Annotated in this window: 48 protein-coding genes (2 of these 48 running past the window's edge); 22 read left to right on the top strand and 26 right to left on the bottom strand. The window is 60.1% G+C overall.

The genetic code is table 11. The annotated features are described in order from the left end of the window. The 3 genes in view from AC1RKH_RS24490 to AC1RKH_RS24480 are tightly spaced (at most 42 nt apart) and all read left to right on the top strand, a layout consistent with a single transcriptional unit that may run on beyond the window. Nucleotides 1-515, top strand: the final stretch of a protein-coding gene (locus tag AC1RKH_RS24490; RefSeq protein ID WP_493063875.1) for a putative bifunctional diguanylate cyclase/phosphodiesterase. It extends 1,609 nt beyond the left edge of the window; 515 of the gene's 2,124 nt are visible here — the last part of the coding sequence; its start codon lies beyond the left edge, outside the window; the stop codon is at nucleotides 513-515. Nucleotides 516-557: 42 nt separating this feature from the next. Further along, nucleotides 558-1,049, top strand: coding sequence for a M48 metallopeptidase family protein (locus tag AC1RKH_RS24485; protein WP_493063876.1), 492 nt, complete (start codon nucleotides 558-560; stop codon nucleotides 1,047-1,049). A 27-nt stretch (nucleotides 1,050-1,076) separates the two neighbouring features. After that, complete coding sequence (locus tag AC1RKH_RS24480) at nucleotides 1,077-1,373, top strand: winged helix-turn-helix domain-containing protein (protein ID WP_493063877.1); 297 nt, start codon at nucleotides 1,077-1,079, stop codon at nucleotides 1,371-1,373. Between the two features lie 108 nt (nucleotides 1,374-1,481). Here the strand turns inward: AC1RKH_RS24480 and AC1RKH_RS24475 are convergent, their stop codons facing one another. Further along, nucleotides 1,482-1,934 (bottom strand): GNAT family N-acetyltransferase, encoded by a 453-nt coding sequence (locus tag AC1RKH_RS24475; protein ID WP_493063878.1) that lies wholly within the window; start codon nucleotides 1,932-1,934, stop codon nucleotides 1,482-1,484. A gap of 265 nt (nucleotides 1,935-2,199) precedes the next feature. Here AC1RKH_RS24475 and AC1RKH_RS24470 point away from each other — a divergent pair, with 265 nt between their 5' ends. Continuing rightward, nucleotides 2,200-2,937 carry a substrate-binding periplasmic protein gene (locus tag AC1RKH_RS24470; RefSeq protein ID WP_493063879.1) on the top strand — a complete coding sequence of 246 codons (738 nt, stop codon included), beginning with the start codon at nucleotides 2,200-2,202 and terminating at the stop codon, nucleotides 2,935-2,937. A 151-nt stretch (nucleotides 2,938-3,088) separates the two neighbouring features. On the opposite strand, the gene yccS is transcribed toward AC1RKH_RS24470, so the two are convergent. The 10 genes from yccS to betI form a co-directional block, all read right to left on the bottom strand. Continuing rightward, the gene (yccS, locus tag AC1RKH_RS24465) at nucleotides 3,089-5,272 is read right to left on the bottom strand and encodes a YccS family putative transporter (RefSeq protein ID WP_493063880.1); all 2,184 of its coding nucleotides are present in this window, start codon (nucleotides 5,270-5,272) and stop codon (nucleotides 3,089-3,091) included. 254 nt (nucleotides 5,273-5,526) lie between these two features. After that, the gene (locus AC1RKH_RS24460; protein WP_493063881.1) at nucleotides 5,527-6,705 is read right to left on the bottom strand and encodes a BaiN/RdsA family NAD(P)/FAD-dependent oxidoreductase; all 1,179 of its coding nucleotides are present in this window, start codon (nucleotides 6,703-6,705) and stop codon (nucleotides 5,527-5,529) included. A gap of 148 nt (nucleotides 6,706-6,853) precedes the next feature. Beyond that, nucleotides 6,854-8,191: an ATP-dependent RNA helicase DbpA gene (gene dbpA / locus AC1RKH_RS24455; protein WP_259740280.1), complete on the bottom strand. Its 1,338-nt coding sequence runs from the start codon at nucleotides 8,189-8,191 to the stop codon at nucleotides 6,854-6,856. Between the two features lie 105 nt (nucleotides 8,192-8,296). After that, entirely contained in the window at nucleotides 8,297-9,724 is a 1,428-nt protein-coding gene (gene mdtD, locus AC1RKH_RS24450) for a multidrug transporter subunit MdtD (protein ID WP_493063882.1), read from the bottom strand. 112 nt (nucleotides 9,725-9,836) lie between these two features. Continuing rightward, nucleotides 9,837-11,174 (bottom strand): TldD/PmbA family protein, encoded by a 1,338-nt coding sequence (locus tag AC1RKH_RS24445; RefSeq protein WP_493063883.1) that lies wholly within the window; start codon nucleotides 11,172-11,174, stop codon nucleotides 9,837-9,839. Next, complete coding sequence (locus tag AC1RKH_RS24440; protein WP_493063884.1) at nucleotides 11,174-12,616, bottom strand: TldD/PmbA family protein; 1,443 nt, start codon at nucleotides 12,614-12,616, stop codon at nucleotides 11,174-11,176. The genes AC1RKH_RS24445 and AC1RKH_RS24440 overlap by 1 nt, the downstream gene beginning before the upstream one ends. Before the next feature lie 140 nt (nucleotides 12,617-12,756). Continuing rightward, a complete protein-coding gene (locus tag AC1RKH_RS24435; RefSeq protein ID WP_019694022.1) occupies nucleotides 12,757-13,452 on the bottom strand; it encodes an RraA family protein in 696 nt (231 codons plus the stop codon). Between the two features lie 261 nt (nucleotides 13,453-13,713). Then, entirely contained in the window at nucleotides 13,714-15,417 is a 1,704-nt protein-coding gene (betA, locus tag AC1RKH_RS24430; RefSeq protein ID WP_493063885.1) for a choline dehydrogenase, read from the bottom strand. A gap of 147 nt (nucleotides 15,418-15,564) precedes the next feature. Then, the gene (betB, locus tag AC1RKH_RS24425; protein WP_123426490.1) at nucleotides 15,565-17,037 is read right to left on the bottom strand and encodes a betaine-aldehyde dehydrogenase; all 1,473 of its coding nucleotides are present in this window, start codon (nucleotides 17,035-17,037) and stop codon (nucleotides 15,565-15,567) included. Between the two features lie 97 nt (nucleotides 17,038-17,134). Then, nucleotides 17,135-17,740: a transcriptional regulator BetI gene (betI, locus tag AC1RKH_RS24420; protein ID WP_493063886.1), complete on the bottom strand. Its 606-nt coding sequence runs from the start codon at nucleotides 17,738-17,740 to the stop codon at nucleotides 17,135-17,137. 482 nt (nucleotides 17,741-18,222) lie between these two features. On the opposite strand from betI, the gene AC1RKH_RS24415 reads away from it, so the two are divergent. Further along, nucleotides 18,223-20,163, top strand: a complete 1,941-nt coding sequence (locus tag AC1RKH_RS24415) for a BCCT family transporter (RefSeq protein ID WP_493063976.1) — start codon at nucleotides 18,223-18,225, stop codon at nucleotides 20,161-20,163. Nucleotides 20,164-20,349: 186 nt separating this feature from the next. Here AC1RKH_RS24415 and choV read toward each other — a convergent pair whose 3' ends face one another. From choV to AC1RKH_RS24400, 3 genes are all read right to left on the bottom strand, one after another. Beyond that, nucleotides 20,350-21,528, bottom strand: a complete 1,179-nt coding sequence (gene choV / locus AC1RKH_RS24410) for a choline ABC transporter ATP-binding protein (protein WP_123426493.1) — start codon at nucleotides 21,526-21,528, stop codon at nucleotides 20,350-20,352. Then, complete coding sequence (gene choW, locus AC1RKH_RS24405) at nucleotides 21,525-22,370, bottom strand: choline ABC transporter permease subunit (RefSeq protein ID WP_123426562.1); 846 nt, start codon at nucleotides 22,368-22,370, stop codon at nucleotides 21,525-21,527. The genes choV and choW overlap by 4 nt, the downstream gene beginning before the upstream one ends. Before the next feature lie 66 nt (nucleotides 22,371-22,436). Next, nucleotides 22,437-23,387, bottom strand: a complete 951-nt coding sequence (locus tag AC1RKH_RS24400; RefSeq protein ID WP_123426494.1) for a choline ABC transporter substrate-binding protein — start codon at nucleotides 23,385-23,387, stop codon at nucleotides 22,437-22,439. A gap of 430 nt (nucleotides 23,388-23,817) precedes the next feature. Between AC1RKH_RS24400 and AC1RKH_RS24395 the strand changes: the two genes are divergently transcribed. Both AC1RKH_RS24395 and gbdR read left to right on the top strand, forming a co-directional pair. Next, nucleotides 23,818-25,194 (top strand): L-serine ammonia-lyase, encoded by a 1,377-nt coding sequence (locus AC1RKH_RS24395; RefSeq protein ID WP_493063888.1) that lies wholly within the window; start codon nucleotides 23,818-23,820, stop codon nucleotides 25,192-25,194. 525 nt (nucleotides 25,195-25,719) lie between these two features. Next, on the top strand, nucleotides 25,720-26,823 hold the full coding sequence (gene gbdR, locus AC1RKH_RS24390; protein WP_054594388.1) for a choline metabolism transcriptional regulator GbdR: 1,104 nt from the start codon (nucleotides 25,720-25,722) through the stop codon (nucleotides 26,821-26,823). A gap of 97 nt (nucleotides 26,824-26,920) precedes the next feature. On the opposite strand, the gene AC1RKH_RS24385 is transcribed toward gbdR, so the two are convergent. The 6 genes from AC1RKH_RS24385 to choX all read right to left on the bottom strand — a co-directional run bounded on the left by AC1RKH_RS24385 (nucleotide 26,921) and on the right by choX (nucleotide 32,404). After that, a complete protein-coding gene (locus tag AC1RKH_RS24385; RefSeq protein ID WP_493063889.1) occupies nucleotides 26,921-27,184 on the bottom strand; it encodes a hypothetical protein in 264 nt (87 codons plus the stop codon). A 378-nt stretch (nucleotides 27,185-27,562) separates the two neighbouring features. Then, a complete protein-coding gene (locus AC1RKH_RS24380; protein WP_493063890.1) occupies nucleotides 27,563-28,726 on the bottom strand; it encodes a gamma-butyrobetaine dioxygenase in 1,164 nt (387 codons plus the stop codon). A 21-nt stretch (nucleotides 28,727-28,747) separates the two neighbouring features. Then, nucleotides 28,748-29,224 carry a thioesterase family protein gene (locus AC1RKH_RS24375; protein WP_493063891.1) on the bottom strand — a complete coding sequence of 159 codons (477 nt, stop codon included), beginning with the start codon at nucleotides 29,222-29,224 and terminating at the stop codon, nucleotides 28,748-28,750. 153 nt (nucleotides 29,225-29,377) lie between these two features. Next, nucleotides 29,378-30,343 (bottom strand): L-carnitine dehydrogenase, encoded by a 966-nt coding sequence (locus AC1RKH_RS24370; protein WP_493063892.1) that lies wholly within the window; start codon nucleotides 30,341-30,343, stop codon nucleotides 29,378-29,380. 142 nt (nucleotides 30,344-30,485) lie between these two features. Then, the gene (gene cdhC, locus AC1RKH_RS24365) at nucleotides 30,486-31,373 is read right to left on the bottom strand and encodes a 3-dehydrocarnitine:acetyl-CoA trimethylamine transferase CdhC (RefSeq protein WP_019694008.1); all 888 of its coding nucleotides are present in this window, start codon (nucleotides 31,371-31,373) and stop codon (nucleotides 30,486-30,488) included. A gap of 86 nt (nucleotides 31,374-31,459) precedes the next feature. Further along, the gene (gene choX / locus AC1RKH_RS24360) at nucleotides 31,460-32,404 is read right to left on the bottom strand and encodes a choline ABC transporter substrate-binding protein (protein WP_493063893.1); all 945 of its coding nucleotides are present in this window, start codon (nucleotides 32,402-32,404) and stop codon (nucleotides 31,460-31,462) included. A gap of 194 nt (nucleotides 32,405-32,598) precedes the next feature. Here choX and AC1RKH_RS24355 point away from each other — a divergent pair, with 194 nt between their 5' ends. Both AC1RKH_RS24355 and AC1RKH_RS24350 read left to right on the top strand, forming a co-directional pair. Beyond that, nucleotides 32,599-33,558 (top strand): GlxA family transcriptional regulator, encoded by a 960-nt coding sequence (locus tag AC1RKH_RS24355; protein WP_493063894.1) that lies wholly within the window; start codon nucleotides 32,599-32,601, stop codon nucleotides 33,556-33,558. A 68-nt stretch (nucleotides 33,559-33,626) separates the two neighbouring features. Then, entirely contained in the window at nucleotides 33,627-34,808 is a 1,182-nt protein-coding gene (locus AC1RKH_RS24350; RefSeq protein ID WP_493063895.1) for an ATP-binding protein, read from the top strand. Between the two features lie 9 nt (nucleotides 34,809-34,817). Here the strand turns inward: AC1RKH_RS24350 and AC1RKH_RS24345 are convergent, their stop codons facing one another. Then, nucleotides 34,818-35,234: a DUF3010 family protein gene (locus tag AC1RKH_RS24345; protein WP_493063896.1), complete on the bottom strand. Its 417-nt coding sequence runs from the start codon at nucleotides 35,232-35,234 to the stop codon at nucleotides 34,818-34,820. Between the two features lie 287 nt (nucleotides 35,235-35,521). Then, a complete protein-coding gene (locus AC1RKH_RS24340; protein WP_493063897.1) occupies nucleotides 35,522-35,734 on the bottom strand; it encodes a hypothetical protein in 213 nt (70 codons plus the stop codon). 60 nt (nucleotides 35,735-35,794) lie between these two features. On the opposite strand from AC1RKH_RS24340, the gene AC1RKH_RS24335 reads away from it, so the two are divergent. Continuing rightward, on the top strand, nucleotides 35,795-37,033 hold the full coding sequence (locus AC1RKH_RS24335) for a type II toxin-antitoxin system HipA family toxin (protein WP_493063898.1): 1,239 nt from the start codon (nucleotides 35,795-35,797) through the stop codon (nucleotides 37,031-37,033). Nucleotides 37,034-37,037: 4 nt separating this feature from the next. Here AC1RKH_RS24335 and AC1RKH_RS24330 read toward each other — a convergent pair whose 3' ends face one another. After that, entirely contained in the window at nucleotides 37,038-37,439 is a 402-nt protein-coding gene (locus AC1RKH_RS24330; protein WP_493063899.1) for a lysozyme inhibitor LprI family protein, read from the bottom strand. 249 nt (nucleotides 37,440-37,688) lie between these two features. Between AC1RKH_RS24330 and AC1RKH_RS24325 the strand changes: the two genes are divergently transcribed. The 7 genes from AC1RKH_RS24325 to AC1RKH_RS24295 all read left to right on the top strand — a co-directional run bounded on the left by AC1RKH_RS24325 (nucleotide 37,689) and on the right by AC1RKH_RS24295 (nucleotide 46,063). Beyond that, the gene (locus AC1RKH_RS24325; RefSeq protein ID WP_123426508.1) at nucleotides 37,689-38,666 is read left to right on the top strand and encodes a dipeptidase; all 978 of its coding nucleotides are present in this window, start codon (nucleotides 37,689-37,691) and stop codon (nucleotides 38,664-38,666) included. Between the two features lie 78 nt (nucleotides 38,667-38,744). Beyond that, entirely contained in the window at nucleotides 38,745-39,275 is a 531-nt protein-coding gene (locus AC1RKH_RS24320; RefSeq protein WP_007947752.1) for a DUF5943 domain-containing protein, read from the top strand. Nucleotides 39,276-39,290: 15 nt separating this feature from the next. Beyond that, the gene (gene dgcA, locus AC1RKH_RS24315) at nucleotides 39,291-41,351 is read left to right on the top strand and encodes a dimethylglycine demethylation protein DgcA (RefSeq protein WP_493063900.1); all 2,061 of its coding nucleotides are present in this window, start codon (nucleotides 39,291-39,293) and stop codon (nucleotides 41,349-41,351) included. A gap of 168 nt (nucleotides 41,352-41,519) precedes the next feature. After that, on the top strand, nucleotides 41,520-43,469 hold the full coding sequence (gene dgcB, locus AC1RKH_RS24310) for a dimethylglycine demethylation protein DgcB (protein WP_493063901.1): 1,950 nt from the start codon (nucleotides 41,520-41,522) through the stop codon (nucleotides 43,467-43,469). Next, complete coding sequence (etfA, locus tag AC1RKH_RS24305) at nucleotides 43,469-44,689, top strand: electron transfer flavoprotein subunit alpha (RefSeq protein ID WP_493063902.1); 1,221 nt, start codon at nucleotides 43,469-43,471, stop codon at nucleotides 44,687-44,689. Before dgcB ends, etfA begins: the two co-directional genes overlap by 1 nt. A 15-nt stretch (nucleotides 44,690-44,704) precedes the next feature. Continuing rightward, nucleotides 44,705-45,475, top strand: a complete 771-nt coding sequence (gene etfB / locus AC1RKH_RS24300) for an electron transfer flavoprotein subunit beta (protein WP_123426512.1) — start codon at nucleotides 44,705-44,707, stop codon at nucleotides 45,473-45,475. A gap of 21 nt (nucleotides 45,476-45,496) precedes the next feature. Beyond that, nucleotides 45,497-46,063: a GNAT family N-acetyltransferase gene (locus AC1RKH_RS24295; protein ID WP_493063903.1), complete on the top strand. Its 567-nt coding sequence runs from the start codon at nucleotides 45,497-45,499 to the stop codon at nucleotides 46,061-46,063. A gap of 928 nt (nucleotides 46,064-46,991) precedes the next feature. Here AC1RKH_RS24295 and gbca read toward each other — a convergent pair. After that, a complete protein-coding gene (gbca, locus tag AC1RKH_RS24290; protein ID WP_123426514.1) occupies nucleotides 46,992-48,287 on the bottom strand; it encodes a glycine betaine monooxygenase oxygenase subunit in 1,296 nt (431 codons plus the stop codon). A gap of 283 nt (nucleotides 48,288-48,570) precedes the next feature. Between gbca and gbcB the strand changes: the two genes are divergently transcribed. Next, nucleotides 48,571-49,671 carry a glycine betaine monooxygenase reductase subunit gene (gene gbcB, locus AC1RKH_RS24285; protein WP_123426516.1) on the top strand — a complete coding sequence of 367 codons (1,101 nt, stop codon included), beginning with the start codon at nucleotides 48,571-48,573 and terminating at the stop codon, nucleotides 49,669-49,671. A gap of 172 nt (nucleotides 49,672-49,843) precedes the next feature. Here gbcB and AC1RKH_RS24280 read toward each other — a convergent pair whose 3' ends face one another. Together AC1RKH_RS24280 and AC1RKH_RS24275 are read right to left on the bottom strand one after the other, a co-directional pair. Then, nucleotides 49,844-50,377, bottom strand: a complete 534-nt coding sequence (locus AC1RKH_RS24280; protein ID WP_493063904.1) for an REP-associated tyrosine transposase — start codon at nucleotides 50,375-50,377, stop codon at nucleotides 49,844-49,846. Nucleotides 50,378-50,533: 156 nt separating this feature from the next. Further along, entirely contained in the window at nucleotides 50,534-51,574 is a 1,041-nt protein-coding gene (locus AC1RKH_RS24275) for a threonine aldolase family protein (protein WP_493063905.1), read from the bottom strand. 334 nt (nucleotides 51,575-51,908) lie between these two features. Between AC1RKH_RS24275 and glyA the strand changes: the two genes are divergently transcribed. The 4 genes in view from glyA to AC1RKH_RS24255 are tightly spaced (at most 23 nt apart) and all read left to right on the top strand, a layout consistent with a single transcriptional unit that may run on beyond the window. Continuing rightward, nucleotides 51,909-53,162, top strand: a complete 1,254-nt coding sequence (gene glyA, locus AC1RKH_RS24270) for a serine hydroxymethyltransferase (RefSeq protein WP_493063906.1) — start codon at nucleotides 51,909-51,911, stop codon at nucleotides 53,160-53,162. Between the two features lie 23 nt (nucleotides 53,163-53,185). Continuing rightward, nucleotides 53,186-54,436, top strand: coding sequence for a sarcosine oxidase subunit beta (locus tag AC1RKH_RS24265; protein ID WP_071553033.1), 1,251 nt, complete (start codon nucleotides 53,186-53,188; stop codon nucleotides 54,434-54,436). Between the two features lie 14 nt (nucleotides 54,437-54,450). Then, entirely contained in the window at nucleotides 54,451-54,780 is a 330-nt protein-coding gene (locus AC1RKH_RS24260) for a sarcosine oxidase subunit delta (protein WP_123426519.1), read from the top strand. After that, nucleotides 54,777-57,671, top strand: partial view of a sarcosine oxidase subunit alpha gene (locus AC1RKH_RS24255; protein ID WP_493063907.1) — the 5' portion only. It continues 123 nt past the right edge of the window; the window shows 2,895 of its 3,018 coding nt (coding positions 1-2,895); its start codon is at nucleotides 54,777-54,779; its stop codon lies off the right edge, out of view. The genes AC1RKH_RS24260 and AC1RKH_RS24255 overlap by 4 nt, the downstream gene beginning before the upstream one ends.

Raw genomic sequence — 57,671 nt, 5'->3', positions numbered from 1 at the left:
TGCTCGGTGTGAGTTTGAGCAGCACCCAGTTCGGTATGACAAACCTGGTCACCGAGTTGCGTCAGGTGTTGGAGCGCCACGACTTGCAGCCGTATCAGCTGGAAGTTGAAATCACCGAAGACGCCTTGATCCAAAATGTTGATGAGTCGCGTAAACAGCTGCGCCTGTTGCATCACCTCGGCGTGCGGGTAGCACTTGATGACTTTGGCTCGGGGCCGTGCTCGCTGGCCCATTTACGCGATCTGGAACTGGACACGCTCAAGCTCGACCGCCACCTGATTGCCCGGATACTCGATTCCCCACGGGATGCGGCGCTGGCTCGCAGCGTCATCGAGCTGTGCAAGCAATTCGGGATGCTGGTGATCGCCGAGGGCGTGGAAACCGTTGCGCAGTATCAATGGCTTGAGGCCAACGGTTGCCAGTATGTGCAAGGTTTCCTGGTGGCCAGGCCGTTGATGGCCCAGGATGCCGATAGCTTTGCGCAGCCGTTTGACTGGAGCGCGCTGACTGCCTGAATTCGCTACACTGGCGGCCTTTCGTCACTCTGTTGTTGGCCCATGACCACGCTCAAGTACCTCCAGGCTTACCCCGCTGCCTTGCAAGAGCAAGTGCGCCAGTTGATCGATCAGGATCGGCTGGGTGATTACCTGAGCCAACGTTACCCGGATAAACACGCGGTGCAGAGTGACAAGGCGCTGTATAGCTACGCGCTGGAGTTGAAACAGGAATACCTGCGCAATGCGCCGGCCATCGACAAAGTGCTGTTCGACAACCGCCTCGACCTGACCCACCGTGCCCTCGGCCTGCACACGGCGATCTCGCGCGTGCAGGGCGGCAAACTCAAGGCCAAGAAAGAAATTCGCATCGCCTCGTTATTCAAGGACGCCGCGCCGCAGTTTCTGAAAATGATCGTGGTGCATGAGCTGGCGCATTTCAAAGAATCCGATCACAACAAGGCTTTCTACAAGCTGTGCGAGCATATGCTGCCGGGCTATCACCAGCTGGAGTTCGACTTGCGGGTGTACCTCACCTGGCGGGATATGCAATAGCGGATCTTTTAAACATGGAGCAGGTGAATGGACGTCAGCAAAACCAAGAGCAGCTTCTACCGCCGCCTGTACGTGGCGTACCTGATCGACAGCGGGCTGGCCAGTAGTGTTCCGGCGCTGACCGAAGTGACCGGTATGCCGCGGCGTACCGCCCAGGACACGATTGCGGCGTTGGCGGATCTGGATATTGTGTGTGAATTCGAGCAGGAAGAGGGCGCGCGCAACCATGCGGGGCGCTATCGGATTTTGAGTTGGGGCGCGATTGATCCGCGCTGGATCGAGCAGCATTTGCAGCAGATCAAAGCGGTGCTGGAATACCCCTGAGACTTTGCGGTGTCGCGACTGACGCCATCGCGAGCAGGCTCGCTCCCACACTGATCTGTGGCACGACGAAGATCCCCTGTGGGAGCGAGCCTGCTCGCGATAGGGCCCTCAAGAACGGCGCATCCCGATATGCGGAATATCGTCCTCCAGATATTCCTCGCCCACCACGACAAACCCATACCGCCCGTAATACCCCTGCAAATGCGCTTGGGCCGACAGATAGATCGGCACTTCAGGCCAGTATTTTTCGGCCTGTATCAAAGCCTGACTCAGCAACTCGTGGCCCAGCCCCTTGCTGCGGGCTTCCGGTGCGGTAATCACCCGCCCGATCACCACGTCACCGCCCTGTGAAATCGGGTCGAGCAATCTCAGGTAAGCCACCAACCGCTCCCCGTCCCAGGCCATCAAATGGCAAGTGTCGCCGTCCAGATCCTGACCATCGATATCCTGATAAACACATTTCTGCTCGACAACGAACACCTCTGCACGCAATTGCAAAATGGCGTACAGCTGTTCTTTACCCAGATCGCTGTGGTGTTTGCAGACCCACTCAATTGTCATCTTCACATTCCTTGAACAACCTCGCTCCGATACTAAGCGTCCTGCCGCTGGATGTCTTGCGGCAGAAAAATCTGTGATAAAGGCCAAAATGCCATCATTCATTTCTCGCGACTCTGTCTTCTTTGTGTAATCTGCGTTGTAGCGGTTTGTTGTGGCTTCAATGAGCTACTGTTAGGACCGGGGTTGTGGCCGTGATTCGGTACACCGGCCTTCGAGTTTTGGCTAAAAACACGCTGGGCTGCCCGCCCGCTAAGGATTTTTTAGCATGCCGCGATTGCATCTAGCCTTTGCCTTGATTGGGTTGCTGTTGCTGACCCAGAGCGCCACAGCGGAGAAACTGCGTCTGGTGGCCGATGCCTGGCCACCGTTTACCGATGCCACGCTGGTCAATGGCGGGGTGGCGACTGATATTGTCACCACCGCGCTGGCGCGGGCGGGCTATGCCAGTGATTTCGAACAGGTGCCTTGGGCCAGAGCCTTATTGGGTGTGGGTGAAGGACGTTACGACGTGCTGGTCAATGCCTGGTTCAACGAAGAGCGAACCCACATCGGGCAGTTTTCCAGCGAATACCTGCTCAACCGGATACGTTTCATCAAGCGTAAAGACACGCCGATCGAATACAACAACTTGCAGCAATTGCACACCTATCCGATTGCCGTGGTGCGTGGCTACGCCTATTCGCCCGAGTTTGACGGCGACGTGGCCTTGCAGAAAGTCCAGGTGCACAACTTCCCCATGGCGGTACGCATGCTCGCCGCTGACCGGGTGAAGCTGACGCTGGAAGACGAATACGTTGCCCGCTATTACCTGGCGCGCGAATCATCCAAGGTGCGCAATTCCGTGGAGTTCCTGCCCAATCCTTTGAGCGAAAACAGCCTGCATATTCTGGTCAGCCTGAAGAACCCCGATCATGAAAAGATTGTCGCCGGCTTCGATCGCGAGATTGCGGCGATGAAGGAAGATGGCAGCTATGAGCGATTGCTCAGGCAGCATGGGATGTGAGAGTCGGGGTTGTGTGGTGTGGCGGATGACCTCATCGCGAGCAAGCTCGCTCCCACACTGGATCTGTGTCGGGCACAGAACCTCTGTACGCCGCCGAACCCCTGTGGGAGCGAGCTTGCTCGCGATGGGGCCCGCACTGTCACCACAGATCTCAATCCTCGCTCGTATCCTTGATCAAATGCGCCGCCAGCGTGCGCAACGGTCCCAATTGCCGGCAGATCAACGCCAGTTGGGTCTGCACCAGACGCTGACCTTCGTCGATCTCGTCGGGCATTTGTTCCAGCGCGGCGGCCAGGGTTTCTTCTTCGTCACTCTGAATCGCAATCGACAGTTTGCTCGCCAACCCTTGGGCGATTTCGTCGATGCTGGTTGCCAGACTGACGCCGGCGCCGTCGATCAGTTGTTCACGAACGTCAGCGGGTAGCTGGATTTCGCGGTGTGCGCCGAGGCCCGAGAGGTAGCTGAGCAAGGTGTGGGACAGCACCAGGAAACGGAAACCGACGTCGGCTTCTTTACGGAAATGCCCCGGCTCCATGAGCATGTTGGCCAGCGTGGTCGACAGCGCCGCATCGGCGTTGTGCGCATTACGTCGGGCCAGCCGATAGGCCAGGTCATCACGTTTACCGGCAGCGTATTGCTGCATGATTTGCCGCAGGTAAATGCTGTTGCAGGTCAGGGTGTTGGCCAGCACTTTGTTCAGCCTGCGGCCCTGCCAGTCCGGCAGGAACAGGAGTACCGCCAGCCCCGCAATCAGGCCGCCGAGCAAGGTATCGAGCAGCCTTGGCAGGAACAGCCCGTAGCCGTCGCCGACCTGGTTGAAGCAGAACAAAATCATCAAGGTGATCGCCGCTGTCGCCAGGGTGTAGCGGGTGGTGCGGTTGATAAAGAACACGACCCCGGCGGCAATCGCGAAACACGATTGCACCAGCGGGTTGGGGAACAGATCGAACAACGCCCAGGCCAGGGTCAAACCAATCGCGGTGCCAAGGATCCGCTGACCGAGTTTGCGCCGCGTGGCGCCGTAGTTCGGTTGGCAGACAAACAGCGTGGTGAGAATGATCCAGTAGCCTTGCGACGGGTGGATCAGGTGCACCATGCCGTAGCCGATGGTCAGGGCCAGGGGCAGACGCAGGGCGTGGCGAAACAGCAACGAGGTCGGCGTCAGCTGCGTACGCAGGCGCGTCCAGACGTCCTTGAGGTTGCGCGGTGAACGGTCGAGCAGGCTGCTGTCGGTGGCATCGGCCAGGCTGTCGGGGTTGCTCGCATCGCTGAGCAAGCGGTCAAGCGTGCCGAGGTTGGCCGCCAGCGCGCGCAACGAGCGCAACAAGCCGCGCCAGGCCGGGTTGCTCTGGATGCGCAGGTGTTCGAGGGAGGCGTGCAGGTCGCTGAGGGCTTCGGCGAAGCTGTCGTCGTAGACGAACGGCTGACGCATCTGGATCGACTCGGCCAATGCCCGGCAGGCTTTGCCTTGCTGGCGCAGCAGGCGTTGGCAGCGGAACAGCACGTCGCTGTGGAAGAAGGCTTCGGCCAGGGCGTTGTACGGATAGTGCGAAGAACTGGCGCGTTCGTGGATGTCCTGGGCGAGAAAGTACAGCTTCAGGTAGCGGCTGACTTTCGAGCCCGGCCGACCATTGCCGACCCGGTGCAGAATGATTTCCTTGGCCGCGTTGAGCGCCGCGACCACCCGGCCATTCTGCTGCGCCAGTTCCAGCCGTCGGGCTTCGACGTCCATCTGGCGGATCGGCTCGAACAGCGACGATTTGAGCTTCAGGTAAAACCCCAGTTCGCGAAACAACCGCGCCAGGCTCTGCTGCACCGGTTGGTTGGAAAACAGCGCCTGCCACAGTACCGAGAGCAAGCCGTACCAGGCCGCACCAGCCACCAGCAACACCGGCTCATGCCAGAAATCGGTGACCGCGCCACCGCGCTGGTCCACACCAATCATGGTGTACACCGACAGAATCAATGTCGCTGAGGCAATCGCGCCATAGCGTTCGCCTAAAGCGCCGAGCATGGTCAGGCCGAAGCTGGCCAGTGCCAGGGCGAACACGAAGATGTACGGGTAGGGGAACAACAACTCGACCGAGAACGCGGCAACGCTGAAGCACAGCAGCGTCACGGCCAATGCATTGAGCCGGCCCTGCCAACTGTCGTCGGTCTCGGCCAGGGCGCTGGCGATAATCCCCAGGAACAGCGGGATCAGCAGGCCCATTTCATTCTGGTACCAACACAGCACCATGGTGCCGGTCAGGGCGATGAACACCCGTACGCTGTAGCTGAATTTATCCAGCGCCCAAAGGCGACGCAGAGACTGACGAAACGAGGTCGATGACATGAAGTGCGGAGGCCTTCCGGGGCAATGCAGCTAAATTGAGCCAGTAATGACGACGACGCAATGGCGCCGATCACATCTGACAGCAAAAACTGTTCCTTCCTTGGTGTGATTGGTCTCGGAATACAATTCGAAAAACACAGCAGATCCATTGTGGGAGCGAGCTTGCTCGCGATAGCGGTCTGGCAGTCAACATTAATGTTGAATGTACTGGCCTCATCGCGAGCAAGCTCGCTCCCACAGGTGTTCGGTGTTTGTCAGACGTACTGCGCCGCTGCGTAACCCGAGGCCCAGGCCCATTGGAAGTTGAAACCGCCCAGGTGACCAGTGACATCCAGCACTTCGCCGATGAAGTACAGGCCGGGGCTTTTCAGCGATTCCATGGTCTTGGACGAGACTTCATGGGTGTCGACGCCGCCGAGCGTGACTTCGGCAGTGCGATAGCCTTCGGTGCCGGCCGGGACCAGTGTCCAGCTCGCGAGTTTTGCGGCGATATCGGCCAACTCGGCGTGGGTGTACTGCTTCATCGGCTTGGAGACGAACCAGCTGTCGGCCAGCAGGTTGGCCATCTTCTTGGTGAAGATCTCGCCGAGCAGGGTTTTCAGTTCGCTGTTCGGCCGCTCGACTTGCTGCTGTTGTAGCCAGCTCGGCACGTCGTGGTCGGGCATCAGATTGATTTCGACTGCGTCACCGGATTGCCAGAATGACGAAATCTGCAAAATCGCCGGGCCGCTGAGGCCACGGTGAGTGAACAGGATGTTCTCGCGAAAGCTCTGATCGTTGCAGCTCACCAGGCAATCCACCGAAGTGCCGGACAGCTCGGTGCACAGCTCTTTCAGCTGATCAGTGATGGTGAACGGCACCAGGCCGGCGCGAGTTGGCAGCAACTGGTGGCCGAACTGCTTGGCCACTTGATAACCGAAACCGGTGGCGCCCAGGGTTGGAATCGACAGGCCGCCGGTGGCGATCACCAGCGATTCGCAGGTCAACTGGCCCAGCGTGGTTTCCAGCAGGTAACCGCTTTCGAGTTTTTCGATGTTCTGGATCGAAGTGTCCAGGTGCAGGTTGACGCCGACCTGATCGCACTCGTCGAGGAGCATGCCGAGGATGTCGCTGGATTTGTTATCGCAGAACAGCTGGCCGAGCTTTTTCTCGTGGTAGGGCACGCCGTGCTTGGCGACCATCCCGATGAAATCCCACTGGGTGTAGCGCGCCAGCGCGGATTTGCAGAAGTGCGCGTTTTGCGAGAGGAAATTGCCTGGTTCGGTGTACATGTTGGTGAAATTGCAGCGGCCACCGCCGGACATGAGGATTTTCTTGCCGGCCTTGTTCGCGTGGTCGAGCAACATCACCTTGCGCCCGCGCCCGGCGGCGGTCAGCGCACACATCAACCCAGCGGCGCCAGCGCCAATGATCACGACTTCGGTAGAGCGCAAAACGATGTCCTCACACAAATTTTAAATTCACCGGTGGACCAATGTGGGAGCGAGCTTGCTCGCGATGGGGCCAGTACATTCAACATTGATGTTGTCTGTCAGTCCGCTATCGCGAGCAAGCTCGCTCCCACAGGGATATGCGGTGTTCTTACAAAATCCGTACGCGCAACGAGCGGCCTTTGATCTTGCCGTCGTTCAGGCGCTGCAAGGCTTGCTTGGCGATCCCGCGTTCCACGGCGACATAGGCCTGGTAGTCGAAGATCGCGATCTTGCCGACCTGGGCGCCTGGAACACCGGCATCGCCGGTCAGTGCGCCAAGGATGTCGCCCGGGCGAACCTTGTCTTTACGGCCAGCGCCGATGCACAAGGTGCTCATGGCCGGCAGCAACGGAGAGCCGCCCTGGGAGGTCAGGTTGTCCAGTTGATCCCAGCTCAACGGCGACTTCTGCAGTTGCTCGATGGCTTGGGCGCGATGGGCTTCGGACGGCGCCACCAGGCTGATGGCGATGCCTTTCTCACCGGCACGACCGGTACGGCCAACGCGGTGAATGTGGATTTCCGAGTCGCGGGCCAGTTCGACGTTGACCACCATGTCCAGCGCATCGATGTCCAGACCACGGGCGGCGACGTCGGTGGCGACCAGTACCGAGGTACTGCGGTTGGCGAACATCGCCAGGACCTGGTCGCGATCACGTTGTTCCAGGTCACCGTGCAGACCAACGGCCGAGATGCCTTTGGCAGTCAGGTGGTCGACGGTTTCCTGTACTTGCTGCTTGGTGAAACAGAACGCGACCGTGGATTGCGGACGGAAATGCGCGAGGACTTTGACCACTGCGTCCATGCGTTCTTCCGGCGAGATTTCGTAGAAACGCTGCTCGATCTGCGTGTCGTCGTGGAACGCCTCGGCCTTCACTTGCTGCGGGTTACGCATGAACTTCGACGCCAGCTGCTTGATGCCCACCGGATAAGTGGCGGAGAACAGCAGGGTCTGGCGACGCTCAGGGCACTGGGCGATGATTTCTTCGATGGAATCGTAGAAACCCATGTCGAGCATGCGGTCGGCTTCGTCGAGGATCAGGGTGTTCAGGCCATGAAGCACCAGCGAGCCCTTGCGCAGGTGCTGCTGGATGCGCCCCGGAGTGCCGACGATGATGTGCGCGCCGTGCTCCAGCGAGCCGATCTGCGGACCGAACGACACGCCGCCGCAGAGGGTCAGCACCTTGATGTTGTCTTCGGCACGGGCCAGACGACGGATTTCCTTGGCAACCTGGTCAGCCAGCTCACGAGTCGGGCAGATCACCAGTGCCTGGCAGCCGAAGAAGCGCGGATTGATCGGGTTCAGCAGGCCGATACCGAAGGCGGCGGTTTTGCCGCTGCCGGTCTTGGCCTGGGCGATCAGGTCCATCCCCTTGAGGATCACCGGCAAGCTTTGCGCCTGGATCGGCGTCATCTGGGCATAACCGAGGGAGTCGAGGTTAGCCAGCATGGCGGCGGACAGCGGCAAAGTATTAAAAGCGGTGGCGATGGTGGTCACGGGACTGGCCTGCAAAACAAAATGTCGCGCAGTGTACCAGCCCTATGGCCATTCGCCCTAAGGCTCGATGTGTTCTTCCGGACGCTTGACGCGCCGTCCGTCTTCCCGCGATAGCTGCGAGAAGATCGTCGCGGCGAGCATTGCCATGATGCCGACGGTCACAAAGGTCAGCTGAAACGCGCCCAACACCGTGTCCACGCCATCATTGCCGACCTCCGCCGTGAAGCCGCCGAGCAGGGCGCCGGCGCAGGCAACGCCGAGACTCAGCGACAGCTGCGCGACCACTGACAGCAGGCTGTTGCCGCTGCTGGCGCTGGCGTCGTCGAGGTCGATCAGGGTCACGGTGTTCATCGCGGTGAACTGCAAGGAGTTGATCGCGCCGAGTATCGCCAGTAGCACCAGCAGCAACCAATAAGGCGTCTGCTCGCTGACCAGGCCCATGCTCGCCAGCATGATCCCCAGCGCCAGCGTGTTGCCGGTGAGCACGATGCGGTAGCCCAGACGTTCGATCAGTGGCCGGGCAATCGACTTGGCGAACATCGCCGCAGCGGCCAGCGGCAACATGCTCATCCCGGCCAGGGACGGCGAGTAGCCCAATGCGACCTGTAGCAGCAACGGCACCAGGAACGGCAGGGCGCCGCTGCCCAGGCGGGCGAACAGGTTGCCGAGAATCCCCACGGCAAAGGTCCGGGTCTTGAACAGCGCCGGTGCGAACAACGGATTGTCGATGTGTCCGGCCCGCAGCCAATAAGCCGCCAGGCACGCCATGCCGCCGAACAGCAGCAACATCACCCGCAAATGTGGCAGGTGCAGCTCGCCCAGGCCTTCCATGGCAATGGTGATCAGCACCATCGCCGCGCCGAACAGCAGGAAGCCCAAGCCATCGAAGCGCGTGCGCTCACTGCCCCGCAGGTCCGGAATGAATTTCCATACCGCGTAGCAACCGACCAACCCGACCGGCAGGTTGATCAGGAAGATCCAGTGCCAGGTCAGGTATTGCACCATCCAGCCGCCCATGGTCGGGCCGATCAGCGGCCCGAGCAGGCCGGGAATGGTGATGAAACCCATGATCCGCACCAGTTCCGAACGCGGATACGCGCGTAGTACCACCAGTCGCCCGACCGGCAGCATCAACGCGCCGCCCAGGCCCTGAATCACCCGGGCGCCGACCAGCATGCTCAAAGTGCTGGAGAGCGCACAGAGCAAGGAGCCGAGGCTGAACAACAGGATCGCGCCGAAGAAGATTTTCCGGGTGCCGAAGCGGTCGGCGATCCAGCCCGACGCCGGAATCAGCAAGGCGACCGTGAGCATGTAGGCGATGATCACGCCCTGCATGCGCAGTGGGTCTTCGGCCAGGTCGCGGGCCATGGCGGGGAGGGCGGTGTTGAGGATGGTCCCATCGAGGGACTGCATGAAAAACGCAATTGCCACCACCCAGGGGACCCAACGGGCGGTGATTGCGTCAAGAGCCGGGCGGTTGGGCATGGGACCTCGTGTGAGAGTGAGTCAGGTAGTCCGTGGTGGCTTCATCGCGAGCAGGCTCGCTCCCACATGGACGGTGAATATCCTGTGGGAGCGAGCTTGCTCGCGATGCTTTTTACAGGGTCAAGGTCAGGCGGCTGACCAGCGCTCCCGGCAACAACGCTGAAGCCGTGGCCCGTTGGCTGTAGGTGCTGGCCGACAAAATCAGCTCACGCTCGCTGGTCAGTGCTTCCAGCTGCGAACCGAGCAGGCTGTAGGCGCTGTCATCGAAGCGCATGGTGCTGACCGGTGCCTGAATCTCGCCGTTCTCGACCCAGAAGGTCGCGAAACGGGTCATGCCGGTCAGGCGTGCGGCCGGCTGGTCCGAGTAGTTCAGATACCACAGGTTGCTGATGTACAAGCCGGTGCCGAGCTGCTTGAGGATCTCGGCTTCCGGCAACGCACCGGCGGCCATGTTCAAGGCACTTGGCGATTCACCGCCGCTGGCGCCGTTGGCGGTCAGGCCGTATTCGGCGGCGCTGCGCGAGCCCACCAGCCGCTCACCAGCCTTGCCCGCAACGATCAAGCCGAGATCGCTGCGCGGGTAGCCTTCGCCGGAGAACGCCGGGCTCAGGGAACCACTGACTTTTTCATCCAGCGAGAGCAGCGCGCTGAACGCGCTATCACCCGCGTAGAGTTTTTGCAGCGGGCTGCTTTTACTGGCAATCGACTGCGCAGAGAAACCACCCCAGCAGAGCATGCCGACGATTTCTTCCAGCGCCGCCGGCGCCAGATAGGCACGGTACTGACCCGGCGCCAACGTGCGCAGTGGCCGCCCCAAAAACTCCAACTGTTGACGGGCCTGCTGGAAGCGTTTGGCGAAACCTTCGCTGTTCCAGTCGTGCCCGGCGTAGCTGGCTTTCACCGCTTGGCCGTTGGCATGGAACAGGCTGAAATCGAAGTTGAAGCTGTTGGCCTGATGCCAGCCAAAGGCGCCGGACGAACTGGCGAAACCCCGGCTGATCGGCCCGGCGGCGTAGAAACCGACCAGATCGAGGCCTTCGGCGGCGCGGGCGATTTCGGCGATCACCTGCTCGGTGTCCGGCAATGGGTGATCCTGCACATTCTTGCTCTGCCAGTCCGTGTGGTTAAGCAGCAGATACGGATCCTGCGGCAACAACGGTAGAGTCTCGCGCAGCTGTTGCAGGCCTTCGGCCAGGCGCTGAAGGTCAACCTCGGGATCACCGGCGAGGGTGATGCTCAGGTCCGCGTGCCGACCGTCATCGATCAGTTTGAAACCCAGGCTGGCCTGCTGAACCTGGCCAGCCTGACGCACTTTGGCGTGGTTGAAGCGCACGAACGCCGACGATTCGGCGGCGTAGCTCAAGGTGAATTGCTCAGGCTCGCGCAGGGCATCGCGCAACCAGGCCACCAGTCCTTTGAATTGCTCGACCTGACTCAATACCGTCGCCATCAGGCGTCTCCCCCAAACACGTCAATGTTGCTGAACACGCAGGCCGGCGAGGCATGGCCGACGCGGATTACCTGGTTCGGTTCGCCCTTGCCGCAGTTCGGCGTGCCCAGCACCTTGAAGGTGCTGACGTCGCCAACGGCACTGAGATTGCGCCAGAACTGCGCGGAAATGCCCCGGTAATTCGGGTTCTTCACCACGCCTTTGAGTTCGCCGTTTTCAATCAACTGACCCCACTCGCAGCCGAACTGGAATTTATTCCGTGCGTCGTCAATTGACCATGAGCGATTAGTCGACATCAGCACGCCGTGCTCGATGCCGCCGATCAACTGTTCCAGCGGTTGGTTGCCTGGCTCGATGTTGAGGTTGGCCATGCGGTCGATGGGCGGCCGGTTCCAGCCGCAGGCGCGGCTGTTGGCGACGCCGTCGAGGCCTGCACGGAATTGCGACAGCGCACCGCCCAGTGGACGGATCAGCAAACCCTCGCGGATCAGGAATTGTTTGCTCGCAGCCGTGCCGTCGTCGTCATGGCCGTAGCTGGCGAGCTGCTCGGGAATGTCCGGGTCGAAGGTCACGTTGAGCAGTTTGGAGCCGTATTGCAGGCTGCCGAAGTCACTGGTTTTGACGAAGCTGGTGCCGGCGTAGTTGCGCTCGTCGCCGAGGATGCGGTCCAGTTCCAGCGGGTGGCCGATGGATTCGTGGATCTGCAGCATCATCTGGTCCGGCATCAGCAGCAGGTCGCGTTTGCCTTGCGGGGTGTTCGGTGCCAGCAGCAATTGCAGCGCCTGATCGGCAACGGTCGGCCCGGCGCCGATCAGTCCGCAACGGCTGATCACGTCCGCGCCGCCTTGCTGGCCGAAGTTCTCGCGGCCCAGGCTGCGGGTCTGGCTGTCGTTGCCGTCATAAGCGGTGACATCCAGCCCTGGGTAGACGAAGCGTTGCGCCTGACGCAGTTCGGCGCCGGCGCTGTTGAGGTAGATCTGCTCGACGTGCGTGATGCCGATGCTGACCTGCCAGTTCACCAGTCGCTCGTCCTTGGGCACGGCGGCGGATTCGGCGCCGAGCAGTTGGTAGCAATCGCTGAGGGACGGGAAGGGTTGTGCAAGATCCGGTGACAGGTAATCGGCGCGATCGCTGGAAACCGGCTGCTGGCGCAGGTCGAGCAGGGCGTGGGCAGCGATCGAGCGGGCCTGTTGTTCGGCGCGGTCGAGGGCGGCTTGCAGGCCTGATGGCGACAGGTCGTTGGTCGCGGCGTAGGCTTCGACGCCATTGACTCGTGCGGTCAGCATCGCGCCTTCGTCACGGCTCAGGTGTGGCGGCTCCGCAACGTTCTTGCGTACCGACAGGTACTGACCCGACTCGCGCACATAACGCAGCGAAAAGAATTCAGCGCCCGTGCGCAGAGCAGCGAAACGCTGCTTGAGCTGGGGGTGGAAATCGAACATGCGGGGACCTCCCTATTTAGATCGTTCCCATGCTCCGCGTGGGAATGCATCAATGGACGCTCTGCGTCCGCTCGTGATCTGTGACGCGGAGCGTCACTGGCTGCATTCCCACGCGGAGCGTGGGAACGATCATCGGTCGGTTAAACCGGGCAACCCTTGGCGCGCAGGATGGCGTCGAAACGATCCGGGTCCAGCGTTCCGGCTTCGATAGCCGCAAGCGTAGCCTTTTCCCGCGCGAGCAGGTCGTGGCAGCGCACCAACAGTTCCGGCAGTTCGCTGCGCGATGCAGCGACTACGCCGTCACCGTCGCCAATCATCAGGTCGCCGGGGGCGACCAGCATGCCGGCGCAGGAGATCGGTACGTTGATTTCGCCGCCACCGTCGGTGCTCGGGCCTCGGTGCACGCCGCCGATGGCATAGGCCGGCAGTTCACCGGTTTGCCACTCGTCGAGGTCACGCAGGGCGCCGTTAATGACCACGCCGACGATCCCGGCCTTGAGGGCCATGGCACGCATGATGCCGCCGAATACGGCGCGGGTCAGGTCGGCACTGCCGTCGATTACCAGCACGTCGCCGGGGCGGGCCATCTGCATGGCTTTGAGGATCATCAGGTTGTCGCCGGGGCGCACGCGAACGGTCAGCGCGCTACCCAGCATCGGCGCATTGCCGTGGAAGGCTTTCAAACCCAGACCACCGACGTTGCGGCCCAGGCAGTCGCTGACAGCGGCGGCGGGGATCTTGCTGAATTCCTTCAACCACTTTGGATCGAGGGGTTCGACGTTTGGATTGATCAGGTAGCCGGTGGGCCATTTGCTCGAAGATACGACATCAAACATGAGTAAGCCTCGTGGCCAGCCAGGTGGCGGCTTGTCGATGGGGGGCGGGGGGTGAAACGTTTGCGCGGTGACTAGATTAGGCCTGCGCGGGGGGTGGGATCAAGGGTGAAGCGGTGTAGGAAGGGGGAGGTGTGTTGTTTGATAGAAAGCCATCGCGAGCAAGCTCGCTCCCACATTGGATTTGCGTCGAACCGCTATTCAGCATTCAACACAGATCAAGTGTGGGAGCGAGCTTGCTCGCGATGCGCCGCAGGCGCGGTGTTACTGCGCGGTAGGACCCACTTCACGCAACGGCTTGCCACGCACCGGGGCGTCGCCCGCGACGTAGTACTTGGCCTTGCTGCGTGGCAATGGCTGACGACCACGGATCTTGTCGGCGATTTTCTCGGCCATCATGATCGTGGGTGCGTTCAGATTACCGGTGGTGATCAGCGGCATGATCGAGGCATCGACCACACGCAGACCCTGCATCCCGTGGACGCGACCCTGACCATCGACCACGGCCATTTCGTCGGTGCCCATTTTGCACGAGCAGGACGGATGGAACGCGGTTTCGGCGTGTTCACGGATGAACTTGTCGAGTTGCTCGTCGGTTTGCACGTCGATGCCTGGGCTCAACTCGCGACCACGGAAAGCGTCGAGTGCCGGCTGCTGCATGATTTCACGGGTCAGGCGGATGCCGTCACGGAATTCCTGCCAGTCTTGCTCGGTGGCCATGTAGTTGAACAGGATGCTCGGGTGCTGGCGCGGATCCTTGGATTTAACCTGGATGCGGCCACGGCTTGGCGAACGCATGGAGCCCATGTGCGCCTGGAAGCCGTGCTCTTTAACACCGTTGCTGCCGTTGTAGTTAATCGCTACCGGCAGGAAGTGGTACTGAATGTTCGGCCATTCGAAATCCGGACGCGTGCGGATAAAACCGCCGGCTTCGAACTGGTTGCTGGCGCCGATACCGGTGCCGTTGAACAACCACTCGGCGCCAATGGCCGGCTGGTTGTACCAGAGCAGCGACGGGTACAGCGAAACCGGCTGGGTGCACGCGTATTGCAGGTACAGCTCCAGGTGGTCCTGCAGGTTCTCGCCGACGCCTGGCAGGTCGTGAACCACGGGAATGTCCAGGCTTTTGAGCAGCTTGGCCGGGCCGACGCCGGAGCGTTGGAGGATCTGCGGCGAAGCAATCGCGCCGCTGCACAGCAACACTTCTTTGCGTGCACGGGCTTCAACGGGCTCTTCGGCGCTGCCCACCAGGTAACGTACGCCGACCGCACGTTTACCTTCGAACAGAATCTTGTCGGTCAGGGCGTGGGTGACGATGTTCAGGGTCGAACGCTTTTTGGCGATGTCCAGGTAACCGCGAGCGGTGCTGGAGCGACGGCCTTTAGGCGTCACGGTACGGTCCATCGGGCCGAAACCTTCTTGCTGGTAGCCGTTCAGGTCCTCGGTACGCGGGTAACCGGCCTGCACGCCTGCTTCAACCATCGCGTGGAACAGCGGGTTGTTGCCGGCTTTAGGGGTGGTCACGCTGACCGGACCTTCGCCGCCGTGGTAGTCGTTCGCGCCGATGTCCCGGGTTTCAGCTTTGCGGAAATACGGCAGGCAGTCCAGGTAGGTCCAGTCTTCCAGGCCAGGGTTTTTCGCCCAGCCGTCGTAGTCCATGGCGTTACCGCGGATGTAGCACATGCCATTGATCAGCGAAGAACCGCCCAGGCCCTTGCCGCGACCGCATTCCATCCGGCGGCCGTCCATGTATGGCTCTGGATCGGTCTCGTAGGCCCAGTTGTAGCGACGGCCTTGTAGTGGGAACGCCAGTGCCGCAGGCATTTGCGTGCGGAAGTCGAAACGGTAGTCCGGGCCGCCGGCTTCGAGCAGCAGGACGGTGACGCCTGCGTCTTCAGTCAGACGGGTCGCCAGGGTGTTACCGGCAGAGCCGGCCCCGATGATGATGTAGTCGTATTCCTGGGACATTGAATGCACCCTCTTTTGAAGTTGGTCAGGTCATGGCGAGTGCTGCGCACTCGATCGCGAGCAAGCTCGCTCCCACATTGGAATGAGGACTCCTGTGGGAGCGAGCTTGCTCGCGATGGCGGCCTCGCGGGCGAAGCAGATGCCGCCTTAGAAAACCGAGGCGTAATCGCCCAGCTCGACCTGTACCGATTTGATGCGGGTGAAGTTGTTCAGCGAGCTGATGCCGTTCTCACGGCCCACGCCCGACTGCTTGTAGCCGCCGACCGGCATCTTGGCGTCGGACTCGCCCCAGGCGTTGATCCAGCAGATACCGGCTTCCAGTTGATGAATCACGCGGTGAGCGCGGTTCAGGTCCTTGGTGACGACGCCGGCGGCCAGGCCGAACTCGGTGTCGTTGGCGCGACGGATCACTTCTTCTTCGGTTTCGTAAGTCAGGATGCTCATCACCGGGCCGAAGATTTCTTCGCGAACGATGGTCATCTCGTCGGTGCAGTCGGTGAACACGGTCGGTGCCACGAAGGCGCCTTTGGCGAATTCGCCTTCGGTCAGACGATCACCGCCGCACAGCAGGCGAGCGCCTTCTTCCTTACCTTTGGCGATGTAGCCGAGCACGCTTTCCATATGGGCGAAGCTGACCAGCGGGCCGAAGTTGGTGTTTTCGTCTTCCGGGTTGCCGACGCGAATGCGCGCAACGCGCTCAACGATCTTGGCTTCGAAAGCGGCTTTCAGGTGGCTCGGTACGAACACGCGAGTGCCGTTGGTGCAGACCTGACCGGAGCTGTAGAAGTTGGCCATCATCGCGGTGTCGGCGGCGCGATCGAGGTCGGCGTCGTCGAAAATGATCAGTGGGGATTTGCCGCCCAGTTCCATGGTCACGTCTTTCAAGGACGAGCCAGAAGCGCTGGCCATGACCTTCTTGCCGGTGTCGGTACCGCCAGTGAACGAGATTTTTTCGATGCGTGGGTGCTCGGTCAGCCAGGTGCCGACTTCACGGCCGCTGCCGGTCAGAACGTTGAACACGCCCGCTGGCAGGCCTGCTTCGGTGTAGATTTCAGCCAGTTTCAGGGTCGTCAGGGAAGTGACTTCGCTTGGCTTGAAGATCATCGCGTTACCGGCCGCCAGGGCTGGAGCGGATTTCCACAGAGCGATCTGGATCGGGTAGTTCCACGCGCCGATACCGGCCACGATGCCCAGTGGCTCGCGACGGGTGTAAACGAACGACGTGGTGCGCAGCGGGATTTGCTCGCCTTCGATGGCTGGCACCAGGCCTGCGTAGTATTCCAGTACGTCAGCGCCGGTGACGATGTCGACGTAGCGGGTTTCGGAGTACGCCTTGCCGGTGTCCAGGGTTTCCAGGGCGGCCAGTTCATCGTTGCGCTCGCGCAGGATCTCAACGGCACGGCGCAGGATGCGCGAACGCTCCATGGCGGTCATCGCGGCCCAGATTTTCTGGCCCTTTTCGGCGCTGACGACAGCGCGTTCGACGTCGGCGAAGGTTGCACGTTGCACTGTGGCGAGAACTTCACCGTTAGCCGGGTTGATGGCTTCGAAGGTGGCGTCGCCGCTGGCGTCGGAGTAACCGCCGTCGATGTAAAGTTTTTGCAGTTCGAAACGGGCCATAGAGTCCTCGCAAGTGCATAAAGTTGTTGGCGTTAACCACTGGGCGTGCCGTAAAGCCTGGGCATCGCTGATCAGTAGCCGTTCAGGGGCCGAGCGGTTATGTGTGCTCCAGCAGCTCCTGCTTAGCCAGTTGGATATCCATATATTCGTAAGCGATTCGTTGCGCCTGCTCGGTGTCGAAAGCGTCTCCCGACAGCGCGCCGCGTAACCACAAACCGTCAATCAGGGCCGCCAGCCCGCGTGCTGCGCTGCGTGCCTGATCAAGCGGCAGCACTCGGCGGAACTCGCAGCACAGGTTGGAATACAGGCGGTGATCGTTGATCCGCTGCAACCTGTGTAAAGACGGTTGGTGCATGCTGGTTGCCCAGAAGGCCAACCAGGTTTTCATTGCCGGGCCATTGACCTGGCTGGCGTCGAAGTTGCCTTCGATAATCACCTGAAGATGAGCCCGCGGGCTGTTATCTCCCAGCGCCTGGCGGCGCGCGGTGACGTTCTCGCTGAGGACACTCATCAGGTACCGCATCGTGGCGGCGATCAGGCCATTCTTGTCCTGAAAATAGTGACTGATGATGCCATTCGAGACACCGGCCAAACGGGCGATCAGCGCAATGCTGGCGTCCCCCATTCCAACCTGATCGACGGCCAGCAAAGTGGCTTCGATCAACTGCTGACGGCGGATGGGTTGCATACCGACCTTGGGCATCTTGCACATCTCCTTAGGCCTCCCGGTGGACGAAAAACGGCTACCGGATTGAAGGCCAGTCTATTTTGTTTTGATTGAACGTTCAATCAACAAAGAATAAGATCTGCGACAAATCGTCGCTGCCTACAGGTTTTTCCTACGTGTGGTTGGCGGAAAAACGACATCCGAAAATGCTCGAAACCCGCACGGGGCATGCTGCGAACCGATTGCAATGGACGTGTTGAATGGGCAAGACGCTCAGGGTCATGCGCTGCGTCATGTACGCGCGCGCGATCGTCGAGGTCGGTTTTCAACGCTGCTGCCGCGGTTTCGGGCTTTTTTCGGGGTGTCTTTATATCACCCGCAGGTCGGCTGCCAACTAACCGATTGGTCGGGTACTGCTTTGCCTTGTGTCTTTCTCTCGCACTGCCTGGAGCATCTGTGCAATGAGTTCTGCCTCTCTTATAAAGACCCCACCCGATAAGGTGACGGTCAACGGTTGGGTGTTCTACACCTCGACCGCATTGATCCTGCTGCTGACTGCCATCCTCATCGCCGCGCCGCAAGAAGCCGGGAGAATGCTGGGGATCGCTCAGGCCTGGTTGTCGCGCAGCTTCGGCTGGTACTACATGGTGGTGATCGCTGCCTATCTGGTATTCGTCGTCGGTCTGGCGTTTTCGTCCTACGGCAAGCTCAAACTGGGCAGCAAGGACGACACTCCGGACTTCAGCTATGGCGCCTGGGCCGGGATGCTGTTCTCGTCCGGTATCGGTATCTCGCTGCTGTACTTCGGTGCATCCGAACCGTTGGATCACTACTTCAATCCGCCGGAAGGCGTGGCGGGCAGCAACCTGGCAGCGCGTCAGGCGGTGCAACTGACGTTCCTGCATTGGGGTTTGCATGGCTGGGCGATCTACGCCTTGGTCGGCTTGGCCGTGGCGTACTTTGCTTACCGTCATAACCAGCCGCTGGCGCTGCGTTCGGCGCTGTATCCGCTGGTGGGCGAGCGTTGGGTCAAAGGTGCGGCCGGTCATGCGGTAGACGGCTTTGGCATGTTCGTGACCCTGCTGGGTCTGGTGACCAACCTGGGGATTGGCTCGCTGCAAGTGTCGTCGGGTCTTGAGAACCTGTTCGGCATGGAGCACAGCAACACCAACCTGCTGATCGTGATCATCGTGATGAGCACCGTGGCGACCATCGCCGCCGTGTCGGGCGTGGAAAACGGCATCCGCCGTCTGTCCAACCTGAACATCGTGCTGTTCAGCGGCCTGCTGATTTTCGTGCTGCTGTTCGGCCCGACCCTGCACCTGCTCAACGGCTTCGTGCAGAACATCGGTGACTACCTGAACGGCGTGGTGCTGAAGACCTTCGACCTGTATGTGTACGAAGCCGACAACGCCAAATCCGAGCGCTGGTTGGGCCTGTGGACCCTGTTCTACTGGGCCTGGTGGATTTCCTGGGCGCCATTCGTGGGCATGTTCATCGCGCGTATTTCCCGCGGTCGTACCGTACGTGAACTGGTGGCCGGCGTGCTGCTGATTCCACTGGGCTTCACTTTGGCCTGGTTGTCGATCTTCGGTAACTCGGCGCTGGATCTGGTGATGAACCATGGGGCGGTGGAGCTCGGGAAGACTGCGCTGGAACAGCCGTCCATGGCGATCTACCAGCTGCTTGAGCATTACCCGGCGTCGAAAATCGTGATCGGCGTGTCGATCTTTGTCGGTTTCGTGTTGTTCCTGACCCCGGCCGACTCTGGCGCGGTGATGATGGCGAACCTGTCCTGCAAGGGCGGCAACGTCGACGAAGACGCCCCGCACTGGCTGCGGATCTTCTGGTCGGTGGTGATCACGCTGGTGACCATTGGCCTGCTGTTCGCCGGTAACTTCGAAGCCATGCAAACCATGGTAGTGCTGGCCGGTCTGCCGTTCTCGGTGGTGCTGGTGTTCTTCATGTTCGGCTTGCACAAGGCCATGCGCCAGGACGTGCAGATCGAGCACGAACAAGCCGAATTGGCAGCGCGTGGTCGTCGTGGTTTCAGCGAGCGTTTGACTCAGCTGGATCTGCAACCGAGCCAGTCGATCGTTCAGCGTTTCATGGACAAGCACGTCAGCCCGGCGCTGGAAGATGCGGCGGCGCAATTGCGTACCCAGGGTCTGGATGTTCAGACATTGCTGGGTAAAGCCAAGCGTTGCATGGGCGTGCGAATCGAGATGGAAGAGGGCAACCCTTTTGTCTACGAAGTGAGCCTGGACGGCTATCTGGCGGCGCCGAGCGAATCGCCGAACCCGGATGAAGCGCGCACGCGTTACTACCGAGCCGAGGTGTACCTGCACAACGGCAGTCAGGAGTACGACTTGATGGGCTTCACTCAGGATCAGATCACCCGTGATGTGCTCGATCAGTTTGAAAGCCATCGGCAGCTCCTGGGCCGTGTCTATAGCTAAGACTTGAGTGACGCGGTGCAATTGATGCACCGCAATCCTTGTGGGAGCGAGCTTGCTCGCGATGAGGGCATAACAGTCAGCATCAATGTTGACTGACCCACCGCCATCGCGAGCAAGCTCGCTCCCACAGGTTCTGCGTACTAACAAAAACGCCGCGATCCTCGCGGCGTTTTTGTGTCTGCTGTCTTACCCCAGGTTCTTGCCGAGCAGTGCGTGGTACAGCTCGCTGTCGCCGAGAATCCCCACCACATGGTTGTTGTCGTGCAGCACCAGCTTGTTGCCGGTCTGATAACGAATCTGCAGCGCATCGCGCATGCCGATGTTCGAGTCCACCAGCGTTGGTCGACGGCCCAGGCCTTCAACGGCTTGCCCCGGTACCCAGTTCTGCAGGTCCAGGCTCGCGCCGTTCTGGCGTGCGCCCTTGATGGTGTTGCCTTCGGCCAGGTCCAGCCACGAGTCGCCGCCCGGATCCAGGCATACAGAGCCGTTGATGCGTTTGCAGTTGTCCAGTGTGCGCATCAGGCTGCGACCGCACAGTACGTTCAGCGGGTTGGTGTGCGCCACGAAGGTCCGCACGTAGTCATCGGCCGGGTTGAGGACGATTTCTTCCGGCTTGCTGTACTGGATGATCCGGCCGTCTTTCATGATCGCGATACGGCTGCCGAGTTTCAGCGCTTCATCGAGGTCGTGACTGACGAAGACGATGGTCTTGTGCAGCTTGCGTTGCAGTTCCAGCAGTTCGTCTTGCAGGCCTTGGCGAATCAACGGGTCGAGTGCCGAGAAGGGTTCATCCATCAGCAGGATGTCGGCGTCCATCGCCAGTGCGCGGGCCAGCCCCACACGCTGCTGCATGCCGCCAGAGAGTTCGTCGGGTTTCTTGTTACGCCATTGGGACAGGCCGACCAGTTCGAGCTTCTCGTCGACTAGTTTGTGGCGTTCCTTCTCGGGACGACCCTGCATTTCGAGGCCGAAGCTGATGTTCTCGCGCACCGTCAGCCAAGGCATCAGGGCGAACTTCTGGAACACCATGGCGATGCGCTTGGTACGCATCATTTTCAGTTCTGCCGGGGTGCAAGAGGCGATGTCGATCTGCCGGCCTTCATGCTCGACGAACAGCTTGCCACGGCTGACCGTGTTCAAGCCGTTGATGCAGCGCAGCAGGCTGGATTTGCCGGAGCCGGAAAGGCCCATCAGTACACAGATTTCGCCTTTCTCGATGTCCAGGCTGGCTTTTTCAACACCAACGATTTGCCCGGTTTTTTTCAGGATCTGGTCACGGGTCATGCCCTGGTCGAGCAGTTTCAGGGCTTCACGCGGGTCCTTGGAGAAGACCACGTCGACCTGATCGAAGCGGATTATGCTCATGCGTCACCCCCTACTTTGGCGTCGGGTTGTTTGCAGATACGGTCGAGCATGATCGCCAGCAGTACGATCGCCAACCCGGCTTCGAAGCCCAGGGCGATATCAGCAGTGTTCAGTGCGTTGACCACGGGTTTGCCCAGGCCATCGGCGCCCACCAGTGCTGCGATCACCACCATCGACAACGACAGCATGATGCACTGGGTGATGCCGGCTGCGATGCTCGGCATCGCGTGGGGCAGTTCAATACGCGAGAGCAGCTGGCGGCGCGAGCAGCCAAAGGCCTTGCCGGCGTCCATCAGTTCTTGCGGCACATCGCGGATGCCCAGGTAGGTCAGACGGATAGGCGCGGCAATCGCGAACACTACCGTTGAAATCAGACCCGGGACCACACCCAGACCGAACAGGGTCAGGGTAGGAATGAGGTACACGAACGTCGGTACGGTCTGCATCAGATCGAGCACCGGACGCATCAGCGTGTAGAACATCGGTTTGTGCGCGGCGACGATGCCCAACGGCACGCCTATTATCACGCAGACGAAGGTGGCGAATAGCACCTGGGCGAGGGTTTCCATGGTTTCCTGCCAGTAACCCAGGTTGAGGATCAGCAGGAAGGAGGCGATGACGAAAGCGGTCAGGCCCCATTTGCGTTGAATGAAGTGGGCTAGCAAGGCGATCAATCCGATCAGTGCCAGCGGGTTGAACCAGGTCAGCGCAAACGTCACGCCGTGGATCATCGTTTCCAGTGTCGTGGCGATCGCATCGAATGTGCTGGCGCCGTGTTTCGTCAGCCATTCTACGAAGGCAGCGATGTACTGGCCTAAAGGGATTTTCTGATCAATCAGCATGGTAGTGAACGTCCGCATGCAAGGAAAAAAACAGCCCGGGCGAGCGAACTCGCCCGGCATCAACAATTACTGTGCAAGCTTGGCTTTCACGGCTTCCAGGCCTGGTTTACCGTCAATGGTGGTCACGCCAGCGAGCCAGGTATCAAGTACCTTTGGATTCTTTTTCAGCCAGGCCTTGGCGGCCGCTTCAGGCTTCATCTTGTCGTCCAGGATGTTGCCCATCAGCGAGCTTTCCATGTCGACGGTGAACTCCAGATTCTTCAGCAACTGGCCAACGTTGCTGCATTCCTGGGTGTAGCCCTTGCGGGTGTTGGTCAGGACGGTTGCCGCACCGAAATCCGGGCCGAAATAATCGTCGCCACCGGTGAGGTACTGGATCTTGAAGCGCTTGTTCATCGGGTGCGGTGCCCAGCCCAGGAACACCACTGCGGTATCACGCTTCTGAGCGCGGTCGACTTGCGAGAGCATGCCGGCCTCACTGGACTCAACCACCTTGAAACCGGCGTCTTTGAGACCGAAGGCGTTCTTGTCGATCATACTCTGGATCAGGCGGTTGCCATCGTTACCCGGCTCGATGCCATAGATTTTGCCGTCGAGTTCTTTCTTGAATTTGGTTATATCGGCGAAGTCATGCAGACCTTTGTCGTAAAGCGCTTGTGGCACCGCCAGGGTGTACTTGGCGCCTTTGAGGTTGGTGCGCACGGTTTCCACGGTGCCCGCATCGCGGTAGGCCTTGATGTCGTTTTCCATGGTCGGCATCCAGTTGCCGAGGAACACGTCCATGTTCTTGCCGTCAGCCAGGGACTTGTAGGTCACCGGCACGGAAATCATGGTGGTCTTGGTCTTGTAGCCCAACGCGTCGAGCACGACGCTGGTGGTCGCCGTTGTAGCGGTGATGTCGGTCCAGCCGACATCGGAGAAGTTTACGGTGCTGCACTGTGCCGGTTCTGTGGCGTGAGCCAGAAGCGGCAGACTCAGCATGGCGGCCAACAACAACGACGGGGAACCTATTTTCATGGGTGGACTCCTGAGTGTTTTTTTGGGCGGTGTTCTGACCGCACTTATGTGTGTTGCGGTTGGTCGGCGTGTGAAGACTGCTCTACCACGGCGCCGTGCAATCGAGTCGAGACTGATCATGGACCAGTGAAATTCTGACGCCTACAGGGTGCGTCGTATCCAGTACAGGGATGGTCGCATCCAGTGTCGGTGAGGTCGTTTACAGCTTTATTCAGCGCTTTTTAGTCCTCTGAACCGTAAAAAAACGGCCAAAACGTGCCGTCTGCGGCCGGCGGCGTTGGTGGGCATGGGTACGTCGGTGTGAGACGTCGAGCGACATCGCAAAAGCCTGATGATGCGGTCAGATCAAAGGGTTGCCGCTTGAGCGTAGCAGCTCCGCCACCGGGCGTTTTGGCGTCTGGAATATGCTCACCGAGGAGTCTCGCACGTCATGGCTATCAGTGTTTTCGACCTGTTCAAAATCGGCATTGGCCCCTCTAGCTCGCACACCGTCGGGCCGATGCGCGCCGCGGCGTTGTTCGTCGAAGCGCTACGCGAGAAGGTGCTGCTGGAACAGGTGCACCGGATCGAAGTCCAGCTGTTCGGTTCGTTGTCGGCCACTGGTATCGGTCACGGCAGCGACAACGCGGTGATCATGGGGCTGATGGGCGAATGGCCGGACGCGATCGACCCGTCGCAAATCGGCGTTCGCATCGACACCTTGCGTGAAACCCATACGCTGTTGCTCGACGGTCGCTTGCCGGTGCCCTTCATCTGGGCGCGTGACATGCGCCTGATCGATGAGAACCTGCCATTCCATCCCAATGCGATGACCCTGGTGGCGGAAGGTGAGCACGGTGAGCTGCATCGCGACACCTACTATTCAGTCGGCGGCGGTTTTGTCGTTGATGAGGCACAGGCCTCAAGCGGCGTGGTCGATCTGGACCGCACCGTGTTGCCTTACGATTTTTCCAGCGCGGCGGAGCTGCTTGCCCTGTGCCAGAAACACAAACTGCGTGTCGCCGAGTTGATGATGGCGAACGAGAAGGTCTGGCGTTCGGAAGAAGAAATCCGCGGCGGTCTGATGAAACTCTGGCGTGCCATGCAGGATTGCGTCGAGCAGGGCCTCAAGCACGAAGGCATCCTGCCTGGTGGTCTGAACGTTCGCCGTCGCGCCGCGAAGTTGCATCGCAGCCTGCAAGAGCTGAACAAGCCTAACGTGATCGGCTCGACCTTGAGTGCCATGGAGTGGGTCAACCTGTTCGCCCTCGCGGTCAACGAAGAAAACGCGGCGGGCGGGCGGATGGTTACGGCACCGACCAACGGCGCGGCCGGGATCATTCCGGCGGTGTTGCACTACTTTATGAAATTCAGTGAGGTGGTGACGGACGCCAATGTCGTCGACTATTTCCTCAGTGCGGCGGCGGTCGGGATTCTGTGTAAAAAGAACGCCTCGATTTCCGGCGCCGAAGTTGGCTGCCAGGGCGAAGTCGGTTCGGCCTGCGCCATGGCGGCGGCCGGGTTGGCGGAGATTCTTGGCGCGACGCCGGAGCAGCTGTGCAACGCGGCGGAAATCGGTCTGGAGCACAACCTCGGCCTGACGTGCGACCCGGTTGGCGGGCTGGTGCAGGTGCCGTGCATCGAGCGCAACGCCATCGCCGCGGTGAAGGCTATCAATGCGGCGCAAATGGCCTTGCGCGGTGACGGCCAGCACTTCATTTCGCTGGACCGGGTGATCCGCACCATGCGCGATACCGGCGCCGACATGCATGACAAATATAAAGAGACCTCGCGCGGCGGGTTGGCTGTCAGCGCGGTTGAGTGCTGAGACCGAGTAGACCCCATCGCGAGCAAGCTCGCTCCCACACTGGTTCTGCGTCGTTCACAAATCCAATGTGGGAGCGAGCTTGCTCGCGATAGCGTTTGACCAGTCAAATCTGCGCGCTAAGTGAACACTGGTCCAAATAAGCGCCACCTTTTAGCGCGTCGCAATCAGGCAACAAATACCCCCGACGGTCGGACGTCATTCAAGGCTCCGACCACTCGTCACCTGTGCCTGGGGTGACACTCTTTCCCGGCTCTTTTGATGCGCTTCCCAAAAGTGCTACCGATTTGCTCACACCCCACGGGGCAGGGCGCCTGCCCGCTAGATAACCCTGACTCATCGACTGAGCTCTGTAGACACATATAGACACATCGCGACGTCGTTTTCAGGAGTTATTGAATGCGCATTCAATTTTAGGCATGGCAATTGCTCTGTCATAACAAAGCCCCGTCTCACGCAAGAGAACGATGGCCATAACAAGAGCCTCCGCCTGAGGCCATCACCCGCTTTGTGTGAGGAGATACCGCGATGACGTCGTTCAACTCCGGGGCTCAACCCCAGAACCGTGCGCCTCAATCCATCGGCTTTTTGCTGCTGGACAATTTCACGCTGATTTCTCTGGCCTCCGCAGTAGAACCCCTGCGTATGGCCAACCAATTGTCCGGTCGCGAGCTGTATCGCTGGAGCACCCTCACCGTCGATGGCGGCCAGGTCTGGGCCAGTGACGGCCTGCAAATCACCCCCGACGCCTCCATGCACAAAGCCCCGCCCCTGGACACCGTTATTGTCTGCGGCGGTATCGGCATTCAACGCACGGTTACCCGTGAACACGTGTCGTGGCTGCAAAGCCAGGCCCGTCAGTCGCGTCGTCTCGGCGCCGTCTGCACCGGCAGCTGGGCCTTGGCCTGCGCAGGTCTGCTGGACGGTTTCGATTGCAGCGTGCACTGGGAGTGTCTGGCCTCGATGCAGGAAGCCTTCCCGCGTGTGGCCATGAGCACTCGCCTGTTCACCCTTGACCGTAACCGTTTCACCAGCTCCGGCGGCACCGCGCCATTGGACATGATGCTGCACCTGATCAGCCGCGATCATGGCCGTGAACTGTCGGCGGCGATTTCGGAAATGTTTGTCTACGAGCGCATTCGTAACGAACAGGATCACCAGCGCGTGCCGCTGAAACACATGCTGGGTACCAATCAGCCGAAGTTGCAGGAAATCGTCGCGCTGATGGAAGCCAACCTTGAAGAACCAATCGACCTCGATGAACTGGCGGTGTATGTCGCCGTGTCACGTCGTCAACTCGAGCGGCTGTTCCAGAAATACCTGCACTGCTCGCCGTCGCGTTACTACCTCAAGCTGCGCCTGATTCGTGCCCGGCAATTGCTCAAGCAAACGCCGATGTCGATCATCGAAGTGGCCTCGGTTTGCGGCTTCGTGTCGACCCCGCACTTCTCCAAGTGCTACCGCGAATACTTCGGCATTCCACCGCGTGACGAGCGCGTCGGTTCCAACACCACCCAACAGGTGGCGATGATGCCGATCCCGCAGGCGCTGGTATTGGCACCGTTGTCCGGGCCGATGTCGGCGTTGAGTCAAGCGCGTAACGAGTCGACATTTGCCAGTGTAAGGCTCTAAACCGCAGCGCCTTCATCGCGAGCAAGCTCGCTCCCACATTGGTTTTGTGTCGTTCACAGAACCAGTGTGGGAGCGAGCTTGCTCGCGATGGGATCTATCAGGCGCTACGGGTTTGCTGGTATTGCGCCAATGCCGGCAGCAGTTGCTTGTCTATCGCCTGGCGCACAGCGGGCAGAATCGTCGCGCTGCTGGTGTACATCTGCTTGACCATGGTCCTCAGGGTCGAGGCTCGCACGTCGTTCAAACCGCGTACCGCGCATTCACAGGCCTGCTCTGCAGTGGCCCCACTCGGAACTTCAAATCCAAGCGCCTTGAGCTGGCCCAACAGGTCTTCCTGGTCAATCAAATCAGCGTGCATCATGACGCAATCCTTCTTCAGGGAACGGTGTCGTGGTTCGATTCTGGTAGGGGTGGTGGGGCGGGGCAAGGACGATTTGTCGCAATGGCCGCTATACCTATGAACAGGTCGTTTTCGGCTAACTTGCGGGAGAGAGGAGTGGGCACACTGGATTCAGCTGGCTTCACGAAGGTTTGGTCACCCTCGCGCAACAGCTCCTCAACAGTAAATTCTGCCTCGATCCTGTCACGGCTTGATCGGGGCTTTTTTTTGTCTGTGAGTCAGGTCGGGTTCTATTGCCTGGTCGGACGCCATCGCGAGCAAGCTCGCTCCCACATGGGATCTGTGAACGACACGGAAACCTGTGGGAGCGAGCCTGCTCGCGATGAACGATGACGCGGTCTAGCGTTGCAACACCAAAATGCGCGAGAGCAACTCATCGCGATCGATGTAGCAGCCCTGGAAATGCCGGGCGCCGCTGGTGGGGTCGAAAGCGTTACGGGCGTGCAGGGTTCGGCGGTTATCGAAGCACCACATTTCACCGGGGTTGAGGCGGGTGATGAGCCGAAAACGCGCTTCGCGGGTCATGGCGATAAACCGTCGATAGGCCCGATACAACTTGGGCATCTGCTCGACCGACGCATCGAACGGCCCCCGCAGAAAATTCGCCATGCGGATTTCCGACACTTGCCCCAGCGTATCGAGGGCGATGATCGGTGCCAGGCAACGATAGTCGCTGTGGCGGTCCTTGTTGCGAAACTCGACGGGGATTTCGCACAGCGCCCGGAAGGCTTCGGGGTCTTCCTGGCGCAAGGCGTCGGCAATCGCAAAACCGTCGACAAAAATACTCTCGCCACCGTCCGCGTCGTTGACCAGGCAATGCAGAAACTGTAGCCCCGGTTGCAACTCGCGCGTCGGCAGATCGCTGTGCAGCGGCAGGTTGAATGCGGTGTAAGCATTGCTGTCGGCGTCGGCCTTGGATTGCACGTTGAACAGCACGCCAAAATTGCTCTCGCGGATGAACGAAATCCGCTTGGCGATGTGCGTCAGCGAGCCGGGTTCGGTGGGGATGCCGCGCACTTGGGTCAGGCCGATATCGCGCAGTGCCAAAAGCCATTGCAGCAGGGCATTGGGGTCGTCCATCACTGCTTGATACTCGAACACCGGCAGCTTCAGTTGGCTGTTCCACAGCTGGCTTTTCGGTTTACCGGCGCTGCGCTCGGCCCGGGATTCATCGTCATAGGCGTGAGCGCGCAACCAGCCAGGATCGAAGCGGCTGGTATGACCGTCCTGCCAATCGATAGACAGACAGCCATCGGCATCGACCTGGGCGATGGCGGGGCACAGATCTTCAGCGACATCGGCGATTTCCAGCACCTGTTCGCGGGTCACGGTATACACGCAAACCGGGCACGGACAGTTGTCGCGCAACCATTGATGGTGAAAGGGGCTGACCCGGCCATCGGCCCAGGTCACCAGCACTTGGTCCGCCAGGGTTTGTACGGCGGTCAATGCGCTGATTAGCGGGTAACTGCGGAAGTCGGCAACAGCGGCGGCGGTGTTCATGCGAGCTCCTTGTTTTGATTGTTATTTTTCCGGCGGGAGGGCGATCACTCGGCCGATGTAGGCCGGTGTGGGCAAGTCCGATTGCAGTGCGGTCATGGCCAGCAGTTTGTTCAGTACCGGTTCGCTGAATGGTGCCGAACGCGGTCCTGCGAGATCGACGTGCAGCAGCATTTGCTCGTTGCCCGCCAACTCTTTTTCACCGCCCACCAGGTGCAGGCTGTGGTAGAGGTGCAGGCGTTTGCGGTCGTGACCAATGATCTGGGTATGCACCTCGACCTCAGCGCCGAGCTTCACTTCGTGCAGGTAGTTGAGGTGCAGTTCGAGGGTGAACAACGAGTTGCCGCTGGCTTCGCGGTTGTTGCTGTCCATGCCCAGTTGGTCCATCAGTGCGTCGGTGGCGTAGCTGAAAATCAGCAGGTAAAACGCATCGCGCAGATGGCCGTTGTAGTCGACCCAGTCGGGGATGATTTTGGTTTGATAGGTGGTTAGGGCTGGCATGGTTCGGGTTCCGATGTTGGTGGTGACTGGACTACCGCTTTCGCGAGCAAGCCCGCTCCCACAGGGATCTACTGGGTGACACAAATAGCAGTCACACTCCAAATCAACTGTGGGAGCGGGCTTGCTCGCGAAGGGGCCAGACCTGCTGATTAATTATTCGCTAAACGCCATCCCATGCTTTTCCTTGGTGGTCTTCACCGCCTCCAGCACCGCCAGCAGGCAATCATCACGATAGCGTTCCAGCGCCGAAATGCTGTGTTTACCCAACTGATCGCTGGTGCCGTCGACCACGTCGTCGATCAGTTTGTCGGTCAGCTCCGGGGCTGGCAGGTAAGTCCACGGCAATTGCAGCGCTGGACCGAACTGCGCCATGAAGTGCCGCATACCGGCATCGCCACCGGCCAGGGTGTAGGTCAGGAAAGTGCCCATGAACGACCAGCGCAGCCCGGCGCCAAAACGAATTGCATCATCGATTTCGCCAGTGGTCGCCACGCCGTCGTTGACCAGGTGCAGCGCCTCGCGCCACAGCGCTTCGAGCAGACGGTCGGCGATAAACCCCGGCACTTCCTTGCGTACATGCAGAGGGCGCATGCCCAGCGATTCGTAGACCTTCATCGCTGCCTGTACGGCTTCTGGTGCGGTGTTCTTGCCGCCGACCACTTCCACCAAGGGCAGCAGGTAAACCGGGTTGAACGGATGGCCGACCACGCAACGTTCCGGGTGGGTCGAACCCTCGTAGAACTCGCTCGGTAACAGCCCCGAGGTGCTGGAGCCGATTAGTGCGTTGGGCTTGGCCGCCGCGCTGATTTTGCTGTGCAGTTCGAGCTTCAGTTCAAGGCGTTCCGGGGCGCTTTCCTGAATGAAGTCGGCATCCCGCACGCACTCTTCGATGGTCGCGACAAAGCGCAGACGATCCTGCGATGCGCCAGGTGCCAGGCCTTGTTTCTCCAGCGCGCCCCATGCATTCGCGACGCGTTTGCGCAGAGCGGCTTCGGCACCGGGTGCCGGGTCCCAGGCCACCACATCAAGGCCATGGGCGAGGGCGCGGGATACCCAACCGCTGCCGATGACACCACTGCCCAGCGCGGCGAATGTTTTGATTTCGGTGATAAAGCTCATGGTGACGTCCTAATGAAAGTCGGTGATCTAATGTGGGAGCGAGCTTGCTCGCGATGGCGATGTTCCTGCCACAGACGATGCGTTGGATGTACTGACGTCATCGCGAGCAAGCTCGCTCCCACAGGGGAAGAGTGATTAGCGGTCAGCCGCGCTTGGTCAGGCCCATCTTCGCCCGGCCTTCGGCTGGGGTCAGAACGCGGGCGCCGAGGCGGCTGAGGATTTCGCTGGCGCGTTCGACCAACTGGCCGTTGGTCGCCAGCACGCCGCGATCCAGCCAGATGTTGTCTTCCAGCCCGACCCGCACGTTGCCGCCCAGCAGCACCGCTTGGGCTGCCATCGGCATTTGCATGCGGCCGATGCCGAAACCGGCCCAGACCGCATTGGCCGGCAGGTTGTCGACCATGGCTTTCATGGTGGTGGTGTCAGCCGGTGCGCCCCATGGGATGCCCAGACATAGCTGGAACAGCGGGTCGTCGAGCAGGCCTTCCTTGATCAGCTGTTTGGCGAACCACAGGTGACCGGTGTCGAAGATTTCCAGTTCGGCTTTCACACCGAGCTCTTGAATACGTTTGGCGCCAGCACGCAGTTGCGCCGGGGTGGAAACGTAAATGGTGTCCCCGTCGCCGAAGTTCAGGGTGCCGCAATCGAGTGTGCAGATTTCCGGCAGCAGCTCTTCAACGTGAGCCAGACGGGTCAGTGGGCCGACCAGGTCAGTGTTCGGGCCGAACTCCATCGGGTTCTCGCCAGCGCCGATTTCCAGGTCGCCGCCCATGCCGGCAGTCAGGTTGACGATGATGTCGACGTCCGCTTCGCGAATGCGCTCCATCACTTCGCGGTACAGCGCCACGTCACGGCTGAACTTGCCGGTTTCAGGGTTGCGCACATGGCAGTGGACCACGGTGGCCCCGGCTTTGGCGGCTTCTACCGCGGCGGCGGCGATCTGTTTTGGGGTGACCGGCACGTGTGGGCTCTTGGCGGTCGTGTCGCCAGCACCGGTGAGTGCGCAGGTGATGATGACGTCGTGGTTCATGGTGCGATTTCCTTCAGGCATGATTTTTTGGCGTAGCGGGCCCGCTCGCAGCCGAAACCGGCTGCGAAGAGGGGTTCATTTCGGTGTTATTGACTGGTCAGTTGCAGGTTCTGGGCGGCCGGTTTGCCGTCGAAGGTGGTTACGCCTTCAAGCCAGCGCTGCTTGTCTTGCGGGTGATCCTTGAGCCACTGCTTGGCCGACTCGAAGGCGTCCTTGTGATCGAGCAGCGGTTGCATCATCCGGCTCTCGTCTTCGGCGGTGAAGGTCAGGTTGCTGAGCAAGCGGCTGACGTTCGGGCACTGGCTGGCGTAGTTCGGGGCGGTCACGGTCCAAACGGTGGCCGAGCCTTCGTTCGGGCCTAGGGCGTCCTGGCTGCCGGTGAGGTAGGTCATTTTCACGTTGACGTTCATCGGGTGCGGTGCCCAGCCGAAGAACACCACGGCTTCGTTGCGTCGCACGGCGCGATCCACCGCCGCGAGCATGCCGGCTTCACTGGATTCGACCAGCTGGAACTTGCCCAGGCCGAACTGGTTCTTGGCGATCATTTCCTTGATCTGGGTGTTGGCGCCCGAACCTGGCTCGATGCCGTAAATCTTGCCGCCCAGTTCTTTTTCGAACTTGGCAATGTCAGCGAAGGTCTTCAGGCCCTTGTCGGCCAGGTAAGTCGGTACGGCGAGGGTGGCGCGGGCATCTTTGAGGCTCGGCTCACCGAGGACGGTCACCTGCTTGCCAGCGACAAACGGGGTGATGGTCTGGGTCATCAACGGGTTCCAGTAGCCGAGGAACATGTCCAGGCGCTGGTCGCGGATGCCGGCGAAGATGATTTGCTGGGATGCACTGGTTTGTTTGGTCTTGTAGCCGAGGCCATCGAGCAGAACCTGGGTCATGGCGCTGGTGGCGATCACGTCGGTCCAGTTCACCACACCCATGCGCACGTTCTGGCACGCGGCGGGGTCGGCAGCCATCGCGCCGGAACTCAAGAAAGCGGTACCACTGAGTGCGAGAACGCAGCTGCTGATCAGTCGTTTCATGGTGGGATCCTCGGCAGGTCATTATTGTGGGGTCCGTCGTCTCTGTGCGCCGGTGATGTCACGTTACGCAGCTGAACATGGCAGAAAACGCACAGCGGCGACCAGCTCTTGCACTGCAGCGACCTGTGCTCTTGTCTGTCGCTTGCAAGTGGCGTATCAACGTCCACACGCTGCCCGCCATCCGAGTGCGTTCCATGTCCCAGGATTTCTACTTTTTGTTGATGCCGGGTTTCTCGGCCATCGGTTTCATCTCGGCGATCGAACCGCTGCGGGTGGCCAACCGTTTTCGTGGCGAGCTGTACCGCTGGCATGTGCTGAGCGCCGACGGCGGCCCGGTATTGGCGAGCAACGGCATGTCGCTCAACGCCGATGCGGCGCTGGAACCGCTGAAAAAGGGTGCGACCTTGCTGGTGGTCGCCGGTTTTGAACCGCTGAAATTCGTCAACCCGACACTGGAACACTGGCTGCGTCGCCTCGATCACGACGGCGTGACCCTCGGCGGTATCGATACCGGCAGCTTTGTCCTCGCCGAAGCGGGGCTGCTCGACGGCCACCGCGTGACGCTGCACTGGGAGGCCATCGACGCTTTCAAGGAGTCATATCCACAGCTCAGCGTCACCCAGGAACTCTTCGAAATCGACCGTCGCCGCATCACCTCGGCCGGCGGCACTGCGTCCATCGACCTGATGCTCGACCTGATCGCCCAGGCCCACGGTCCGGAGCTGGCGATCCAGGTCAGCGAACAATTCGTGCTCGGGCGCATTCGCCCGCGCAAAGACCACCAACGCATGCAGATCGCCACGCGCTACGGCATCAGCAACAAGAAACTGGTGCAGGTGATTGGCGAGATGGAACAGCACAGCGAACCGCCGCTCAGCACCCTGGAGTTGGCGGATTCGATCAAGGTGACGCGACGTCAACTTGAGCGCCTGTTCCGCTTGCACCTCAACGATACGCCGAGCAATTTCTACCTGGGGTTAAGGCTGGAAAAAGCCCGGCAACTGCTGCGCCAGACCGATATGAGCGTGCTGGAGGTGAGCATCGCCTGCGGGTTTGAATCGCCGTCGTATTTCACCCGCAGCTATCGGACGCGTTTTGCGCGTTGCCCGCGGGAGGATCGGCGGCGGTTGGGGGATGGGCGGGAGGTGGTTTGACAGGCATTTATAGTAATTTATACTCTCGACTATAAATTATAGTTGTTTTAATAATTGAGTATAAAGCCATGTCGAAAAGCAGCGGTTTTGTGTTCCGTCGACCCAGTCTGGCTCAAAATATTGCCGATGGTTTGACGGGGGCCGGAATTCAGGATTACACCTCAGGCCTGTTCCTGGCCGCGCCAAGGCGTACCGGGAAAAGTACCTTCCTGCGCGAAGACCTGATACCGGAATGTGAATCCCGAGGTTGGTTGGCGGTCTACGTCGATCTTTGGGCCAACCGAGAAAAAGACCCTGCCGACCTGATCGCTGCCGCCATTGCGGGGGCGTTGGTACCGTATGAGAAGGGCATTCGCAAACTGGCCAAGTCGATGGGCGTCGAGAAACTCAGTTTCCTGCGTACGCTGTCCTGGGATTTCAGCAAGCCACAATTGCCCGAAGGCGCGACGCTGACTCAAGCTCTGGAACTACTGCACAACGCTGCTGGCAAGACCGTTGTGCTGGTGATCGACGAAGCCCAGCATGCGTTGAGCTCTGAAGCGGGGGTCAACGCCATGTTCGGGCTCAAAGCTGCCCGGGATCAGCTGAATCAAGGGCGCGAGGGAGGGGCCGGTGGTTTGCGTCTGGTGTTCACAGGGTCCAATCGCGACAAACTGGCTCACTTGGTGCTGAGCCGAAACCAGCCTTTCTACGGTTCCAGCATTACTCCGTTCCCGCTATTGAGCAAAGCGTTCACCCAAGCCTACACCGTCCACTTGAATGCCCATTTAGCGCAAACCAACCAGTTTGTCGCCGAAGACATCGACGAGGCTTTCGAATTAGTCGGGCGCCGTCCTGAAATGCTCCGGACCATTATTGGTGAGGTGGCTCTGGAGTTGGGCGAAGCAAGTAATCTGAGCCAATTGCTACGAAGCAGCGCCGAATTGTTGCGTGCCGGCGTGTGGACCGAGTTTGAAAGCGCCTGGAATGCCCTGACCGTTGCACAGCGTGCAGTGCTGGAGGTGATGGTCGAGCGTTCGCAGAGCAACGAACCCTTTGCGCCTTTCACCGACGCGACGTTGGTCGCGGTGGCAAAAGCGCTGGAAACGATGGGCAGTGAGGTGGTGCCGGGCACCCAGACTATTCAGGCGTGCATTGATGCTCTGCGTGAAAAGGAGCTGGTCTGGAAATCGAATCGCGGCGCTTATGCGCTTGAAGACAAGTCGTTTGCCGACTGGCTCAAGCACTATCGCGCCCAGAGGGCTCAGTAAACCTAAAACCTACTTCTTCACCAACCCCGAACACGCTGCTTTGTATGCCTCATGCTGATATTTGTTCAGTGTCGGCGGCAGGGCGAAATCGTGTTTTTTGTTCTGCGCGTTGATGGTCTGCGGCGAGAGCAGGGTGACGTCGCAGTTTTCCAGCAACTGGAAAACCCCTTCGATCTTGAAGGTGGTCGGGCCGCCGGCGAACTCGCCTTTTTTGCTGCGCTTCTTGATCGCGATGCGCTCGATGCCGTTCTCGCGGACAAACGCGCTGACCTGTGCGGCGAAGGCTTTGACGTTGGCGGCTTCGTCATCGTCGTCGAGGGCGATTTTCTTGGTGTTCAGTGCGACGTGAGTCAGCGCCTGATTGTCGAGAGAGGCGACGGCGATGATCGCTTCGCTGCCTTTGATTTCGATGCCGCAGATTTTCATGGACTCGCCTTGGAGGAATGCGTGGAGTGGCGGGTGATGGTCGCGCACCTGGCGCAAGCGGTCAAAGCTGGCGGGCTAACGATTGCAGGATACGTGCGGTTCGGCTGGGTATCCAGTGAGGTGGTGGGGATGAAATGTTTATATATAAAAGACAATATATTGTCCGTTAAATAGATTTATTGTCATTTTTTGGCTATATGTTGTCCATTATTTTTTGTCGCGCCATTCCGCTGCTACACTTGCCAGCATTCACCTTGAGGTCGAATCATGGCCCTTACCCATGTCCTTTACTCGCCCGGCGAGATCGCGCTGCAGATCGCCGAGAACGCCAAGAGGCTGAGGCTGAGCAAGAATTTTTCACGTCGAGCGCTCGCCTTGAAGTCAGGCGTGCCTGAGTCGAATATCAAACGCTTTGAAACCACCGGGAAGATTTCCCTCGACGGCTTGTTGTTGATCGCTGTTTGCCTTGGGGTGGAAGAGCCCCTGACCGGGTTGTTCATTTCGCCAGCGTCCCTGAGTCTTCAGGAGCTTAAAAACTACGGCAGGTCTCGAGGTCGACCATGAAATCAGTCACCGCGCTCAGCGTCAGGCTTCAGGGGACAAGAGTCGGCGAACTGGTCGCGATTCCTCGCCAGGGCCTGTTTTTCTCCTATGACCCGGGCTGGTTGGCAAGTGGGTTCAACCTTGCCCCGTTTCACATGGATTTCTCGGTGAATCCCCAGAGGGCGGCCGACCCGCAACTGTTCAGCGGCTTGCATGGGGCCTTTAGCGATTCGTTGCCGGACGGCTGGGGTTTGCTGCTCATGGATCGCTTTTTTCGAAGCGAGTTGAGCGCTGAGCGCCACGCTATCGGCCCACTGGATCGCCTGGCTTACATGGGTGACCGGAGTATGGGCGCGCTGGAATACATGCCGATGTTTGAAACCATTGAGACTTCGGAAGACCTTGATCTGGCGGCCCTCTATGAAGCGTCGCAGACGATACTGTCCGGCAGCACCGACGAGGTCATCACGTCCTTGCGCCTGGCCGGCGGTTCACCGGGCGGGGCACGACCCAAGGCGGTGATCGGGTTATCCCCGGACAAGCGTCGTGCGGTGTCGTCATTCGCTGAAATGCCTGAGGGATACGAGCATTGGCTGATCAAGTTCCGCAACGAAGACGAACACCGGGACAGCGGTGCCATTGAGCAGGTTTATGCGCGATTGGCGCGCGCAGCGGGAGTCGAGATATCCGAGTCACAGCTGTTCCAGGTCGAAACCACCAAGGGGACCGAGCGGTTTTTCGCGACCAGACGTTTTGACCGTGAAGCAGATGCCAAGCGCCACATGCTGACCGCTTCGGCCATTCTGTACGCAGACTTTCGGGCACCCAGCCTTGATTACGCGGATTTGTTGCGGGCGACCTGGGCGATGACCAAGGATGCGGTCGAGGTAGAGAAAATGGCCCGATTGATGGTCTTCAATGCCCTGGCCCACAATCGTGACGATCACGCCAAAAACTTCTCGTTCTTTGGTGGGCTGGCCGGGTGGAAAATGGCACCGGGCTACGACCTGACGTTTTCCGGCACGAGTGGGCGAGGCAATGAGCACACCACGGCATTCGCAGGTCGAGGCAATCCCTCGCGCAAGGCAATTGTCGAGGTCTGTAAGGCTTTCAGTTTCCTCAGGCCTGGGCATTACATCGAGCAGACGCTGGATGCCTTTGCCGGCTGGACTGCCTGTTGCGCCGAGTTGGATATCGACAAGGCGCAAAGCCAGAAGTTGTTGATAACGCTCGCATCGGTATGGGATGCGTTCTAGCGTCTTATTCCTGGCCGATCGACTCCAAAAACTCCGACCGCTCGTCGCTTTTGCTCGCCAGGCAATCGTTCAAGTCAATGGTATAGGCCTTGCTGCCCACCGCCGCGGGGAACGGCGCAATCGCGCAATCGGCATCCCGCGACTTCATCCAGAGCTGCTCGGCGGTCTGGAGTTTGCCGGTGATGTCTGCCAACTGCGCCTTGTTGTTCGCGTATTTGGTTTTCATCCGCTCCAGTAGCGCCTGGAAATTGTCCTTCAGCAACTGTTCTGCGGTGGTTTTGCTGTAGGCCGAACATTCCAGGGTCTGGACGTCGTTTTCGACCGCATCGCACGGGTTGTTGTCGGCTTCTTCAGCCGCCTGTACGCCGGTCGCTATCAGTGCCAAAGCCAGGAAGATCGATTTCATTGCGCCGCCGCCCCTTATTCCAGTAAAGCTTCCGGTGAAACATTCAGTAATGCGGCGAATTCTGGCCCAACTACCGGGGAAAGAACAGCTGGGCAAATAGCCCGCAGTGAGACCCTTTGTCGCGTATTGACGCTTTCGGCAATTCCCCTGTCGTTTTTGCACCCGGCTGCCCCGTCCCTCAAGCATATGCTGACCCCAAAGCGCCGGCAGACGATTCGGCGCATGAATCGCTAACAAGGGGACAGCCTGATGAGCCCAGCCGAATTGCACGCCGACAGCATCGTTATCGACGGGCTGATCATTGCCAAGTGGAACCGTGAGCTGTTCGAAGACATGCGCAAGGGCGGTCTGACCGCGGCCAACTGCACCGTTTCGGTGTGGGAGGGGTTCCAGGCGACCATCAACAATATCGCCGCGAGCCAGAAGCTGATTCGTGAGAACAGCGACCTGGTGATTCCGGTCAAGACCACTGCCGACATCCGTCTCGCCAAAGAACAGGGCAAGACCGGGATCATCTTCGGCTTCCAGAACGCCCATGCTTTTGAAGACCAGATCGGCTACGTCGAGATCTTCAAGCAGCTCGGGGTTGGCGTGGTACAGATGTGCTACAACACCCAAAACCTGGTGGGTACCGGTTGCTACGAGCGTGATGGCGGGCTGTCCGGTTTCGGCCGTGAAATCGTCGCGGAAATGAACCGCGCCGGCATCATGTGCGACCTGTCGCACGTCGGCTCCAAGACGTCTGAAGAAGTCATTCTCGAATCGAAGAAGCCGGTGTGCTACTCCCACTGCCTGCCATCGGGTCTCAAAGAACACCCGCGCAACAAGTCCGATGAAGAACTGAAGTTCATTGCCGACCATGGCGGCTTTGTCGGCGTGACCATGTTCGCACCGTTCCTCGCCAAAGGCATCGATTCGACCATCGACGACTACGCCGAAGCCATCGAATACACCATGAACATCGTCGGTGAAGACGCGATCGGTATCGGCACCGACTTCACCCAGGGTCATGGCCAGGATTTCTTCGAAATGCTGACCCACGACAAGGGCTACGCCCGTCGTCTGACCAGCTTCGGCAAGATCATCAACCCGCTGGGCATCCGCACCGTGGGCGAGTTCCCGAACCTGACCGAGACACTGCTCAAGCGCGGCCATTCCGAGCGCGTAGTGCGCAAGATCATGGGCGAAAACTGGGTCAACGTTCTCAAGGACGTTTGGGGCGAATAAGCCGCCGTACCTCTGAATCCTTTCCCGCTGCCATCCGAGCAGCGGGCAACACAACGAATTTTCTGGAGTTAAGTTTCCATGGCCAAGATCGCCCCGCAATTGCCAATCGAAGTCGACAGCGAAACCGGTGTCTGGACCTCTGACGCCCTGCCGATGTTGTATGTACCGCGTCACTTCTTCGTCAACAACCACATGGGCATCGAGGAAGTGCTGGGGGCTGAGGCCTATGCCGAGATCCTCTACAAGGCCGGTTACAAATCCGCCTGGCACTGGTGTGAAAAAGAAGCTGAATGCCACGGCCTGGAAGGTGTTGCGGTGTTCGAGCACTACATGAAGCGCCTGTCGCAACGTGGCTGGGGCCTGTTCAAGATCCAGGACATCGACCTCGACAAAGGCACTGCCAGCGTCAAGCTCGAACACTCGGCGTTCGTCTACGTCTACGGCAAGGTCGGACGCAAGGTCGACTACATGTTCACTGGCTGGTTTGCCGGTGCCATGGATCAGATTCTGCAAGCGCGCGGCAGCAAGATTCGCACCGTCGCCGAACAGGTTTACGGTGGCTCCGAAGAAGGCCACGACGACGGCTTGTTCACCGTCAAGCCGTTGTAAGTCGAGGATCCTGCCATGGCTTTCGAAGCAATGTTCCAGCCGATTCAAATCGGCAAACTGACCATCCGCAACCGCGTGCTCAGCACCGCGCATGCCGAGGTTTACGCCACCGACGGCGGAATGACCACCGATCGGTACGTGAAGTATTACGAAGAGAAAGCCAAGGGCGGGATCGGCCTGGCGATTTGCGGCGGTTCCTCCAGCGTGGCCATCGACAGCCCGCAAGGCTGGTGGAAGTCGGTCAACCTGGCCGACGACCGGATCATTCCGCACTTCCAGAATCTGGCCGATGCCATGCACAAGCATGGCGCCAAGATCATGATTCAGATTACCCACATGGGCCGTCGTTCCCGTTGGGATGGCGAGCATTGGCCGACCCTGCTGTCGCCGTCGGGCATCCGTGAACCGGTGCACCGCGCGACCTGCAAAACCATCGAGCCGGAAGAAATCTGGCGGGTGATCGGAAACTACGCCAGCGCCGCCGCGCGCGCCAAGGCCGGTGGCCTGGACGGCGTTGAACTGTCGGCGGTGCACCAGCACATGATCGACCAGTTCTGGAGCCCGCGAGTCAACAAACGTACCGACGAATGGGGCGGCAGCTTCGAGAATCGCATGCGTTTCGGCCTGGAAGTGATCAAGGCCGTGCGCAAGGAAGTCGGTCCGGACTTCTGTGTCGGCATCCGTATCTGCGGTGACGAATTCCACCCTGATGGCCTGAGCCATGAGGACATGAAGCAGATCGCCAAGTACTACGACGACACCGGCATGATCGACTTCATCGGCGTCGTGGGTTCGGGTTGCGATACCCACAACACCCTGGCCAACGTTATCCCCAACATGAGTTATCCACCGGAGCCGTTCCTGCATTTGGCGGCCGGTATCAAGGAAGTGGTCAAGGCCCCGGTGCTGCACGCGCAGAACATCAAGGACCCGAACCAGGCAACGCGTATTCTGGAAGGCGGTTACGTCGACATGGTCGGTATGACCCGTGCGCACATCGCTGATCCGCACCTGATCGCCAAGATCAAAATGGGCCAGGTCGACCAGATCAAACAGTGTGTTGGCGCCAACTACTGCATCGACCGTCAGTATCAGGGCCTGGACGTTTTGTGCATCCAGAACGCCGCGACCTCCCGTGAATACATGGGCGTGCCGCACATCATCGAGAAGTCGACCGGTGTCAAACGCAAAGTCGTGGTGGTCGGTGCCGGCCCTGCCGGGATGGAAGCTGCACGCGTGTCGGCCGAACGTGGCCACGACGTGACCCTGTTCGAGAAGAAAGAATTCATCGGCGGGCAGATCACTACCGCCTCGAAAGCCCCGCAACGCGACCAGATCGCCGGCATCACCCGTTGGTTCCAGCTGGAACTGGCGCGTTTGAAAGTCGACCTGCGCCTGGGCGTGGCAGCCGATGCGGCGACCATTCTCGACCTGCGTCCGGACGTGGTGGTGCTCGCCGTTGGCGGTCATCCGTTCCTTGAGCAGAACGAACACTGGGGTGCGGCTGAAGGCCTGGTGGTCAGCAGCTGGGACATCCTCGACGGCAAGGTTGCACCGGGCAAAAACGTATTGGTCTACGACACCATTTGCGAGTTCACCGGGATGTCGACGGCGGACTTCCTCGCCGACAAGGGCAGCCAGGTCGAGATCGTCACCGACGACATCAAGCCGGGTGTGGCGATTGGCGGCACATCGTTCCCGACTTACTACCGCAGCATGTACCCGAAAGAAGTGATCATGACCGGGGACATGATGCTGGAGAAGGTCTACCGCGAAGGCGACAAGCTGGTGGCGGTGCTCGAGAACGAATACACCGGCGCCAAAGAGGAGCGGGTGGTCGATCAGGTCGTGGTCGAGAACGGCGTGCGGCCGGACGAAGAAATCTACTACGCGCTGAAGGAAGGCTCGCGCAACAAAGGCCAGATGGACATCGAAGCCTTGTTCGCGATCAAGCCTCAGCCATCGTTGAGCCAGACGGGTGACGGCTACTTGCTGTTCCGCATCGGCGACTGCGTGGCCCAGCGCAATACGCACGCGGCGATCTACGACGCACTGCGGCTGTGCAAGGATTTCTAAGAGCTTGTGGATCCCCTGTGGGAGCGAGCTTGCTCGCGATGAACGATGACGCGGAACCTCTGATGCACCGCGTCGCCTGAATCGCGAGCAAGCTCGCTCCCACAGGAATCGAGCAAGGCATCCAGGTAGTTAAGCCTGCAAGACCCCGAGGTCTTTGGGAGCTCCACCATGCTAAACACCCTTCTTCCCATCCTGCTGTTCGCTGCCCTGGGCCTGGCTGTCCTGGGCGCGCTGCGGCGGGTGGCTATGTGGCGCCGGGGCCGTGCGTCCAAGGTCGATCTGATCGGCGGCCTGCTGGCCATGCCCAAACGCTACATGGTCGATCTGCACCACGTGGTGGCGCGGGACAAATACATCGCCAACACCCACGTCGCCACGGCGGGTGGTGCGGTGGCGTCCATCGTGCTGGCGATCCTGGTTCACGGTTTTGGCCTGCATAACCGCTTCCTCGGTTATGCACTGTTGCTGATGACGGCAGTGATGTTCGTCGGTGCGATCTTTGTTTACCTGCGTCGGCGCAACCCGCCGGCGCGTTTATCCAAAGGTCCGTGGATGCGCCTGCCGAAAAGCTTGCTGGCATTCTCGGCATCGTTCTTCCTGGTGACCTTGCCGGTGGCGGGCATCCTTCCGGAAAACTTCGGCGGCTGGCTGTTGGCGGCGATCCTCGGTGTTGGCGTGCTGTGGGGCGTCTCCGAATTGTTCCTCGGCATGACCTGGGGCGGGCCGATGAAGCACGCTTTCGCCGGTGCCTTGCACCTGGCCTGGCACCGTCGCGCCGAACGTTTTGGTGGTGGTCGTTCTACGGGTCTTAAACCGCTTGACCTGAACGATCCGCAAGCCCCCTTGGGTGTGGAAAAACCCAAGGATTTTACCTGGAACCAACTGCTCGGCTTCGACGCCTGCGTGCAGTGCGGTAAATGCGAAGCCGCGTGCCCGGCGTTCGCCGCTGGCCAGCCGCTGAACCCGAAAAAACTGATTCAGGACATGGTCGTCGGCCTGGCGGGCGGCACCGATGCCAAGTTTGCGGGCAGCCCGTATCCAGGCAAGGCCATCGGCGAACACGCTGGCAATCCGCATCAACCGATCGTCAACGGTCTGGTCGACGCTGAAACCCTGTGGTCCTGCACCACCTGCCGTGCCTGTGTTGAAGAATGCCCGATGATGATCGAGCACGTTGACGCCATCGTCGACATGCGCCGCCATCTGACCCTGGAAAAAGGTGCGACCCCGAACAAGGGCGCTGAAGTCCTCGAAAACCTGATCGCCACCGACAACCCGGGCGGTTTTGCGCCGGGCGGGCGGATGAACTGGGCGGCGGACCTGAACCTGACGCTGCTCAGCGAGAAGAAATCCACTGACGTGCTGTTCTGGGTTGGCGATGGTGCTTTCGACATGCGCAACCAGCGCACCTTGCGCGCCTTCGTCAAAGTGCTGAAAGCCGCGAAAGTCGACTTTGCCGTGCTGGGCCTTGAAGAGCGTGACAGCGGCGACGTAGCCCGCCGTCTGGGCGACGAAGCGACCTTCCAGCTGTTGGCCAAACGCAACATCCAGACCCTGGCCAAATACAGCTTCAACCGCATCGTCACCTGCGATCCGCACAGTTTCCACGTGCTGAAGAACGAATACGGCGCGTTCGATGGCAACTACCTGGTGCAGCATCACAGCACCTACATGGCGGAAATCATCGACGCTGGCGCGCTCAATCTGGGTCAGCACAAAGGCGACAGCGTGACCTATCACGACCCGTGCTACCTCGGTCGCTACAACGGCGAATACGAGGCGCCGCGCCAGGTGCTGCGAGCGCTGGGGATCGAGGTCAAGGAAATGCAACGCTCCGGTTTCCGCTCGCGCTGCTGCGGCGGTGGCGGTGGTGCGCCGATCACCGACATTCCGGGCAAGCAACGGATCCCTGACATGCGTATGGACGACATTCGCGAAACCGGTGCCGAACTGGTAGCCGTGGGTTGTCCACAGTGCACCGCGATGCTCGAAGGCGTGGTTGAACCACGACCGCTGATCAAGGACATCGCCGAACTGGTGGCCGATGCGCTGCTCGAAGACGCGGCGCCGAGCAAGTCACCGGCACCGATCAAACGTCAACCTGCGGAGGCCCACTGATGAGCGACATTATCCGCCGCGATCCGCGCGCCGAATGGATCGCCCGTAACCGCCTGCATCCGCTGCACGCCGCCATGCAACCGGTGGAACACAGTTGGATGGGCCCCAACGGGATCATTCGCAAGAATCCTCACGGCATCGGTTTCATCGGCCCCAATGGCATCAAGCGGATTGACCGTAGTGGTGCACAGCAGGGCGGGGCGACCAAGCGTACGGCAGCCGTTGAAGTGCAACTGCCGCTGCATCAGGTGGCTGCACCTGCCTTCTACATCAGCGTGGTGCCGGACATGGTCGGTGGCCGATTGAGTAGCCATGACCGCGACCTGCTAGGCCTGGCCCATCAACTGGCCGGCAAGGACGGTGCGGTACTGGCAGTCGTTTTCGGCGAGCACAAGGAAAACGCCTTTGCCACTGCAGGTGTCGACCGCCTGCTGGTGCTCGATGGTGAAGAATTCAATGGTTATGCACCGGAGCAACGGGTGCAGGGTCTGCGGGCTGTGGATAACCAGTTCAATCCACGTCACTGGCTGCTGCCGGACAGCCGCAGCGGTGGCGGTGAACTGGGTCGGCGCTTTGCCGCGGCACTCGGCGAGCGCCCGGCCACGCGGGTCTGGCAGGTCAAGGATCAAGAGTGCATCGGCCGCGCCGGTGCCGGTCTGCAAGACTTGGCGCGTCCTGTCGCACGGTTGATTCTGGCGGCGGTGGAATGCGCCGAGCCGGTCAGCGAAACCCGTCACGAAGCGTTGCCGGTGGAGTTATCCACAACGGTTGCGCGCAGTCTGTCGCGGATCGAAGACCTGGGCGCGGTGGCAGTCGACCCGGCAGCCATTCCCATGGCCGAGGCCGAGTTCATCTTCTCGGGTGGCAACGGGGTCAAGGACTGGGGACTTTTCCACAGGACCGCAGCCGCCCTCGGCGCTACCGAAGGCGCATCGCGGGTGGCGGTGGACGACGGCTTCATGGCCCGCGACCGTCAGGTCGGCGCCAGTGGCACCTGGGTCACCGCACGGGTGTACGTGGCGGTGGGGATTTCCGGGGCGATCCAGCACCTGCAAGGCATCGGTGCCTGCGACAAGGTGGTGGCGATCAATCTTGACCCTGGCTGCGACATGATCAAGCGCGCCGACCTGTCGGTGATTGGTGAAAGCGCGGAGATTCTTCAGGCCTTGATCGCGGCGGTAGAGGCTTACCGCAACGACGCCAAGCGCGATGCGGCTTAAGAGAAGGAAAGGGTTATGAGTACTAATGTCATCAGCCTGGTGTCCATCGGCGCCCACCCGACCTCGGGCCGGCCACGCCGCGCCGAGCAGGATGCGCGGGCGGTTGAACTCGGTCTGCAACTGGCTGGGGATAACCTGCAAGTGCTGCATGCCGGTGATGTCGAGGAGCCTGCGCTGCGTGCTTATCTGGGCATGGGCCTGGAACAGCTGCATGTGCTGGAACAGCCTCAGGGCGCGGATGCGCTGCCAGCGTTGACCGCTTATTTACGTGATGCCGGCGCGCAGGTCGTGCTGACCGGCAGTCAGGCGGAAACCGGTGAAGGCTCGGGCATGTTGCCGTTCCTGCTGGCGGAAAGCCTGGGCTGGCCGCTGGTGGTCGGGCTGGCGCAGGTCGAATCCATCGACGGCAATTCGGCCCTGGTGCTGCAAGCCTTGCCCCGTGGCCAGCGTCGACGTTTGAAAGTGCGCCTGCCGTTTCTCGCCACTGTGGATAACGCGGCGCCCAAGCCACGGCAAAGCGCCTTCGGCCCGGCCCGGCGCGGAGTGTTGCACGCGGAAGACGTTGAGATTATCGACGATGAATTGCTGGCGGTTGCAACGTTGCAACCGGCCAAGCCACGGCCAAAACGCTTGAAAGTGATCAAGGCCAAGAGCGGCGCCGACCGGATGAAAGCCGCAACGGCCAAGGCCAGCGGCGGCGGTGGGCAGGTGCTCAAAGGGGTGAGTGCCGAGGCCGGGGCTGAAGCGATTCTCAAGTTGCTGATTGAAGAAGGCGTGGTTCGCTAACGGTCCTGTGGAGCCCGGTAAATGGCAGTTGAATTTCGTTCGGCCCTGCGCACGGATGCGCGGGAGATTGCTCGCTTGTTTCAGATTTCATCAGAAGGTACCGCGGATTACATCTGGAGCCAACTGGCGCAGCCCGGCCAGGACCTGCTGGATGCCGGTGCCAGTCGCTACGCCCGTGAAGACGTCGATTTCTCCTATCAAAACTGCGTGATCGCGCAGGCGGAGGGGAAGGTCATTGGCATGCTGCACAGCTACGCGATGCGATACGATCCGCTGGCAGCTCCGGTCACCGATCCGGTCCTGGCGCCGTATGCCAGGATGGAAATCCCCGACACCCTCTATATTTCGAGCCTGGCGCTGCATGAAGGCTGGCGCAATCAGGGCCTGGGCCAACAATTCCTCGCCTACGCTTACGACCGTGCCAACCAGCTGGGGCTCAATGGCTTGAGCCTGATCGACTATGCGGCGAACACCGGCGCCCGTCGGTTTTATGAGCGACATGGTTTCCGTGTCGTCGATACCTGCCAGATCACACCCCACCCGATGATTCGGGTCACGGGTGAAGCCTATTTGATGTATCGGCCTTAAGCATAAGAAAATCCCTGTGGGAGCGAGCTTGCTCGCGAAGAGGCCATCAAATTCAACGATGATGTTGACTGACAGACCTCTTTCGTCGGATCGCCGCCCGGAGCAAGCTCGCTCCCACAGTTGTTATGCAGTTACCCACAATCCCTGTTAGCGCTTCTGTGGATAACATGTTCACCCCTCGCTGCACCCCATGCACATCAAGCCCTGTAAGCCTTTGTACGAAAAACGACCAGCCTGACTCGTTGTTTTTTCGAGCTTTTTTCAGTGGATAAGGGAATCGCTGGTTCACGACTTGCCCCCAATCTCTGTTGGCGCTTCTGTGGATAAGATGTTCGCTGTCCGCTGTAAGCCATACAGATCGGGGCTTTCAAGCTTCTGGTTAATAACTGACCAGATGCCAGGTTTTGCCGTTCTTTTGTCGCTCAAACCCGCGAAATATGCAGCCTGGACGCGGTTTTCCACAAAGCAGGGTCGGTGCTGTGGAGTTGCCCCCAAAGTCTGTTGGCGCTTCTGTGGATAAGGTGTTCGCGATCCGCTGCAAGCTATACGAACCGTGGCTTACAGGGTTCTGATCAAAAAACGCTCAATCGCTGCCGGAAACCCTGCTTCTGGATAAGTCACGGATTTTCTTCAGTTTCTGTGGAGAAAGTTTGTCGAGAATTCACACTTGTCCCCATTAGCTGTGGGTGGAGGTGTGGATAACTTGTTCGCGGAAGGCTGCACGCCACGTCCCTTATAGGCTGGAACGCAATAGATCATATTTCGTACAGTTCTAAGTTTTGGGGGAGAGTATCGAGGGGAGGGATGTGGTGACAGGTAGGCCGCCATCGCGAGCAAGCTCGCTCCCACATTGATTGATGTTGTTCGCAGCATTTGTGAACACCACCAATCCCCTGTGGGAGCGAGCCTGCTCGCGATGCTTTTGCTCTTAACCGTGAACCGGCACGCCCTTGAGGTAAGGCGCAGGCTCGGCCCCCAGGTTGCTCAGCAGACGCTCGCTGTACCAATCGACGAAGTTCACTACGCCGAACTCGTAAGTCTTGGAGTACGGGCCTGGCTGATACGCCGTGGAGTTGATCCCGCGCTGGTTCTCTTCGGCCAGACGACGGTCCTCGTTGTTGGTGGCATCCCAGACTTCACGCATGCGGTCGACGTCGTAATCCACACCTTCGACCGCGTCCTTGTGCACCAGCCATTTGGTGGTGACCATGGTTTCCTGCGCGCTGATCGGCCACACGGTGAACACAATGATGTGATCGCCCATGCAGTGGTTCCACGAGTGCGGCAGGTGCAGGATGCGCATCGAGCCCAGGTCCGGGTTCTGGATCCGGCCCATGAGTTTCTTGCAGGCTTGCTTGCCGTCCAGGGTCATCGACACGGTGCCCTTGAGCAGTGGCATGCGCACGATGCGGTTACGCAGGCCGAAGCTTGCGTGTGCGTAAGGAATCTTCTCGGCTTCCCAGGCAGCGGCAGAGGCGGCTACGTGGTCCTTGAACGCCTGGTCGGCACGTGGGTCGGTGACGTCGTCCCATTCCAGCAGGGTTTTCAGCAGTGCCGGGTGCGACGCGTTGCAGTGGTAGCACTCGCGGTTGTTTTCCAGCACCAGTTTCCAGTTGGCCTGTTCCACCAGGGTGGTTTGCACCGCCACCTTGGTGTTTTCCATGTCGTACGGTTCCATGTAATGGTTCAGTGTCGACAGGAAGTCATCGATGGCCGGCGGGTTTTCCGCGAGGCTGATAAAGATGTAGCCACCAGCGGTCTTCACGTGGACCGGTTTCAGGCCGTACTGCTTCATGTCGAAGTCGTCACCCATCTCGCTGCCGGCGAACAGCAGACGACCGTCAAGCTCGTAGGTCCATTGGTGGTAGTGGCAGACCAGTTTGGCGACTTTGCCTTTTTCGCTGGTGCACAGACGTGAACCACGGTGGCGGCAGACGTTATGGAAGGCATGAACCACGCCTTCTGCGCCGCGAATCACGATGATCGGGTTCTTGCCGATCTGCAGGGTCAGGTAGTTGCCCTTGGTCGGGATTTCGCAGGTCATGCCGGCGATCAGCCACTCTTTCTGGAAGATCTCCTGCATGTCGATATCAAACAACCGCTCATCAGAGTAGAACGGCTGTGGCAGCGAGAACGTACGCTCGCGCTCTTGCAGCATCTGCGCGGTGGCCTTGCGTGCGGGTTCCAGTGGATCGCCCAAGCTCAGGGTAGTGGTGACGTCCATCGTTTAAGTCCTCATGGCCATCTGTGTGGCCGGCGAATAGTGGCTAATCAGGGTTGCTACGCAAGGCAGAAAACAGCGTTTATCTGTTGAAGCGAGTGTGGGGCCGTCGCAGGCCAGAACCTTATCCATGGGCGACATGGCCCAATCTGTTCCCGACGCGCAACCCCCGGTGGTTGTGGGCTGGTCGCGATAAGCATGTGAATGTCGCAGATAGGTAAATGGGCAATCTGCGCTATACGCAGAATCGGCAACATGAGGCCGACAGTCGGCCGTGGAGATCAGCATGTCCAATAGTTTCCTGAACCCAGTAACCACCCAGACCTGGGCCAATGGTCGGCACATTGTCCGTTGCGTCAAAGTCATCCAGGAAACCTGGGACGTGCGGACCTTCTGCTTCATGGCCGACCAGCCGATCATGTTCTTCTTCAAACCGGGGCAGTTCGTCACCCTGGAGCTGGAAATCGACGGCGTGCCGATCATGCGCTCGTACACCATTTCCAGCTCGCCGTCGGTGCCTTACAGCTTTTCGGTGACCATCAAGCGCGTACCGGGCGGCAAGGTTTCCAACTGGTTGCACGACACCCTGCACGAAGGCCAGGAGCTGGCGGTGCACGGGCCGGTCGGGCTGTTCAACGCCATGGATTTCACCGCACCGAAAGTGCTCTATCTCAGCGGTGGCGTCGGGATCACGCCGGTCATGTCCATGGCCCGCTGGTTCTACGACACCAACGGCAACGTCGACATGGTGTTTATCCACAGCGCCCGTTCGCCGAAAGACATCATCTATCACCGCGAGCTGGAGCACATGGCGTCGCGGATCGATAACTTCAGCCTGCACCTGATCTGCGAGAAGCATGGTCTGGGTGAGCCCTGGGCCGGTTATCGCGGTTACCTGAACCACAAAATGCTGGAATTGATGGCGCCGGACTTCCTTGAGCGCGAAGTGTTCTGCTGCGGCCCGACGCCTTACATGCACGCGGTCAAACGCCTGCTGGAAGCCGCTGGTTTCGACATGACGCGGTATCACGAGGAATCCTTCGGTGCTACACCGCCCGAGGCCCGCGCTGATGCGGTGGAGCAAGCCGAACAAGCGGCCGATGCGCCGGAAATCGACGTGGCGGATCTGCATCAGGTGGAATTCACCGCGTCCGGCAAAAGCATCCGCGTGGCGCCGGGCGAAACCGTTCACGCCGCTGCAGCCAAGCTTGGCCTGCTGATTCCGAAAGCCTGCGGTATGGGGATCTGCGGGACGTGCAAGGTAATGAAGCTGGGTGGCGAGGTCGAGATGGAGCACAACGGCGGGATCACCGAAGAAGACGAAGCCGAGGGTTACATCCTGTCGTGCTGCAGCGTGCCGAAAGGGGATGTGCGGATCGAGTTTTAACCCGTTACTCCGGGGGAAGGGACGCAGAGCGTCCCTGGCTTCATTCCCACGCAGAGCGTGGGAATGAGCGTGCACGGGCCCCCAACCATGATCTCGTTCCCGCGCTCCGCGTGGGAATGCCTCTCGGGACGCTCCGCGTTCCTGCCTCGCCGCCGTCGTCCAGGCGTACGCTTCAATACCAGCGCTGAATCTCGATAAGCCCTTCCATCCCTGCATAGTTCCGAGCACTTGAGTACCGCCAGTGCTCTGCCAAATCCACATATCCACGCTTCACCGGGTTGTGATGGATGTAATCCAGTTTTTGTCGCATTACTGCTTCGCTATAGACCAACTCGGCGTGAGAACCTTCCTGCCATAGCTGATAAACCCGATCGTGCTTATGGGCGCGCTTGCTGAAGCGCAGGCGTTGCAGGGCTCGTTCTGCGCCTTTGCTTTGCAGATCGTCGATGATTTGTCGGGCGGTGAAGGACTTGAACTGGCTGAGGCATTTGCTCAAGTTCGGAGCCTCGGCCACGAAGTGCAGATGGTTTTCCAGTATGACGTAGCCATACAGCTGCAAGCTCTGATGGGATTGTTGATAGCGCCAGCAATTGAGCAGGTGATCGACAATGTAGGGCCGGATGAATAACGGGAGCCACTCCATGATTGTGCAGGTCAGGAAGTGAGGTTGGTCGGGCTCGGTGATGGAGTAGCGGCTTCGGCCCATGGAATTCATCCGTGAATCTTGTGGCGCGGCCTGGACGCGAAGCGTCCGGGGATGCATTCCCACGCAGAGCGTGGGAACGATCATTTTGCGGGGAGTGAGGCGGTGGCGCTAGAAGACGGGCGCGGAGAAATGGGTGGGAAATGTCCGCGTGGAAGATCAGGCGCTCATCACTTCCCGAATATCCGCCGCCAATTCCCGCACCCGCTCTACCTCGGTATCCCACGAGCACATGAAGCGGGCGCCGCCTTTGCCGATGAAGGTGTAGAAACGCCAGCTCTTGGCGGTCAGTGCCGCGACGGCCGATTCCGAGAGCTGCAGGAACACGCCGTTGGCCTGCACCGGGAACATCAGTTCAACCCCTGGAATGTCGCTCACCAGCTCAGCCAGCAACTGTGCGCAGTAGTTGGCGTGGCGGGCGTGTTTGAGCCAGGCGTCGTTTTCCAGCAGGCCGACCCACGGTGCCGAGAGAAAACGCATTTTCGAAGCCAGTTGCCCGGCCTGTTTGCAGCGGTAGTCGAAGTCTTCAGCGAGTTTCTGATTGAAGAACAGAATCGCCTCTCCCACCGCCATGCCGTTTTTCGTCCCGCCGAAGCACAACACGTCAACGCCGGCTTTCCAGGTCAGGTCGGCGGGCGAGCAATTGAGGAACGCGCAGGCGTTGGAGAAGCGCGCGCCGTCCATGTGCAGGTTCAGGCCCAGCTCTTTGCAGGTGGCGCTGATGGCGCGGATTTCTTCCGGGGTGTAGATGCTGCCGACTTCGGTCGCCTGGGTCAGGGTCACGACGCGCGGTTTCGGGTAGTGAATGTCCTGGCGCTTGAGGGCGATTTCGCGGATCGATTCCGAGGTCAGCTTGCCGTTTTCAGTGCGTGCGATCAGCAGCTTGGAGCCGTTGGAGAAGAACTCCGGCGCGCCGCATTCGTCGGTTTCGACGTGGGCGGTTTCCGAGCAGATTACGCTGTGGTAGCTCTGGCATAGCGACGACAGCGCCAGCGAGTTGGCCGCGGTGCCGTTGAAGGCAAAGAACACTTCGCAGTCGGTTTCGAACAGTTTGCGGAAATCGTCCGAGGCGCGCGCAGTCCACTCATCGTCGCCATAGGCGCGTTGGTGGCCTTGATTGGCCTGCTCCATGGCGGCCCAGGCTTCCGGGCAGATGCCGGAATAGTTGTCGCTGGCGAATTGTTGGCTCTTGTCGGTCATGGCCGGCTCCGTGGTCGATGATGGTGCGCACTGTACCCAAGATGGGCGGGGGAGCACACGCGATGTGTCTGTCAGAAAAATACAAAGACGTTAGGCAATTATGCACATGTCCACGCGCGACGTTGTGTTGAACCTGCGCAGGCGCTGCCGAGTGTGTCGCGAGCGCCGGTCAGTGGTCGCTCTTTGGGCGTATGTCGTAAACGCACCTTTGCGTGGCGTCCATAGGCATTTGACCTGTCTGCGCCGGCCATACCATCGCATCCAAAGGGCACTGCCGAAAGGTACGTGCCTCACCGAGACGAAAGGCGCACAAGCCGCCGCTGGGAGAGACGCGATGTTCAGCAAGCAAGACCAGATCAAGGGTTACGACGATGCACTGCTGGCGGCGATGAATGCCGAAGAGCTGCGCCAGGAAGATCACATCGAGCTGATCGCGTCAGAGAACTACACCAGCAAGCGTGTCATGGAAGCGCAAGGCAGTGGCCTGACCAACAAATACGCCGAAGGCTATCCGGGCAAGCGCTACTACGGTGGCTGCGAGCACGTCGACAAAGTTGAAGCGCTGGCCATCGAACGCGCCAAACTGCTGTTCGGCGCCGATTACGCCAACGTCCAGCCGCACTCCGGCTCGTCGGCCAACAGCGCCGTTTACCTGGCCCTGCTGCAAGCCGGCGACACCATTCTTGGCATGAGCCTGGCCCATGGCGGTCACCTGACCCACGGCGCCAAGGTGTCGTCTTCGGGCAAGCTGTACAACGCCGTGCAGTACGGCATCGACACCAAAACCGGCCTGATCGACTACGACGAAGTCGAGCGTCTGGCCGTCGAATGCAAGCCGAAGATGATCGTCGCCGGCTTCTCGGCTTACTCCAAGACTCTGGACTTCCCACGTTTCCGTCAGATCGCCGACAAGGTGGGTGCGCTGCTGTTCGTCGACATGGCGCACGTTGCCGGTCTGGTCGCTGCCGGCCTGTACCCGAACCCGCTGCCGTATGCCGACGTGGTGACCACCACCACCCACAAGACCCTGCGCGGTCCGCGTGGCGGCCTGATCCTGGCCAAGGCTAACGAAGAAATCGAGAAAAAGCTCAACGCGGCAGTCTTCCCCGGTGCCCAGGGCGGCCCGCTGATGCACGTGATCGCCGGTAAGGCGGTGTGCTTCAAGGAAGCGCTGGAGCCTGGTTTCAAGGTTTATCAGCAACAAGTGATCGACAACGCACAAGCGATGGCCAGCGTTTTTATCAAACGTGGCTACGATGTAGTGTCCGGCGGCACTGACAACCACCTGTTCCTGGTGAGCCTGATCCGTCAGGGCCTGACCGGTAAAGAGGCCGACGCCGCCTTGGGTCGTGCCCACATCACCGTGAACAAGAACGCCGTACCGAACGATCCACAATCGCCGTTTGTCACCTCGGGCCTGCGTATCGGCACCCCGGCGGTCACCACTCGCGGCTTTAAGGTTACCCAGTGCGTTGAACTGGCCGGCTGGATCTGCGACATCCTCGACAACCTCGGCGACGCCGATGTCGAGGCCAATGTTGCCAAGCATGTGGCAGCCCTGTGCGCGGACTTCCCGGTTTATCGCTGAGCGCGGTTTTGGAGTAAATGACTATGCAACGCTACTCAGGCTTCGGCCTCTTCAAACACTCCCTCAGCCACCACGAAAACTGGCAGCGGATGTGGCGCACGCCGACTCCGAAAAAAGTCTACGACGTAGTCATCGTCGGCGGCGGCGGGCATGGTCTGGCGACCGCCTACTACCTGGCCAAGGAACACGGCATCACTAACGTGGCCGTGGTCGAAAAAGGCTGGCTGGGCGGCGGTAACACCGCGCGCAACACTACCATTGTGCGTTCCAACTACCTGTGGGACGAGTCGGCGCACCTGTACGAACACGCGATGAAACTCTGGGAAGGCCTGTCCCAGGACCTGAACTACAACGTGATGTTCTCCCAGCGTGGCGTCTACAACCTGTGCCACACCCTGCAGGACATTCGTGATTCCGAGCGTCGGGTCAGCGCCAACCGCCTCAATGGCGTCGATGGCGAACTGCTCACCGCTCAACAAGTGGCTGACGAGATTCCGTACCTCGACTGCTCGAAAAACACTCGCTACCCGGTGATGGGCGCTACCGTTCAGCGTCGCGGCGGCGTGGCTCGTCACGATGCCGTGGCCTGGGGCTTTGCCCGTGCGGCCGATGCCTTGGGCGTGGACCTGATCCAGCAGACCGAAGTGATCGGTTTCCGCAAGGAAAACGGCGTGTGCATCGGTGTCGAAACCAACAAGGGCTTCATTGGCGCCAAGCGCGTCGGTGTAGTCACCGCTGGCAACTCCGGGCACATGGCCAAACTGGCTGGTTTCCGTCTGCCGATCGAATCGCACCCACTGCAAGCGCTGGTGTCCGAGCCGATCAAGCCGATTATCGACAGCGTGATCATGTCCAACGCCGTGCACGGTTACATCAGCCAGTCCGACAAGGGCGACCTGGTAATCGGCGCCGGTATCGACGGCTACAACGGCTACGGCCAGCGCGGTTCGTACCCGGTGATCGAGCACACCATTCAGGCCATCGTCGAGATGTTCCCGGTCTTGTCCCGCGTACGCATGAACCGTCAGTGGGGCGGCATCGTCGACACCACGCCGGATGCGTGCCCGATCATTTCCAAAACTCCGGTGCCGAACATGTTCTTCAACTGCGGTTGGGGTACCGGTGGTTTCAAAGCGACACCGGGCTCGGGCAACGTGTTTGCCGCCAGCCTGGCCAAGGGTGAAATGCACCCGTTGGCGGCACCTTTCTCCATCGACCGTTTCCACAACGGTGCGCTGATCGACGAACACGGCGCTGCTGCAGTCGCCCACTAACAGGAGAAATCCCTATGTTGCATATCTTCTGTCCTCACTGCGGCGAGCTGCGCTCCGAAGAGGAATTCCACGCATCCGGCCAGGCGCATATCCCGCGCCCACTGGACCCGAACACCTGCACCGACGAGGAGTGGGGCGACTACATGTTCTTCCGCGATAACCCTCGCGGGTTGCACCACGAGCTGTGGGATCACGTCGCCGGTTGCCGTCAGTATTTCAACGTCACCCGTGACACCGTGACCTACGAGATTCTCGAAACCTACAAGATCGGCACCAAGCCACAGTTCACCGACAAGACTGAAAGTCCGAAAGCGGCCGCGCAGGCTCTGGGAGCGAAGGTATGAGCCAGATCAATCGCCTGTCCAACGGTGGACGGATCGACCGCAACAAAGTCCTGAGCTTCAGCTTCAACGGCCAGATCTACAAAGGTTTTGAGGGTGACTCCCTGGCCGCTGCACTGCTGGCCAACGGCGTCGACATCATCGGTCGCAGCTTCAAGTATTCGCGTCCTCGCGGGATCTTCGCCGCCGGTGCCGAAGAACCGAACGCGGTGCTGCAGATCGGTGCCACCGAAGCCACGCAAATTCCTAACGTACGCGCCACCCAACAGGCGCTGTACCAGGGTCTCGTTGCCACCAGCACCAACGGCTGGCCGAGCGTGAACAACGACATGATGGGGATTCTCGGCAAGGTCGGCGGCAAGCTGATGCCACCGGGTTTCTACTACAAAACCTTCATGTACCCGCAATCGTTCTGGATGACCTACGAGAAGTACATTCGTAAGGCCGCAGGTCTTGGTCGTTCGCCGACCGAAAACGATCCGGACACCTACGACTACATGAACCAGCACTGCGACGTGTTGATCGTCGGCGGTGGCCCGGCCGGTCTGGCGGCTGCCCTGGCGGCTGCGCGCAGCGGTGCCCGAGTGATTCTGGCCGATGAGCAGGAAGAGTTCGGCGGCAGCCTGCTCGATACCCGTGAAAGCCTCGACGGCAAGCCGGCGACCGAATGGGTGGCCAGCGTGATCGCTGAACTCAAAGGCTTGCCGGACGTGCTGCTGTTGCCTCGTGCGACCGTCAACGGTTACCACGACCACAACTTCCTGACCATTCACGAACGCCTCACCGATCACCTCGGCGACCGCGCACCGATTGGCCAGGTTCGTCAGCGTATCCACCGGGTTCGCGCCAAGCGTGTAGTACTGGCAACCGGCGCTCACGAGCGTCCGCTGGTCTATGGCAATAACGACGTGCCGGGCAACATGCTCGCCGGTGCAGTCTCGACTTACGTGCGCCGTTACGGCGTCGCGCCGGGCAAAAAACTGGTGCTGTCGACCAACAACGATCACGCCTACCGCGTGGCGCTGGACTGGCTCGACGCCAGCCTGCAAGTGGTGGCCATCGCCGATGCGCGGAGTAATCCTCGCGGTGCGCTGGTAGAAGAAGCACGGGCCAAAGGTATCCGTATTCTGACCGGCAGTGCAGTTATCGAAGCGCGCGGCAGCAAGCGCGTAACCGCCGCTCGTGTTGCAGCGATCGACGTTAAAGCACACACCGTCACCAGCCCTGGCGAATGGCTTGAATGCGATCTGGTTGCCAGCTCCGGCGGCTACAGCCCGGTGGTTCACCTGGCGTCGCACTTGGGCGGCAAACCGATCTGGCGTGAAGACATCCTCGGTTTCATCCCGGGCGAAGCACCGCAAAAGCGCGTATGCGTCGGCGGCATCAATGGCGTCTACAGCCTCGGCGATTCCCTGGCCGACGGTTTTGAAGGCGGCGTGCGCGCTGCCAGCGAAGCCGGCTTCAAAGCGGTCGAAGGCGTCCTGCCAAAAGCCCTGAGCCGTCTGGAAGAGCCGACCCTGGCGCTGTTCCAGGTGCCGCACGAAAAGGCCACCGCACGGGCGCCGAAGCAATTCGTCGACCTGCAGAACGATGTCACCGCTGCCGCCATCGAACTGGCGACCCGCGAGGGCTTCGAGTCGGTCGAGCACGTCAAGCGCTACACCGCGCTGGGCTTCGGCACTGACCAGGGCAAGCTCGGCAACGTCAACGGTCTGGCCATTGCCGCCCGTTCGCTGAACGTGACCATCCCGCAGATGGGCACCACCATGTTCCGCCCGAACTACACGCCGGTGACTTTCGGTGCGGTAGCCGGTCGTCACTGTGGACACATCTTCGAGCCAGTGCGCTACACCGCGCTGCACGCCTGGCACGTGAAAAACGGCGCCGAGTTCGAAGACGTCGGTCAGTGGAAACGTCCTTGGTACTTCCCGAAAAACGGTGAAGACCTGCATGCCGCGGTGAAACGCGAATGCCTGGCCGTGCGTGAAAGCGTAGGTCTGCTGGATGCCTCGACACTCGGCAAGATCGACATTCAAGGTCCGGATGCGCGTGAGTTCCTCAACCGCGTCTACACCAACGCCTGGACCAAGCTCGATGTGGGCAAGGCTCGTTACGGCCTGATGTGTAAAGAAGACGGGATGGTTTTCGATGACGGCGTCACCGCATGCCTCGCCGACAACCACTTCGTGATGACCACCACCACCGGCGGCGCTGCACGCGTGCTGCAATGGCTGGAAATCTATCACCAGACCGAATGGCCAGACCTGAAGGTGTACTTCACCTCGGTCACCGACCACTGGGCGACCATGACCCTGTCCGGGCCGAACAGCCGCAAGCTGCTCAGCGAAGTCACCGACATCGACCTGGACAGGGACGGCTTCCCGTTCATGACCTGGAAAGAAGGTTTGGTGGGCGGTGTGCCGGCGCGGGTGTTCCGGATCTCGTTTACCGGTGAGCTGTCGTACGAAGTCAACGTGCAGGCCGACTACGCCATGGGCGTCCTGGAAAAAATCGTCGAGGCTGGCAAGAAGTACAACCTGACGCCGTACGGCACTGAAACCATGCACGTCCTGCGGGCCGAGAAGGGTTTCATCATCGTCGGCCAGGACACTGACAGCTCGATGACCCCGGACGACCTGAACATGGGCTGGTGCGTCGGTCGCACTAAACCGTTCTCGTGGATCGGCTGGCGTGGCATGAACCGTGAAGACTGTGTGCGTGATCAGCGCAAACAGTTGGTTGGCCTGAAGCCTATCGATCCGACCAAATGGCTGCCGGAAGGTGCGCAACTGGTGTTCAACACCAAGCAAGCGATCCCGATGAGCATGGTCGGTCACGTGACCTCCAGCTACGCCCACAACTCCCTCGGCTATTCGTTTGCCATGGGTGTGGTC

It is taken from the genome of Pseudomonas sp. GW822-FHT06B12 (assembly GCF_058799675.1).
This window is presented reverse-complemented; position numbering and strand designations above follow the sequence as displayed.

Coding starts and splice junctions, on each gene's coding strand:
- etfA (WP_493063902.1), top strand. CDS start 43,469: ATGAGCGACATTATCCGCCGCGATCCGCGCGCCGAATGGATCGCCCGT.
- etfB (WP_123426512.1), top strand. CDS start 44,705: ATGAGTACTAATGTCATCAGCCTGGTGTCCATCGGCGCCCACCCGACC.
- AC1RKH_RS24485 (WP_493063876.1), top strand. CDS start 558: ATGACCACGCTCAAGTACCTCCAGGCTTACCCCGCTGCCTTGCAAGAG.
- AC1RKH_RS24480 (WP_493063877.1), top strand. CDS start 1,077: ATGGACGTCAGCAAAACCAAGAGCAGCTTCTACCGCCGCCTGTACGTG.
- dbpA (WP_259740280.1), bottom strand. CDS start 8,191: ATGCTGGCTAACCTCGACTCCCTCGGTTATGCCCAGATGACGCCGATC.
- AC1RKH_RS24385 (WP_493063889.1), bottom strand. CDS start 27,184: ATGATGCACGCTGATTTGATTGACCAGGAAGACCTGTTGGGCCAGCTC.
- gbca (WP_123426514.1), bottom strand. CDS start 48,287: ATGGACGTCACCACTACCCTGAGCTTGGGCGATCCACTGGAACCCGCA.
- AC1RKH_RS24330 (WP_493063899.1), bottom strand. CDS start 37,439: ATGAAATCGATCTTCCTGGCTTTGGCACTGATAGCGACCGGCGTACAG.
- AC1RKH_RS24320 (WP_007947752.1), top strand. CDS start 38,745: ATGGCCAAGATCGCCCCGCAATTGCCAATCGAAGTCGACAGCGAAACC.
- mdtD (WP_493063882.1), bottom strand. CDS start 9,724: ATGCCCAACCGCCCGGCTCTTGACGCAATCACCGCCCGTTGGGTCCCC.
- AC1RKH_RS24355 (WP_493063894.1), top strand. CDS start 32,599: ATGTCCCAGGATTTCTACTTTTTGTTGATGCCGGGTTTCTCGGCCATC.
- AC1RKH_RS24380 (WP_493063890.1), bottom strand. CDS start 28,726: ATGAACACCGCCGCCGCTGTTGCCGACTTCCGCAGTTACCCGCTAATC.
- AC1RKH_RS24370 (WP_493063892.1), bottom strand. CDS start 30,343: ATGAGCTTTATCACCGAAATCAAAACATTCGCCGCGCTGGGCAGTGGT.
- AC1RKH_RS24475 (WP_493063878.1), bottom strand. CDS start 1,934: ATGACAATTGAGTGGGTCTGCAAACACCACAGCGATCTGGGTAAAGAA.
- betI (WP_493063886.1), bottom strand. CDS start 17,740: ATGCCCAAGGTCGGTATGCAACCCATCCGCCGTCAGCAGTTGATCGAA.
- betB (WP_123426490.1), bottom strand. CDS start 17,037: ATGGCCCGTTTCGAACTGCAAAAACTTTACATCGACGGCGGTTACTCC.
- AC1RKH_RS24470 (WP_493063879.1), top strand. CDS start 2,200: ATGCCGCGATTGCATCTAGCCTTTGCCTTGATTGGGTTGCTGTTGCTG.
- AC1RKH_RS24445 (WP_493063883.1), bottom strand. CDS start 11,174: ATGGCGACGGTATTGAGTCAGGTCGAGCAATTCAAAGGACTGGTGGCC.
- AC1RKH_RS24440 (WP_493063884.1), bottom strand. CDS start 12,616: ATGTTCGATTTCCACCCCCAGCTCAAGCAGCGTTTCGCTGCTCTGCGC.
- AC1RKH_RS24295 (WP_493063903.1), top strand. CDS start 45,497: ATGGCAGTTGAATTTCGTTCGGCCCTGCGCACGGATGCGCGGGAGATT.
- gbcB (WP_123426516.1), top strand. CDS start 48,571: ATGTCCAATAGTTTCCTGAACCCAGTAACCACCCAGACCTGGGCCAAT.
- AC1RKH_RS24275 (WP_493063905.1), bottom strand. CDS start 51,574: ATGACCGACAAGAGCCAACAATTCGCCAGCGACAACTATTCCGGCATC.
- AC1RKH_RS24350 (WP_493063895.1), top strand. CDS start 33,627: ATGTCGAAAAGCAGCGGTTTTGTGTTCCGTCGACCCAGTCTGGCTCAA.
- AC1RKH_RS24400 (WP_123426494.1), bottom strand. CDS start 23,387: ATGAAAATAGGTTCCCCGTCGTTGTTGTTGGCCGCCATGCTGAGTCTG.
- gbdR (WP_054594388.1), top strand. CDS start 25,720: ATGACGTCGTTCAACTCCGGGGCTCAACCCCAGAACCGTGCGCCTCAA.
- AC1RKH_RS24375 (WP_493063891.1), bottom strand. CDS start 29,224: ATGCCAGCCCTAACCACCTATCAAACCAAAATCATCCCCGACTGGGTC.
- cdhC (WP_019694008.1), bottom strand. CDS start 31,373: ATGAACCACGACGTCATCATCACCTGCGCACTCACCGGTGCTGGCGAC.
- choX (WP_493063893.1), bottom strand. CDS start 32,404: ATGAAACGACTGATCAGCAGCTGCGTTCTCGCACTCAGTGGTACCGCT.
- dgcB (WP_493063901.1), top strand. CDS start 41,520: ATGCTAAACACCCTTCTTCCCATCCTGCTGTTCGCTGCCCTGGGCCTG.
- AC1RKH_RS24265 (WP_071553033.1), top strand. CDS start 53,186: ATGCAACGCTACTCAGGCTTCGGCCTCTTCAAACACTCCCTCAGCCAC.
- choW (WP_123426562.1), bottom strand. CDS start 22,370: ATGCTGATTGATCAGAAAATCCCTTTAGGCCAGTACATCGCTGCCTTC.
- choV (WP_123426493.1), bottom strand. CDS start 21,528: ATGAGCATAATCCGCTTCGATCAGGTCGACGTGGTCTTCTCCAAGGAC.
- betA (WP_493063885.1), bottom strand. CDS start 15,417: ATGTCCCAGGAATACGACTACATCATCATCGGGGCCGGCTCTGCCGGT.
- AC1RKH_RS24325 (WP_123426508.1), top strand. CDS start 37,689: ATGAGCCCAGCCGAATTGCACGCCGACAGCATCGTTATCGACGGGCTG.
- dgcA (WP_493063900.1), top strand. CDS start 39,291: ATGGCTTTCGAAGCAATGTTCCAGCCGATTCAAATCGGCAAACTGACC.
- AC1RKH_RS24280 (WP_493063904.1), bottom strand. CDS start 50,377: ATGGGCCGAAGCCGCTACTCCATCACCGAGCCCGACCAACCTCACTTC.
- yccS (WP_493063880.1), bottom strand. CDS start 5,272: ATGTCATCGACCTCGTTTCGTCAGTCTCTGCGTCGCCTTTGGGCGCTG.
- AC1RKH_RS24340 (WP_493063897.1), bottom strand. CDS start 35,734: ATGAACAACCCGGTCAGGGGCTCTTCCACCCCAAGGCAAACAGCGATC.
- glyA (WP_493063906.1), top strand. CDS start 51,909: ATGTTCAGCAAGCAAGACCAGATCAAGGGTTACGACGATGCACTGCTG.
- AC1RKH_RS24260 (WP_123426519.1), top strand. CDS start 54,451: ATGTTGCATATCTTCTGTCCTCACTGCGGCGAGCTGCGCTCCGAAGAG.
- AC1RKH_RS24335 (WP_493063898.1), top strand. CDS start 35,795: ATGAAATCAGTCACCGCGCTCAGCGTCAGGCTTCAGGGGACAAGAGTC.
- AC1RKH_RS24435 (WP_019694022.1), bottom strand. CDS start 13,452: ATGTTTGATGTCGTATCTTCGAGCAAATGGCCCACCGGCTACCTGATC.
- AC1RKH_RS24345 (WP_493063896.1), bottom strand. CDS start 35,234: ATGAAAATCTGCGGCATCGAAATCAAAGGCAGCGAAGCGATCATCGCC.
- AC1RKH_RS24395 (WP_493063888.1), top strand. CDS start 23,818: ATGGCTATCAGTGTTTTCGACCTGTTCAAAATCGGCATTGGCCCCTCT.